The sequence below is a fragment of the Malikia sp. genome (assembly GCF_028687635.1).
In the GTDB taxonomy this organism is placed as follows: Bacteria; Pseudomonadota; Gammaproteobacteria; order Burkholderiales; family Burkholderiaceae_C; genus Malikia.
The window spans coordinates 1-52,995 of sequence record NZ_JAQTZS010000018.1 but is presented as its reverse complement, the minus strand read 5'-3'; the positions used below and the strand labels follow the sequence as shown (position 1 = coordinate 52,995).

Below are 52,995 nucleotides of genomic sequence, written 5' to 3'. Positions count from 1 at the left end.
GCGGTGGTAGGGGCCATGCGGCTCGTCGCCCAGCAGCGTGATGCTGCCTGCATAGCCGCCGGCACGCAGCGATTCGGCCGTCTGCACGCCGGCCTGGCCGGCGCCGATGATCACGATGCCAGCCTGGGTGCTGTCGCTCATGGCTTATTCCTGGATGGCGGGCAGGCTCAGGATCAGGCCGGCGAGCGCGGGCGAGGCCTTGAGCTGGCAGGCCAGGCGGCTGTTGGCGCGGCGCTCGGCGGCGACGTTTTCCAGCATGTCGAGCTCGGTCTCGCTGGGCGGCGGCAGGTCGCCCAGGCGGGCTTCGTCGACATAGCAGTGGCAGGTGGCGCAGGCGCAGGAACCGCCACATTCGCCGAGGATGCCCTCGACGCCGTTGACGATGGCGCCTTGCATCAGGTTCCAGCCGTCCGGCAGGTCGACGGTGGTGGACTGGCCGTTGGCTTCGACGTAGGTGATCTGGGTCATGGGGTGTCTCCAAAAATGCAAAAAGGCTGCCGCCCGGTGTACCGGCGGCAGCTTCGAGATTACAGGATGATCAGGCGGTGGTCAGTTGCAGCACCAACGGGCTGCGGAAGGTCGAGGACGGCATCCAGGGCAGCTGGTCGGCCACGCGGCGGTATTGCGGCACCACCAGGTGGAATTCCTCGAAGGCGATCTTGACCGCCAGGCGGGCGATCGCGGTGCCCAGGCAGGCGTGCACGCCGCCACCGAAGCCCAGGTGGCCGCGCGGCTTGCGCGTGATGTCGTAGCGCTCGGGGTTCGGGTACTGGCGCTCGTCGCGGTTGCCGGAACCGTAGGCCAGGCAGACGAAGTCGCCTTCCTTCATGGTCTGGCCGTGCAGTTCGACATCCTTCATCAGGCGGCGGCGGAAGCGCTGGGCCGAGGTGTTGAAGCGCAGCGACTCCTCGATCGCGTCGGGCAGCAGCGCCGGGTCGGCGACCACGGCCTGGCGCGCCTCGTCATAGGTCGCCAGGTTGTAGGCGAACATCATCATGAAGCCGCCGAGCGACTCGACGCCGGCCATGATCAGCGTGGTGGTGGTCAGCAGCACCTCGTTGTCGTCGAGGCGGTCGCCGTCGATCTCGGCCAGCGCGAAGTTGCTGATCAGGTCGTTGCGCGGCTCGGCGCGGCGCATCGCGATCACCTTGGCCGCGTAGTCCTTCACCCAGTTGAAGGCGGCGATATGCTCGGGGCCCTTGGCACGGGTGCGGGCGTCGGACTGCACCATCAGCACCGCGTTCTCGCGCACGATCTTCTCGTCCACGATGGCCTCGTCGCCCATCGGCAGGCCGAGTGCCGCCATCAGCACCTTGACGGTGAACTGGGCCGAGACATCCTTGAAGTCGAATTCCTTCTCGCCCTTGAGCTGACCGAACACTTCCTTGGCCACGGCGCGGATCGGCTCCTCGAGCGCCAGCAGGTTGCGCTTCATGAAGGCGTGCTGGATCAGGCCGCGCAGGCGGTCATGCTTTGGTGGGTCCGAGCTGCCCAGGGTCGAGCCGGCGCGGCCCGGCAGCTCGGTCATCAGGTTGCCGCTGGCCGACGAGTAGGTCTGCCAGTCCATGCCGGCGCTGACGATGTCCTGGTAGCGCGACAGGATCCACATCTGCGCTTCCTCGCTCCAGAAGCAGGGGAATTCGTCGCGCAGGCGCTGGTAGTACGGGAACGGGTCGGCGTCGACCGCGGGTGAATAGGGATCGAAATGGAAATCGGTCATCTTGTCTCCTCAAACTGGGATGGATGTGACTTTAAGGCCAGCCCGCTCGAATCGCGATGCAAAATCACGCGCTGAAAATTGCACTTTTCGTTCATATGTGACCACCATGAAAAATCACGACCAGACTGCCAGCGGCGCAGCGAAGACCCGTGTCGTCTCGTCCCGCCGACCCGTGGGCGATGCGGGCATTCCGCGCTTCGCGCTCTACGGCGAGGTGGCCAGTCCGGGCCAGGAGATGCTGCACATCGAGGAGGTCTGGTCGCGCAGCAGCCTCTACCACTGGGAGATCGACGCCCACCTGCACCAGGGCCTGTACCAGGTCCTGTGGGTGCGCAAGGGCCAGGTTTCGGTGCTGCTCGACGAGGCGCGCGAGTCGGTGGCCGGGCCGGCGGCGATCGTGGTGCCGCCCGGCGTGGTGCATGGTTTCCGCTTCGAGCCCGGCACCGACGGCCTGGTGCTGACGCTGAGCGCGCGCTTCCTGGTCGAGGGCGAGTTCCAGGCGGTGGGCGAGGCCTTCCGGCTGCTGTTTGCCGGGCCGGCCGTCATCCGCTTCGATGCTGGCGAGGCGCCGCAGCAGCGGCTCGATGCCTTGCTGCGCGAGCTGGCCGCCGAGTTCATGCTGCCGGGCAATGCCGACTCGCCGGTGCCGGTCTGGTTGGCGCGCTCGCTGGTCTGGCGGCTGGCGCAGGCCTGCAAGCGCCAGCGCCAGGCCGGCGGCGCGGCGGCGCACCGGCACCAGGCGCTGTTCACCCGCTTCCTGCTGCTGGTCGAGGAGCGTTTCCTGGAGCACTGGTCGCTTGAGCAGTACGCCTCGCGCCTGGGGCTGAGCACGCCGCGCCTGAACCGGCTGGCGCGCGCCGAAAGCGGGCGTTCGGCGCTCGAACTGGTGCATGAGCGCCTGACGCGCGAGGCCTGCCGCCGGCTGGTCTATATCGCGGCGCCGGTGGCGGGCGTGGCCGAGGAGCTGGGCTTTGCCGATCCGGCGTATTTCTCGCGCTTCTTCAAGCGCCGCATGGGCATGAACCCGCACCGTTGGCGCCAGGCCCAGCTGGGCGGGTTGGGCGCAGTCGTTTCTGGTGCATCGGCAGCATGATGGGCACCACAAGAGTGCAAGGTCATGCGGCTGCGTATGCACCAATTTAGTGCGTTTGCCGGCCTCATGAAGGGGGCCAGCGATGGCACGTCACTTGCTTGGGTCAAGGTCTTTGCCGCGAGATGCCATGACCCGAGACGCCACGACCCTCCCGATCGACACCTTCCTGCCGTACATGCGGGACGTGGTTCGCTGCGAGCAGTCGCTGCACGAGCTCCACCTGATGTGGCGCATGATCGAGTCGTCGGCCAAGATGAACTGCCCGGTCGAGGCCAGGAGCATCCTGCCGACCATGGCCGCCACGCGCGCCGGCTTCAAGCGGCTGGAGCGGGAGCTGGTCGCCAGCCTGGTGGGCGAGAAGGTGGCCAACGTGCTCGACGCGATCGGCACCCAGGCCCAGTACGTGATCGACATCGTGGTGCGCAACCTGTACGAGCGCACGGCCGACGTCGGCTTCCTGGCCCGCGACCGCGAGCTGTGCGCCTTCGTCGCCGGCCAGCGCGGCGAGCTGGAGCGGGTGCGCGCGCGCCTGCGCGCCTACCGCAGCCTGTACTCGGTCTATGACGACATCCTGCTGCTCGACACCCAGGGCCAGGTGCTGGCGCATCTCGATGACAACCGGCCGCTCCAGCGCAGCCAGGATGCCCTGCTGGCGCAGACGCTGGCCAGCGACGGCTTCGTCGAGACCTTCCGCGCCACCGACCTGCGGCCCGGCCAGGCCCAGGCGCTGATCTATTCGCGCCGCATCCTGCATCCGGACAGCGGCGCCGTCATCGGCCTGCTGTGCCTGAGCTTCGATTTCGCGGCCGAGATGGCGGGCATCTTCCGTGCGCACCGCGACCCGGAAGGGCGGGCCAACATGCTGCTGCTGGACGCCGAGGACCGGGTCATCGCCAGCGCCGATCCGGGCTGGATCGCGCTCGGTGTCCGGGTACCGGTCAACCGCTGCGGCCAGCCGCGGCTGCGGGTCCATGCGGGCCGTGAATACCTGGTGCGCACCTTTGCCGCCGAGGGCTACCAGGGCTACCAAGGCCCGGCGGGCTGGCAGGGTCAGGTCATGATTCCGGTCGATCTGGCCTTTTCGTCCAATACCCGCCAGCCGCTCGACAGCCTGGAGCCGGCGCTGGCCAGCGGCCTGCTGTCCCACGCCAGTTCGTTCAGTCCGCCGCTGTACGAGATCATGACCGCCACCGATACCATCCGGCGCGTGGTCTGGAACGGTCAGCTGGTCTCGGCCGGCCAGGACGGCGGGCACCGCAAGCTCAAGAGCATCCTGGAGCAGATCAGCGAAACCGGCGCGCGCAGCAACGAGCTGTTCTCGCAGTCGATCCGCGACCTGTACGAAACCGTGCTGGAGTCCAATCTGAACAATGCCGAATCGGTCGCGCACCTGCTGGTCGATCTGCTGGACCGCAACCTCTACGAGCGCGCCAACGACTGCCGCTGGTGGGCGTTGACGCCGGAGCTGTGCGCGGCGCTGGCGACTGCGCCAGGCGAGCCGGCCCCGGACATGAAGCCGATCCTGGACTACATCAACCAGCTCTACACGGTCTACAACCGGCTGTTCGTCTATGACCGCGACGGGCGCATCCTGGCCAGCAGCCATCCCGAGCAGGAAGGCCTGGCGGGCGACAGCATCGTCGGTCACCGCATCGACGCCGAGACCCTGGGCGCCGTGCTGCAGCTGCGCAGCGAGCAGTCCTACCATGTGACGCCCTTCGAGGGCTCCTTGCTGTCGGGTGGCGTGCCGAGCTATACCTACCACGCCGCCATCCGCGATCCGGGCCAGCCCGACCGCGTGCTGGGTGGCATCGGCATCGTGTTCGATGCCCGGCGCGAGCTCGCCGCGATGCTGCACGGCAGCCTGGGCCAGCACAGCGACAGCACGGCCTTCTACATCGACCGCCAGGCCCGTATCCTGGCGAGCACCGACGCGTCGCGGCCGGTCGGCAGCCGGCTCGACATCGATGCCGACCTGCTGGCGCTCAAAACCGGCCGCAGCGTCGCGCGCATCGTGGTCCATGATGGCCATTACGCCATCCTGGGTTGCTCGGCCGGCCAGGGCTACCGCGAGTTCAAGGTCAGCGACGGCTATGGCGAGGAGGTGCTGGCGCTGGTGTTCAAGCGGCTGGGCGCGGTGCGTGAACGCGGCGGCGCGCTGCATCCGGCTCTGGCCGCCGCGCTCACCGAGGCCGCTAGCGAAGGCGGGCGGGAATACGCCACTTTCTCGGCTGGCAGCAGCCTGCTGGCCATCGATGCCCGCCAGGTCCAGCAGGCGTTGCCGGCCTCCGAGCTGACGCCGATGTCGGTTGGCGGCCACCCCTGTCGCATCGGCATGTTGTTGCCGCATGGGGACGCCGTCGCGAGCCAGTTCGTCTGGGTCTTCGACCTGGGCCGGCTGCTGCACGGCCAGGCCACGGTCGTCGACGGCGGCAGCCAGGTCATCATCGTGCGCCATGCCGGTCAGACCCTGGGCCTGCTGATCGAGGAGCTCCATGGCGTGCCCGAATTCTCCGAGCGCCAGATCCAGCCGCTGCCGCTGGGTCGCGCAGCCGAAGCCGGTCGCCTGGTCGAGCGCCTGATCCAGGCGGATGAAGGGCGCGTGCTGATCCAGCTGCTGGAGGTCGAGCCGCTGTTCCAGTTGTTGCAGCACGGCGCGCCCGCGCCGAGCGAGGCGGTGCCGATCGATTGACGCCGCGGCCTCAGCCGCGCCGGTCCGCCAGCGCCGGCGCCACGCCCGCCTCGATCTGCTCGCGCAGCCAGCGGTGGGCCGGGTCCTGCTGGTAGCGCGCGTGCCAGATCAGGTACATCGGCAGCGTCGGACAGGGCAGCGGCGGCTCGGCATGGGCCAGCCCGGCCAGCGTCTGCCGGGCCAGCAGGCCGGGCAGGGTGGCCAGCAGCGGCGTGCCCCGGATGAAGGCGGGCAGGGCGCTGAAGCCGGGCAGCAGCACGCCGAAGCGCCGTGGCAGCCCCTGGCGCAGCAGCAGCTCGTCGAGGTCGAGCGAGCGGTTTGGCTCGTAGAGCACCGACGCATGCTCGCTCGCGAGGTAGTCGGCCAGGTCGAGCGGCGCCTGGCGTGCCCGGGGGTCGTAGAACACCCGGTAGCGGTCCTCGAACAGGCGTTTTTGCAGGATGTCGCCCCCCTCGGGCGGTCGCGGGCTGATGATGAGCTGGCAGTCGTCGCTGCGCAGCAGCTCCAGCCGGGGCACGCCGGACGGGATCACGCGCAGCGTCACGCCCGGCGCCTGGGCGCGCAGCCTGTGCATCAGTCCCGGCAGCAGCAAGTCGCGCTGGAAGTCGTTGGCCGCGATCGTGATGCGGGTCTGCCAGCGCGCCGGGTCGAACTCGTGGCCACGGGCGAAGCGCTCGATCTGGCGCAGCAGCTCGCGCGCCCGCGCGGCCAGCGCCTCGGCCTGGGCGGTCGCGACGATGCCACGGCCCGACTTGACGAACAGCGGGTCCTGGGTGATGGCGCGCAGCTTGTCGAGCTGGTGGCTGACCGCCGACTGCGTCACCTCCAGCTGCTGTGCCGCGCCGGTGATGCTGCCGCGATCCACCACCGCGACCAGCAGCTGCAGCAGCCGGACATCGAGATCGGACCAATCGAATTTTTTCATGGGAAGTATTAGAATCAATCTGTTTATTTTATGTGACAGCCTGTGCACACTCGCGCCATTCCCGTGATGGATCCACCCCCAGAGGAGACGGCTGTGAACAACAAGATCACCATTCCCGGCACCACGCCTTTCGACGGCGTCGAGGCCATGAAGGGCTATGCCCTCAACAAGATGTGCTTCTCGTTCAACGAGAAGGCCAACCGCGACGCCTTCGTCGCCGACCCCGAGGCCTACATGAGCCAGTTCGGCCTCAACGAGCAGCAGAAGGCGGCGATCCGCTCCAAGCAGGTGCTCGAGCTGATCGCCGCCGGCGGCAATGCCTATTACCTGGCCAAGTTCGCCGGCATCTTCGGCCTGGACATGCAGGACATCGGCGCCCAGCAGACCGGCATGAGCAAGGAAGCCTTCATGGCCAAGCTGGCCGCCTACGCCCAGCAGTAACACCGGAGCACGGACAAATGGCACAACTCATCGGCGGTCTCGCCACCTCGCATATCCCCGCCATCGGCAAGGCGCTCGCCAAGGGCCTGCAGCAGGAGCCCTACTGGAAGCCCTTCTTCGACGGTTTCCCGCCCATCCAGCAGTGGCTGGGCCAGGTCAAGCCCGACGTGCTGGTGGTGTTCTACAACGACCACGGCCTGAACTTCTTCCTCGACAAGATGCCGACCTTCGCGGTGGGCGCCGCCGCCGAGTACAGCAACGCCGACGAGGGCTGGGGCATTCCGACCCTGCCGTCGACCCCGGGCTGCCAGGAGCTGTCCTGGCACATCATCAACCGCCTGATCGCCGACGAGTTCGACCTCGTGACCTGCCAGGAAATGCTGGTCGACCACGCCTGCTCGCTGCCGTTCAAGCTGTTCTGGCCCGATCATGCCGTCGCGCCGGTGCAGATCGTGCCGATCAACATCAACACCGTGCAGTTCCCGCTGCCGACGACCCGGCGCGTCTACAAGCTGGGCCAGGCGGTGGGTCGCGCGATCCAGTCCTGGGACAGCGACAAGAAGGTGATGGTGCTGGCCAGCGGCGGCCTGAGCCACCAGCTCGAAGGCGAGCGCGCCGGCCACATCAACACCCATTTCGACAAGCAGTTCATGCGGAGCATGGTCTCCAACCCCGAGTGGGTGACCCAGTTCAGCGACCTGGAGATCGTCGAGAAGGCTGGCACCCAGGGCGTCGAGCTGCTGATGTGGCTGGCGATGCGCGCCGCGCTCACCACCGCCGGCTCGGGCGTGCGCCAGGTGCACAGCAACTACTACCTGCCGATCTCCAACACCGCCACCGGCGTGCTGGCGCTGGAAACCATCGAGTAAGGCGCTGCTGGGCTGCTGGGGGCTGCTTCAGCGGTAGACCAGCACCGGGATCTTCGAGTGCGTCAGCACCTTCTGGGTCTCGCTGCCCAGCAGCAGCGCCGTGACGCCGCGCCTGCCGTGCGAGGCCATGAAGATCAGGTCGCAGCCGCTGGACTCCGCCGCCCGGATGATCAGCTCATAGGGGCGGTCGCCCACCCGCGCCAGTTGCTGGCAATCCACCCCGGCCGCCTGCGCCAGCTGCCGGGCGGCGCTCAGGATCTCTTGCGCCGCGCCGTCGAGGCGCTCGCGCAATTCCTGGCTCAGGTGCGGGTTGCCGATGGCGCCCAGGCCCAGGTAGGCCGTTGGTGCCTCGGGCTCCGCATAGAAAAAGGTGATGCGCGCGCCCGCCTCCCTGGCAAAGGACACCGCCCGCGCGATGGCGTCTTGCGAGAGGGGGGAACCATCGGTCGGGACGAGAAGATGCTTGAACATGGCAATTCCTTGCTTGTAGGGTGGAGCTTCAATGGCCGCCCGCGCCGGGCTCGATGGTCCGCGTGGGCTTGGGGGCCATCCAGATGATGGCGGCGGCGATGAAGAACATCACGGCCACCCCGGTCATCACCTGGTTGGTCGACAGCATGCCGCTTTGCGAGGTCAGCAGGTAGTCCAGCACCTGGGTGGCGACCTCGGGCGGCGTGCCCGACTGGGTCAGCAGGTCGCGCACGCTGCCGTCGCGGTCGGTCAGGCCCACCAGCTCGGCGTGGTTGCGCGTGGTCTGGTTGCTCCAGACCGTCGTCACCACCGAGGTGGCGAAGGCGCCCGAGAGCGTGCGCAGGAAGTTCATCAGGCCGGCGGCCGAATCCATCTCGCGCTCCTCCACGCTGCCCAGCGCGATGCCCGAGGTCGGGATGAAGAAGAACGGCAGCGCAAAGCCCATCACCGCCAGCGGAATCGCGATGTCCCAGAACGCCATGTCGCTGTTGGCGATGCTGCGCCACAGCGTCACCAGCCCCATCCAGACCAGGCCGAAGCAGACCAGCGCGCGCGGATCGCGCTTGCTGTTGGCCACGATCGGGGCCACGAACAGCGCGGTGACGCCGGTCCAGGCCGTGGCCAGGCCCGCGTCGGTCGCGGTGTAGCCCATGAAGCTCTGCAGCCAGAGCGGCGTGAGCACGCTGACACCGAAGAAGGCGGCGTAGGCGACGCTGACCGTGATCACCGAGGCGTTGAAGCCACGGTGGCGGAACACCCGCAGGTCGACCACCGGGTGCTTCTCGTGCAGCTCCCAGATCAGGAAGGCGGCAAAGCCCACCACCGCCACGATCGACAGCCCGATGATCTGGCTGGAGGCAAACCAGTCGAGGTTCTTGCCTTCGTCGAGCACCAGCTGCAGCGCGGCGACCCAGACGATCAGCAGGATCAGGCCCACCCTGTCGAAGGGGTTGCGCACCGGCTCGTCCCGCAGGTGCTTGAGCAGCTTCCAGGCGCCCAGGCCGAAACCGATGGCGATCGGCGCGTTGATCAGGAACACCCAGTTCCAGCTGTAGTCGTCGACCAGCCAGCCACCCAGGATCGGACCGACCACCGGCGCCACCAGCGTCGTCATCGACCAGATGCCGATCGCCGCGCCCGCCTTGTCCTTGGGGAAGATGCGCAGCATCAGCGTCTGCGACAGCGGCATCAGCGGACCCCCGCTCAGGCCCTGGAACACCCGCATCACCACCAGCATGCCGATCGAGTTGGAGAGCCCGCACAGGATGGAGAACACCCCGAACAGGATCATCGACGCCACGAACACCCGCACCGCGCCGAAGCGCGCGGCGAACCAGCCGGTCAGCGGCACGGTGATGGCCTCGCCCACGGCGTAGGAGGTGATGACCCAGGTGCCCTGGCTCGCGGCCGCACCCAGGGCGCCGGCGATGTTGGGGACCGCCACGTTGGCGATCGTCATGTTGAGGACGGCGATGAAGTTCGCCGCCGCCAGCATCAGGGCGGCGACCAGCAGCATCGGGCCCGTCAGGGGCGCGATGGGGCCGTCGCGCCCCAGGCCGCCCGGTGGCGCAGTGTTGACAGCTTGGCTCATGGGGTGCCTCGCTTACTGCTGGCCGCCGCGGGTGTCGATCTCGGCGTTCATCGACAGGCCGACCTTGAGCGGGTGGGCTTCGAGCTCCTTGGGGTCGAGCTTGATGCGCACCGGCAGGCGCTGTACCACCTTGATCCAGTTGCCGGTGGCGTTCTGTGCCGGAATGGTGGCGAAGGCCGAGCCGGAACCGCCCGAGAAGCCTTCCACCACGCCGTGGTAGGTCACGTTCTTGCCGTAGAGGTCGGCGTGCAGCTTGACCGGCTGGCCGACCTTGACCTTGGCCAGCTGGACTTCCTTGAAGTTGGCGTCGACGTACATCTCGCTCACCGGCACCACGGCCATCAGCGGCATGCCGACCTGCACCCGCTGGCCGACCTGCACCTGGCGGCGCGCGATCACGCCATCGACCGGCGCGACGATGGTGGTGCGGCCCAGGTCCACCCTGGCTTGTTCCAGGCGCGCGCGCGCCGCCGCGACATCCGGGTGGTTGTCCACCGTGGTGTCCGCGATCAGGGCCGCATTGGCTTCCTTGGCGGCCGTGGCGGCCTTCAGGTTGGCGCTGACCTGCGCGGCGCCTGCCTTGGCGGCGGCCAGCTGGGCGGTGGCGGCGTCAAAGGCGTTCTGGGCCCGGGTCAGTTCATCGCCCGACACCGAGCCGGACTCGACCAGGGCCTTGCGTCGCTGCAAGTCCACCTGGGCGCGCTCGAAATCGGCCTGGGCGGCGGCCAGCCGGGCGCTGGCGCTCTGGCCGTCGGCTTCGCGGGCGGCGATCTGCGCGCTCAGGTTGCCGTCGGTGGCGATGAGGCTTTTCACGCGGCGAATGGCGCGGCTGTGCTCGGCCTCGGCCTGGGCCAGCGCCAGCTGGGCATCGGTCGGATCGATCTGGAACAGCAGCTCGCCCTTCTTGACGGCCTGGGTGTCCTTGACCTTCACCTCGGCCACGGTGCCGCCGATGGCCGGGGTGATGGCCGCGACTTCCACGGCGGCGTAGGCGTTGTCGGTCGAGACGAAGTGGGAGGCGTACATGGTCCAGTAGGCCGTGACGGCCACGGCGCTCAGCACGACGACGCCGCCCAGCGCGGCCAGGCGCTGGTTGCGCCGCCGCTTGAGCTGCTGGTCTGCGATCTGAGTGGCGGTGTGGGTGTGGTTGTCAGACATGGCAAATTCCTCGGTTCGGTATGGGGGCTTAGCGCTGGGCGTGCAGGCTGGGCGGGGTGGTCTGGCTGTTTTGGTAGCCACCGCCCAGGGCGCGGTTGAGCGCGATGTCGAGCGTGAAGGACTGGGCGCGCAGATTGGTCTGCTGGCCCAGGCTGGCGAGCAGGCCGTCCTCGGCCGCCAGGACTTCGAGGTAGGTCGCCAGGCCGCCTTCGTAGCGGTTGCGCGCCACGCGGTGCGCCTCGGTGGCGGCTTCCACCGCTTCCGCGGCCTTGTTCAGGCGCTGGCCCAGGGCCTGCTGGCTGACGGCGGCATCGGCCACCTCCTGCAGCGCGCGGGCCACGGTCGCGTTGTAGCGCGCCACGCTTTCGGCGTAGGCCGCGTTGGCTCCGCGCAGTTCACCTTGCAGGCGCCCGCCGTTGAAGATCGGCAGCGAGATCGCCGGGCCCACGCTGCCGGTGCTGGAGTCGCTCTTGCCCAGCAGGTCCAGCCCCAGCGACTGCACGCCGATGAAGGCCGACAGGTTGACGTTGGGGTAGAACTCGGCGCGCTTTTGATCGATGCGGCTGGCTTGCGCTTGCGCCACCAGACGCGCGGCGACCACGTCGGGACGGCGGCCCAGCAGATCGGCCGACAGTTGACCGGGCAGGCCGAAGGCCTGGTCCAGCTTGAGTCGCGGCGGCTGGATGGCCAGGCCCCGGTCCGGTCCCGCGCCCAGCAGGGCCGCCAGCCGGTTGCGTTGCAGCGCGATCTGCTCGTCCACCGCCAGCAAGGCGCCTTCGGCGGCGGCGCGCGTGGCATCGGCGGCGCGCAGGCTGCCCCGGGTTTCCAGGCCGTTGGCCTGGCGCTGGGCAAACAGCTGGGCGGTCTTGCTGCGAATCGCCACCGATTGCAGGGCGAGCTCGCGGTTGGCGAACAGGCGGCTCAGCTCGGCGTAGTTTGCAGCGATGCCGCTGGCCAGCAGCAGGCGGGCCTGGGCCAGCTCGGCGTGGCTGGCTTGCAGCTCCGAGGTGGCGGCCGACAGGCCGGCGCGGTTCTTGCCCCAGAAGTCCAGTTCCCAGCGCAGGTCGAGGGTGGCGCGGCCGTAGTCGTTCCAGCCCTCGGTGGCGGGACTGCGCGGCACCAGGTGGTTGTAGCTCAGCTTGTCGGCGCTGAGGCTGGCGTTGGCGCTGACCTGCGGCTTCAAGGCCGAGCCGGCCAGTTGCGTGAAGGCATCGGCACGTTGCAGCCGGGCTGCCGCCGCCGCCAGGTCGGGCGAGCCGCGCCAGGCCTCCTCGATCAGGGCGTCGAGCTGAGCGTCGCCATAGCCCGCCCACCAGCGCTCGGTCGGCCAGTCGGCCTGGGGCGCGCTCAATGCCTGGGCGCTCTGGAAGTCGGCCGAGCTTCGCAGGGCCGGGCGCTCGGCCAGGTCGGGCAGCTGGGCGCAGGCCGCCAAGGCCATGACGGAACCCAGGACCAGCGCCAGGCGGCAGCGCCGATGCGGTGCAGTGGGGAAGGCTGCAGGTGAGAAGGGCATCTCGACTCCATTTATTAACTGTACCGTACAGTTTATCATTGACTTTGGCGGAATGCAAAATAAAATGTACCCATCAGTACAGAAAAGGATGAGGCATGAGAAAGAAGACCGAGAGCAAGCGACAGGCCATCCTGGACATGGCGGCCGAGCTGTTCCGGGAGTCGGGTTTCGAGCGCGCGTCCATGTCCGAGCTCTGCAGTCGCGTCGGTGGCTCCAAGGCCACGATCTACAACTACTTCGCGTCCAAGGAGGAACTGTTGTTCGAGGTGGTGGTGCAGGCGACCGAGGCGGAATTCCAGGCCACCCACGAGGCGCTTGATCCGAGCCAGCAGGACATCACGAAGGCGCTGCAGAACTTCGGCGAGCGCTTCGTGACGCTGATCTATTCGCCGGCGGTGCAGGCGGTGCGCCGGCTGGTGGTGTCCGAGGCCGGGCGCTCGGACCTGGGGCGGCGCTGCTACGAGATCGGCCCGGCCCGCAGCATGGCGGAGGTGGCCGAATTCCTGCAGCAGGCGATGCGCCAGGGCCAGCTGAAGCAGGCCGATCCCAACATCGCCTGCCTGCACCTGAAGGGCCTGCTGGAGGCCGAGTGGCTGGACCACTTCATGTTCCACACCTTCGAGGCGCCCAAGCCGCAGCAGATCGCCGCCACGGTCCAGCGTGCCGTCGCCGTCTTCATGGCGGCCTATGGCGCGCAGCCCGCGCGCTAGCGTTCACGCCGCCATCAAGCCAACTGAGCGATGGTGGCGCGAAAACGCCGCAGTGACAGCGCGAACAGCACCGCCCCGATCAGGGCCAACGCGACGAAGGAGCTCCACACCACGTCGAGTCCCGCGCCACGGTAGAGGATGGCCTGGCTCAGCTCGGTGAAATGGGTGGTGGGCGCCAGCGACATCGCCCATTGCACCCAGGTCGGCATGCTCTCGCGCGGGGTCACGCCGCCCGAGAGCATCTGCAGCGGCATCATCACCAGCACCATCAGCAGGCCGAACTGCGGCATGCTGCGCGCCAGCGTCGCCATGAAGATGCCCATCGAGGTGGTCGCGAACAGGTGCAGGCTCACCCCGCTGAAGAACAGCCACAGCGAGCCCTCGATCGGCACCCGCAGCAGGCCGCGGATCACGCCGTTGAGCGACAGCGCCGAGGCCAGCAGCACCACCAGCGCCATCGACCAGATCTTGGCCAGCATGATCTCGGTCGGCGTCACCGGCATCACCAGCAGGTGCTCGACCGTGCCATGCTCGCGCTCGCGGATCAGCGCCGCGCCGGTCAGGATGATCGACAGCATCGTGATCAGGTTGACCAGCTCCATCGGCGAGCCGAACCAGGTGTTGGACAGGGTCGGGTTGAAGCGGATCCGGGTCACCAGCTCGACCGGGGCCACGGCCGCGACGCGCTGGCGCTGCAGGAACTCGGCCACCTCGCCCTGGATGATCTGCTGCGCGAAGCCGCTGCCGGCGAAGGCCTGGCTCATGCGGGTCGCGTCGACGTTGAGCTGCAGCGCCGGTGTCCGGCCCGCCAGCAGGTCGCGCTGGAAATCGGGCGGAATCGCCAGCACCAGGGTGTAGCGGCCGGCGTCCAGGCCCGGGTCGACCTCGGCCTGGCTGATGCGCACCGGCAGCGTGAAGGAGGGCGGGTAGAAGGCGCCGATGAGGCGGGCCGACAGCGCCGAGTCGTCCTCGTCGACCACCGCGATCGGGGTGCGGTGCAGCGTCTCGGGCATCGCGGTGCCGGCGGTGTAGACCGCGACCGTGAAGGTGTAGCCGATCAGGAACAGCATCATCGGGTCGCGCCACAGGCTCCAGAGCTCCTTGACGCCGAGGCGGTAGATGTTGGCGAGCTGGCGCAGCATCATTTTTCCTGCTTCCTGAGCAGCAGCACGGCCAGGCCCAGGATCAGCGGCGCGGCGACCGCCAACGGCCAGAAGGATGCCGCCAGGTCATTGAAGCCGAGCGCCTTGCTGAAGACGCCCCGGCTGATCACGAACAGGTGGCTGGCCGGATAGAGCTCGCCGATCCAGCGCCCCAGGCCTTCGAGCGAGGAGACCGGGTGGATCAGGCCGGCGAACTGCACCGCCGGGATCAGCGTGCCGACCATGGCGAAGAAGATGGCGGCGATCTGGCTGCGCACCAGCGTCGAGACCAGCAGGCCCATGCCGGTCGAGCTCAGGCTGTAGAGCAGGGCGGCCAGCGCCAGGGTAGCGAAGCTGCCGGTCATCGGCACGCCGAAGACCGTGACGGCGGCCAGGCTCATCAGGCTGAAGTTGACCATCGCCAGCGCGACATAGGGCAGCTGCTTGCCGAGCAGGAACTCGGTGCGCGTGGTCGGCGTGACATAGAGGTTGATGATGGAGCCCAGCTCCTTCTCGCGCACCACCGCCAGCGCCGTCAGCATGGCCGGCAGCATCAGCAGCAGCAGCGGGATCACCGCCGGCACCATCGCGGGCAGGCTCTTGACGTCGGGGTTGTAGCGAAAGCGGGTCTCGACGCTGACCGCCGCGGCCGGCGTCATCCCCGTGTGCTGGCGCAGTTGCTGCAGCAGCCAATGCTGGTGCATGCCCTGCACGAAGCCGCTCACCGTCTCGGCGCGCTGCGGCATGGCGCCATCGATCCAGGCGCCGATCTGCGCCGGGTCGCCGCGCGCCACCTGGCGCGCGAAGCCCGGCGGGATTTCGAGCGCCAGCGACAGCTCGCCGCTGCGCAGCCGCCGGTCCAGCTCGGCGTAGTCCTGCAGCGGCGGCCGTTCGACGAAGTAGTTGGAACCCGACAGATTCAGCGCGTAGTCGCGGCTCAGCGGGGTCTGGTCGCGGTCGAGCACGGCGTAGCGCAGGTGCTCCACATCCATGCTGATGCCATAGCCCATCACGAACATCAGCAGCAGCGAGCCCAGCAGCGCCAGCGCGCCGCGCACCGGGTCGCGCTGCAATTCGAGCGCCTCGCGCCAGCTGTAGCTGCAGACCCGGCGCAGGCTTTGGCGCAGCCGGCTTGCGGGTTCCGGACGGATAGCCCCGCGCGCGTTTTTCGCGCCGGTGGGCGGCGCAGGGGAGGTGCCCAGCACCGCAGCCAGCGGCGGCGTCAAAGACTGCCCGGTCACCTGCCCGGGCTCAGCCGCGCTGGTTTGGGGCGCCGCGCCACCCCCCACCGCCAGCAGGTGGGCGATGAAGGCTTCCTCCAGCGTCGCCACGCCGCGTTCGGCCATGATGGCCGTTGGTGCGGCGCTGGCCAGCACCCGGCCGGCGTGCATCAGCGAGATCCGGTCGCAGCGCTCGGCCTCGTTCATGAAATGGGTCGAGATGAAGATCGTGACCCGGTCGCGCCGGGCCAGCTCCACCATCAGGCGCCAGAAGTTGTCGCGCGCGATCGGGTCCACGCCCGAGGTCGGCTCATCCAGGATCAGCAGCTCGGGCTGGTGCACCATGGCCACGGCCAGCGACAGGCGCTGGCGCAGGCCCAGCGGCAGCTTCTCGGGCAGCAAGGCCAGGGCCTCCAGCAGTCCGAAGCGGCCGGCCATCTCGGCCACCCGGGCCGCCACCTCGGCCTCGGGGACATGGAACAGGCGCGCGTGCAGCTCCAGGTTCTGCGCCACCGTCAGCTCGCCATAGAGCGAGAAGGACTGCGACATGTAGCCGACCCGCCGGCGCGTGGCCATGTCCTTCGGGTCGACCGGATGGCCGAACAGCCTGGCCTGGCCGGCGCTGGCCGGCAGCAGGCCGGTCAGCAGCTTCATCGTGGTCGACTTGCCGCAGCCGTTGGAACCCAGGAAGCCGAAGATCTCGCCGCGCCGGATCCGGAAGCTGACCCGGTCGACCGCGACGAAGTCGCCAAAGCGCATCGTCAGGCCCTCGGCCTCGATCGCGATTTCCGGCCTGTCGTCGTCGCTCAGCGGCGGGATGACGATCGCCTGGTGCTGCTGGCGCTTGGCTTCGGGCAGCAGGGCGATGAAGGCGGCCTCCAGGTTGGCGCTACCGGTGCGCCGCAGCAGGTCGGCGGGCCGGCCTTCGGCCAGGATGCGGCCCTCGTCCATGGCCAGCAGCCAGTCGAAGCGCTGCGCCTCGTCCATGTAGGCGGTCGCCACCAGCACGCTCATGCCGGGGCGCTGTGCGCGCATGTCCGCGATCAGCGCCCAGAACTGGGCCCGGGCCAGCGGGTCCACCCCGGTGGTCGGCTCGTCGAGGATCAGCAGGTCGGGGTCGTGGATCAGCGCGCAGCACAGGCCGAGCTTCTGCTTCATGCCGCCCGAGAGCTGGCCCACCGGGCGCGCCAGGAAGGGTTGCAGGCCGGTGGCCTGGGTCAGGCGGTCGATGCGCTGGCGCCGCTCGGCTGCGTCATGCCCGAACAGGCGGGCGAAGAACTGCAGGTTCTCCTCCACCGACAGGGTGGGATAGAGGTTCTTGCCCAGGCCCTGCGGCATGTAGGCGATGCGCGGGCAGACCTGCTGGCGGTGTGGCCGACTCGCCATGTCGCCACCCAGCACCTCGACCCGGCCGGCCTGCACCGCACGCGCGCCGGACAGCAGCGACAGCAGGCTGGACTTGCCGACCCCGTCGGGGCCGATCAGGCCGACCATGCAGCCCGCGGGCAGCTCCAGGCTGATGCCGTCGAGCGCGGTCTGCCGCCGGTAGCGCAGCGTCACCTGCTCCAGCCTGGCGACCTGGGCAGGGGCCGGCGTCGGCGTCGGGCTGGAGGGCGCTGGCTGCGTCAAGGCCGCTCCTTGAGCGCCAGCGCCTTGGGCCAGGCCGCCTGGGCATCGAGCCTGATCCAGGCCAGGCCCGGCAGCCCGGTCTTGACCTGCTCGGCATGGCGCAGCAGCAGCGCGCGGTCGACCTGGGCCCGCACGCGGAACATCAGCTTCTGGCGCTCGCTCGCGGTCTCCACCGTCTTGGGCGTGAATTGCGCCTGGCTCGCCACGAACGAGACCCTGGCCGGGATCACGAACTCCGGCGCGGCGTCGAGCCGGATGCGCACCTCGCTGCCGAGCGCGACCCGGCCCGCCACCTGCTCGGGCAGGAAGAAGGTCATGTAGACATCGGACAGGTCGACCAGTTCCAGCACCCTGCCGCCGCCGGCGACGATCTCGCCCGGATGCACCACCAGGAACTGCACCCGGCCGGCGCGCGGCGCCTTGAGCTCGCTGTCGGCCAGCTCGACCTCGATGCGCGCCAGCGTCGCCTCCAAGGCCCGCGCATTGGCCCGCGCGGCGCCGACCTGGGTCCGCGTCGCCGTGATGGCCGACTCGGCCGCCCGGGCCTGTGCCTTGGCGGCGGCCAGCACGGCCTGCTGGTTGCGCACCTTGGCGCGGTCATCCTCCAGCAGCTGTTCCGAGAAAAACCCTTCCCGAGCCAGCTGTTCCGAGCGCCGGGCCCGCCGGCGGGCGCTGTCGAGTTCGCTTTCGCGCTGCACCACCACCGCCAGCTCGGACTGGTATCTGCTCTCGGCCTGGGCCACCTGGGCCTGGGCCGCGCTGATGGCCTGCTGCGCCTGCTGCAGGCGCGCCACCGCCTCGTCCTGCTGGGCCCGCAGGCTGTCGACCTGCATGCGCGCCAAGGGCTGGCCAGCCTGGACGAAATCGCCCTCGCTGACCAGGATCTCCTGTACCCGCCCGGTCAGCTTGCTGGCGACCGCGATCTCGGTCGCCTCGATGCGGCCGTTACCGCTGACCAGGCCTTCCATCCCGGTCTTGCCGCGCCAGCCGCCCCACCAGATCACTGCAGCAATAGTTGCCGCCAGCAAGGCCGCAGCAGCGGCAGCCGTTTTCCACTTGACTGTCATCTGTGCATCCCCCTTACCCCTTGCAACGATTATCGGACGCGGCGCAGGGTTGCCGCCACCCTGGACCGCTGCGTCGGCGCCAGAAAGGCAAAAAGGCCGCGGATCGCTCCACGGCCTTTTCAGTCATCCGGCTGGCTCAGCCCGGCATCAGTTCATCGAGTCGATGAAGCTGCGCAGCTTGTCCGAGCGGCTCGGGTGCTTGAGCTTGCGCACCGCCTTCGATTCGATCTGGCGGATGCGCTCGCGCGTGACGTCGAACTGCTTGCCGACTTCCTCCAGCGTGTGGTCGGTCGACATCTCGATGCCGAAGCGCATGCGCAGCACCTTGGCTTCGCGCGGCGTCAGCGTGTCGAGGATTTCCTTGACCACGTCGCGCAGACCGGCCTGCATCGCGGCATCCATCGGCGCGGTGTTGGCGTTGTCCTCGATGAAGTCGCCCAGGTGGCTGTCGTCGTCGTCGCCGATCGGGGTCTCCATCGAGATCGGCTCCTTGGCGATCTTCATGATCTTGCGGATCTTGTCCTCGGGCATCTCCATCTTCTCGGCCAGGATCGAGGCATCGGGCTCGAAGCCATGCTCCTGCAGGTGCTGGCGGCTGATGCGGTTCATCTTGTTGATGGTCTCGATCATGTGGACCGGAATCCGGATCGTGCGTGCCTGGTCAGCGATCGAGCGCGTGATGGCCTGGCGGATCCACCAGGTCGCATAGGTCGAGAACTTGTAGCCGCGACGGTATTCGAACTTGTCGACCGCCTTCATCAGGCCGATGTTGCCTTCCTGGATCAGGTCGAGGAACTGCAGGCCGCGGTTGGTGTACTTCTTGGCGATCGAGATCACCAGGCGCAGGTTGGCCTCGATCATCTCCTTCTTGGCGTTGCGCGACATCGCCTCGCCTTCGTTCATGCGCTTGTGGATCGCCTTGAGCTGGTCCAGCGGCACCACCACCTCGGTCTGCAGGTCGATCAGCTGCTGCTGCAGCAGCTGGATCGGCGGGATGTGGCGCGCCATGGTCACGCTCCAAGGCTTGTTGGCCGCGGCCTGCTTGACGACCCATTCGCGGTTGATCAGGTTGGGCGGGAACTCCTTGACGAAGGTCTCCTGCGGCATGCGGCATTTGTCGACGATGATCTTGCGCAGCTCGCGTTCCTTCTTGCGCACGCCCTCGACCTGCTGGCGCACGGTTTCGCACAGCTTCTCGATCGCCTTGGCGGTGAAGCGGATGCTCATCAGGCGCTCGGTCAGCGCGGCCTGCGCCTTCTTGTAGGCCGGGGTGCCGTAGCCTTCGCTGCCGCAGATCTGCTGCAGCTGCTCGGACAGCGCGCGCATGTCGTCGAAGCGGCTCAGCGCCTCGCGCTTGAGCTCCTCGAGCTTGCGCGTCAGCGCCTTGGAGCCGCCCTTGCCGTCGTCGTCATCGGCCTCGTCGTAGCTGTCGAAGTCTTCCTCGGCCACGTAGTCGTCGGCCTCGTTGGCGTTGGTGAAGCCGTCGACCACGGTCGAGATCACCACCGCGCCCGAGCGGATGTCCTCGCCCATGGCCAGGATTTCCTTGATCGTGGCCGGCGACTGCGAGATCGCGGCGACCATGTCGTGCAGGCCGCCCTCGATGCGCTTGGCGATCTCGATCTCGCCCTCGCGCGTCAGCAGCTCGACCGTGCCCATCTCGCGCATGTACATGCGCACCGGGTCGGTGGTGCGGCCGAATTCGCTGTCGACGGTCGACAGCGCGGCTTCGGCTTCCTCCTCGGCTTCCTCCTCGGTCGCGGCGGTCGGGCCGGTGTTGGACAGCAGCAGGGTCTCGGCGTCCGGGGTCTGCTCGTAGACCGAGACGCCCATGTCGTTGAGCAGCGCGACCACGACTTCCAGCGTCTCGGCCTCGACCAGCTTGTCGGGCAGGTGGTCGTTGATCTCGCCGTGCGTCAGGTAGCCGCGCGTCTTGCCGATCTTGATCAGCTTCTTCAGGCTCTCGCGGCGCAGCTTGGCCTCTTCCTCGCTCAGGACGGTCTCGTCGAGGCCGAACTCCTTCATCAGCGCGCGCTCCTTGGCCTTGCTGACCTTCATGCGCAGCGGCTTGACCTTCTCGGCCGGCGCGTCGGCGACCGCTTCCTCGGTCACCGGTTCCTCGGCCTGCAATTCGTCGATGTCGCTCAGGTCGGCGTCATCGAAGCCCGGGCCCGCTGCCTTGGCTTCGGTCTTGGGCTTGCGGCCGCGCTTGACGGCGGGCTTCTTGGCGGCAACGGGCTGGGCGATGGCCGGCTGGTCGGCGGCGGCTTCGGCTGGCGCCGCTTTCTTGCGGGCGGCGCGCTTCTTGGGCGCTGCGGCGCCGTCGGCCTGGGCGGCGGCGAGCAGCGCGTCGGCGGCTTTGGTCAGTTCGGCTTTGCTGAGTTTGATGCTCACGTCAGACGCTTTCTGCCGGGGCGAAGGCGCCGCGGCGGTTGAAACTTGGGACTCAGTAAGGTTGCACGAGACGGTCCGGTCAGGCCGGACGGTCTGGCCCCGTACAAGGGGCCGGCAAGCAAGCTGGGTGGGCGAACATTTGGTGTGCAGTCCTTGCGGGGCTAGCGGCTGTGGCTATTGGCCGGGGAGGGTTTCCCTGTTGCCCGTTCTGGGGCTTTGGCCGGTCCGGAGGTGCTGCTGTCGCGCTTGCGTGATAAGTCATTAGATTATACCCGCGGGCTGGAGTTCCCGGCTTCCAGCGCTTTTCTCAGATTTTCCAATTCGGGCTCCAGTTCGCGGTAGCGTTCGAGCGCCTCGGGGTCATGTCCGGCGGCGGCGATCAGCTCGGTTTGGCGTTGCTTGAGATGCTCGAAGTGCAGGCGCAACATCAGCTCGCGCAGCTCGCGCCCGAGGTCGTCGGTCGAGGGCAGGGCCGCGCCGGATTCGGTCGCCGGCTCCTCGTCCTCGGGCCGTTGCAGCGCGAGTCCGCCGGCGTTGAGATCGAGCGCCAGTGCCTCGAAGGGCTGGCCGCGCAGCGCCTCGCGCAAGGCGGCCCAGGGCTGGGGGCCGTGCTCGTGCCACTGGGTCTCCAGCCAGGCGAACAGCGCGCCATGCGGCTCGGGCTCGTGCGCGAGCAGCTGGTGGTCGTCGGCGCTGAGCCAGTTCCAGGCCTCTGGCGTGCCCAGCACGATGCGCGCCACGCGGTCGGCCCGGCCCAGCAGGCCGCGCGATCCGCCGCGCCGGGACGGGCGCCAGCCGCCGTCACGTCCCCCCTCGCGTCCGCTACCACGCCCGCCGCCGTCGAGCCCGCCGTCGAGCCCGCCGCCGTGGCGCTCCTGCCGGCCTCGCATGGCTGTGTCATGCGACAGCCCAGGCCCGCCGGAATGCTCCGCCGCGCCGCTCCAGTGATCGGCCTCGGCCTCGGCTTGCGGCCTGGGGGCGCTGGCGCGCGGCTGGCGCGCGGGCAGTCCCCTGGCGCGGTCGCGCTGGCTCGCGGCCGACCAGAGCCGGTCGAGCTCGCGCGCGTCCAGCCCCACGGCGTCGGCAAATTCGCCCAGCAGCTGGCGCTTGAGCGCGCCGTCGGGCATCGCGCTCCAGAGCGGCTGGGCCTGCGCGGCCATGCGGGCGCGGCCCTCCGCCGTTTCGAGGTCGCAGTCGCTGGCCGCGGCTTCGAGCAGGAAGCGGCTCAGCGGCATCGCCTGCTTGACGCTCTGCGCGAAGGCGTCCGGGCCGTGCGCGCGGATGAAGCTGTCGGGGTCGTGCTCGGGCGGCAGGAACAGGAACTTGATCGAGCGCGTGTCGCTGGCCCAGGGCAGGGCGGCTTCGAGCGCCTTGCGCGCGGCGCGCCGCCCGGCGTTATCGCCGTCGAAGCTGAACACCACCGCGTCGGTGAAGCGCAGCAGCAGCCGCAGGTGGTCCGGCGTGCAGGCCGTGCCCAGCGTGGCCACGGCCTGGGCGAAGCCGAGCTGGGCCAGCGCGACCACGTCCATGTAGCCCTCGGTCACCAGGCAATAGCCGGCCTGGCGGATCGCGCTGCGGGCCTCGAACAGGCCGTAGAGCTCGTGGCCCTTGCTGAATACCGGCGTCTCGGGCGAGTTGAGGTACTTGGGCTCGCCCTGGCCGAGCACCCGGCCGCCAAAGCCGATGCATTCGCCCTTGACGTTGCGGATCGGGAACATGATCCGGTCGCGGAAGCGGTCGTAGCGCTTGCCTGAGCGGGCCTCGCCAGCCTCGCCCGGCTGCGCCTCGTCGGAGGCAATCACCAGCCCGGACTCGACCAGCAGCGGGCTCTGGTAGTCGGGCAGCACGGTCGACAGGAAGCGCCAGCCCTCGGGCGCGTAGCCCAGGCCGAAGGCCTTGGCGATCTGGCCCGACAGGCCGCGGCCCTTGAGGTAGTCCTGCGCGTGCCTGTGCCGGCAGAGTTGCTGGTAATAGGCCTCGGCCGCCTTGTCGAGCACGTCGTTGATGGTGGCCTGCTTCTGGCGCTGCTCGGCGGCGCGGGCGCGCTCCTGCGGGCTCAGGTCCTCCTGTGGCACCTGCAGCCCGACCTGCTGCGCGAGGTCCTTGACCGCCTCGACGAAGCCGATGCCGGTGTGCTCCATCAGGAAGCCGACCGCGTTGCCATGCTTGCCGCAACCGAAGCAGTGGAAGAACTGCTTGGTCGGGCTGACGCTGAAGGAGGGCGATTTCTCGCCATGGAAGGGGCACAGCCCCATGAAGTTGGCGCCGCCCTTCTTGAGCTGCACATAACGGCCGACGACCTCGACGATGTCGACGCGCGCGAGGAGTTCCTGGATGAAAGACTGGGGTATGGCCACGGCGCTATTTTCGCCGATGCCGGCCTGGCCTCACTTGTAGCCGACGCGGTCCAGCATCTGCTGCACCTTGGTCAGGTTCTTGGCTACCACGCCGAGCGGGATGTTCTCGGCCTTGAACTTGTCGCCGCCCATGGCCTTGAGTGCCGGGTTATCGAGCTTCACGCCCTTGGCGGCCGGGAACTCGTGGTTGCCGTTGGCAAAGTATTCCTGCGCGAACGGGCTGGCCAGGTATTCCATGAACAGGACCGCGTTCTCGGGATGCTTGGCATGCTTGGCGACCGCCGCGCCGCCGATGTTGACATGGGTGCCGCTGGTGCCCTGGTTGGGGAAGACCACGCGCACCTTTTCCATGGTCCTGCGGTCCTCGGGCTTGTCGGACTTGATCAGGCGCGCGACGTAGTAGCTGTTGCTCAGTGCCACGCCGCATTCGCCCGAGGCGACCGCCTTGACCTGGTCGGTGTCGCCGCCCTTGGGCGCGCGCGCCATGTTGTCGACCAGGCCCTTTAGCCAGGCCTCGCCCTTGGCGTCGCCCAGGCGCTCGACCACGGTGGCGAACAGTGACAGGTTGTAAGGGTGGGAACCCGAACGGGTGCAGACGAGTCCCTTCAACTTGGGGTCGGACAGCTGCTCGTAGTTCGCCACGTCGGCGGCCTTGACGCGCAGCGGGTCATAGACGATCACGCGGGCGCGGGTCGAGAAACCGGTCCAGCTCACGCCTTCGGCCGTCGGCGTGGCGCGCAGATTGGCCGGAATCGCCGCGTCAAGCTTGGCCGACTTGATCGGCTTGAACAGGCCCAGGGCGTCGGCGCTCGCCATGCGGGCCGCATCGACCAGCAGGATCACGTCGGCCGGCGACGAGCCGCCCTCGGCGCGCAGGCGCGCGACAATGCCAGCATCGTCGGAGTCCACCCGGTTGATCTTGATGCCGGTGGTCTTGGTGAAGGTGTCATACATCGCCTCGTCGCCCTGGTAGTGGCGCGCCGAGTAGATGTTGAGCACCTTGTCCTGCGTCTGTGCCCGCGCCGGAGCGGCTGCCGTCAGGGTGGCCAAGCCGACGAGGGTGAGGAATCTTGCGTATGCCATGGGAATGCCTGCTGGTGGTGGAAACTGGCCGCCATCGTAACACTAACGCGAATCGTTCGCAATAACATTGGATCACGGATGTCGTTTGAGAATAAGCAAGTGGTCGACCAACAGGCTGGCCTGTCCCGGCGTGCCTGTCTGTGGGCCGGACTGACCGGCTTGGGACTGCTGGCGGGCTGCTCGTCCCTGTCCGTTCCGGGCGGCACTGCTGTGACTGGCCCGGCAGCGGTGGTCACGCCCGACCAGGGTCAGCGCAGTCGCCCGCCTCGCATCGGCCTGGCGCTGGGCGGGGGCGCGGCGCGCGGCTTCGCCCATGTGGGCGTGATCCAGGTGCTGGAGCAGAACGGCATCCTGCCCGATCTGGTCGTGGGCACCTCGGCTGGCAGCCTGGTGGCCGCGCTCTATGCCAGCGGGCGCAATGGCGCCGAGCTGGAGCAGGCCGCGCTCAAGATGGAGGAGGCCGCCATCACCGACTGGACGCTGCCGCTGTTCAATCGCGGCCTGCTGCGCGGCGACGCGCTGGCGCGCTACGTCAACCAGCAGGTACGGGGCAAGACGATCCAGGATATGAAGCGCCCGCTGGGCATCGTCGCGACCGACCTGGCCAACGGCCAGGGCATGCTGTTCCAGCGTGGCGACACCGGCACCGCGGTGCGCGCTTCGAGCGCGGTGCCGGGCGTGTTCTCGCCGGTCGCCATCGGCGGGCGCGAGTATGTCGACGGTGGCCTGGTGGCGCCGGTGCCGGTGCAGCAGGCGCGCCAGATGGGGGCCGAGTTCGTGATCGCGGTCAACATCTCCAGCCCGCCCGATGGCAACGGCACCGGCGACACCTTCAAGGTGCTGATGCAGACCTTCGACATCATGGGCCAGACCATCAACCGCTACGCGCTGGCCGAGGCCGACCTGGTGATCAAGCCCGAGTTGCGCGGCGTGGGCAGCGCGGATTTCTCGGCGCGCCAGCGCTCCATCGTCGCCGGCCGCGAGGCCATGCAGGCGGCGCTGCCGCGCCTGCGCGAGCGGCTGCAATCGCGGCGGGTGGCGTTGGCGGGCCAATGAGCCAGGGCTTGAGCAAGCAAAAAAAAGGCCTCGCGACGCCGCGAGGCCTGCAAGGGTCCCTGAACCCCTGTTCCCGGGGACCCGAGGAGACAACCTCAAATCGGTAGTTTCGGTAGTTCTGGTATCGGCCTTGAATGGATCAGCGCTTCTTGGCGCTTTGCTTGACGCCGGTGTCCATTTGATGGGCCAGGGTGTGGACGTTGGCTTGCGCCATCTCGGTGGCTTGCTTGACGGCCTTCTGCACCTGGTCCATGGCGCCGGAGGCGGCGTTGACCGCGCTGCGCACGGCGGTGATCAGCGACTCGGAGCCGGCCGGTGCGTTCCTGGCGGCGTTGTCGAACAGGGCCATGAACTTCTGCTGGGCCTCGGCGGACTGGTCCTCGGCCGCCTTGGCGAATTCCGCGCTGGTGTCGGAGGCGATCTCGAACAGCTGGCGGCTGTAGGCGCTGACCTTCTCGGCCAGCGGCTGCATCAGGCGGGCCTGCAGGTCCAGCAGTTCCTGGGCGTCCTTGGTGCTGAGCAGGGCCTGCGCGTTGCTGGCCGCCTCGTTGACGGTGGCGCGGGTGGCCTGCAGGTTGAGGTCGACCAGGCGCTCGACACCCTCGAAGGCCTTCTGTGTCAGGCCGTACAGCGTTTCGAGGTTGGCTTTCTGGGCGGCGAGGATCTGTTCGGCGGTCAGCATGTCATGTCTCCTGTAGAAATAGGGCCCGATCCGGCAGCCCCTCAGTCAGGCCAATCGATCGGACAAGATTTGCTGCAGTGCAGCATGGACTGGATTATAGGGAGCTGCGCGCGCTTTGCAAGCCTTCCTGTTCGATCCCTGCGACCCATGCTGGCGCGGGGTCTGGGCGCCTGCGCCAAAATGCGGCCGTGCAAGCCTTCTATTCCGACCAGTTCGTCCTGCCCCTGCCCGAGGGCCATCGTTTTCCCATGGCCAAGTACGCCATGCTGCGCGAGCGGCTGCAGCGGGAGCTGCCCGATGTGCGGCTGGCCCCGGCCCAGGCCGCCAGCGCCGGCGAGCTCGCGCTGGCGCACCATCCGGCCTATGTCGCGGCCGTGGCGCGGGGCGGGCTCACGCCGGCGCAGCAGCGCGAGATCGGCTTTCCCTGGTCGCCGGCCATGGCCGAGCGCTCGCTGCGCTCGGTCGGCGCGACGCTGCAGGCCTGTCGCGCCGCCTTGGCGGGCGAGGGCCTGGCGGCCAACCTCGCCGGCGGCACCCACCACGCCTACGCCGACCAGGGCGCGGGCTTCTGTGTCTTCAACGATGCGGCGGTGGCCGCGCGCGCGATGCAGGCCGAGTGGGGTCGCGGCGGCGCGGCCGGGCGCCGGCGTGAGCTGCGGGTCGCCGTGGTCGACCTCGACGTGCACCAGGGCAACGGGACCGCGAGCATCTTCCAGGGCGACGACAGCGTGTTCACGCTCTCGCTGCATGGCGAGAAGAACTTCCCCTTCCGCAAGGAGGACAGCGACTGCGACATCGCGCTGCCCGACGGCTGCAATGACGCCGACTATCTGGCCGCCTTGGAGCAGGGGCTGGCCGAGCTGGAGCGCCGCTTCGAGCCCGGGTTGATCATCTACCTGGCCGGCATGGACCCGCACGAGAACGATCGCCTGGGCCGCCTCAAGCTCACGGCCGACGGGCTGGAGGCGCGCGACCGGCGCGTGTTCGACTGGGCCTGGCAGCGCCGCATCCCGCTGGCCATGGCCATGGCCGGTGGCTACGGCCGCGACATCGCGACCACGGTCGGGCTGCAGGTCAACAGTTACCGGGTCGCGCTGGACTACTGGCGGCGCTGGCACAATGCTTGATACCCAAAAAGAGGAGACCCGACTTGAACCTTCACGAAGCCCCCATCACCACGCCCACCGTCATCGACCCCGCCAGCGTGGACGCCGCCATCCGTGGCCGCTATTCCGCGCGCGCCTTCCTGCCCCAGCCGGTGCCGCGCGAGCTGCTGACCCAGCTGCTGCGGCTGGCCAGCTGCGCGCCCTCGGGCGTCAACACCCAGCCCTGGAAGGTCTATGTGTTGCAGGGCGCCAGCCGTGACGCGCTGGTCCAGCAGGTCTGTGCCGCCCAGGATGCCGCGCGCGATGACCCGGCGCTGGCGGCCCAGCATGTGGCGGCCTACGATTACTACCCCGCGCAGTGGTTCGATCCCTACCTGGCGCGCCGGCGCGAGAACGGCTGGGGCCTGTACGGCCTGCTCGGCATCACCAAGGGCGACAAGGAGGCGATGTACCAGCAGCACCAGCGCAACTACCGGCTGTTCGATGCACCGGTTGGCATCATGCTGACGATCGACCGCCGACTGGGGCGCGGCTCGCTGCTCGACGCCGGCATGTTCCTGCAGAACCTGATGATCGCGGCGCGCGCGCACGGCCTCGACACCTGCCCGCAGGCGGCCTGGCTGGACTACCACCGCATCGTCATGTCGCAGCTGGGCGCCGGCGAGGACGAGCTGCTGGTCTGCGGCGTCGCGCTGGGCTATGCCGACCCGCAGGCCCGGGTCAACGAGTTCCGCGCCCCGCGCCTGCCAGTCGACTCCTTCACGACCTGGCTCGACTGATCCGACCGCTGGCGGCCCGTCCCCGCGTACGGCCAGCCTTGCCTTAACATTCGTTCTCTTTTTTCAGCTAGGAACTTCCCATGATCACCACTTCCTCCGGCCTGCAATATGAAGACACCGTCGTCGGCTCGGGCGCCGTGGCCCAGGCCGGCCAGCGCGTTTCCGTGCACTACACCGGCTGGCTCTACAACGAAGGCCAGCAAGGTGCCAAGTTCGACAGCAGCAAGGACCGCGGCCAGCCCTTCGTCTTCCCGCTCGCCGCCGGCCATGTCATCAAGGGCTGGGACGAGGGCGTGCAGGGCATGGCCGTCGGCGGCACCCGTCGCCTGGTGATCCCGGCCGAGCTGGGCTACGGCGCGCGCGGCGCCGGCGGCGTGATCCCGCCCAACGCCACGTTGCTGTTCGAGGTCGAGCTGCTGGCGGTCTGATCCGCCTGATCCCGGGTTAAAATCGACTCTGGGTGTTGTAGGCGATCGGCCTCGGCAGGTTCTTGCGCAGGTCGGGCCGCCGCGCGGCTTTGCTGCGACCTCCTATGTCACCAACCCTGCTGCAACTCGTTGCCGCCGCCATCTTTGGCTTGGCGCTGTTGCATACCTTCTCGACCAAGTACTTCGAGCATCTGGCGCATGCCCGCCCGACCCATGCCGGGGTCTGGCACCTGCTGGCCGAGGTCGAGATCGTCTTCGGCTTCTGGGCCATGATCCTGATGGTCGTGATGTCCTTCATGGTGGGCAAAAGCGAGGCGCTGGCCTATCTCGACGGTCGCAATTTCACCGAGCCGCTGTTCGTGTTCGCGATCATGGTCGTGGCTGGCAGCCGTCCCGTGCTGCAGGCCGCCTCGGCCGCCGTGCAAGCCATCGTGCGGGCCATTCCACTGCCGCGCACCATAGCCTTCTTCCTCACCGTGCTGGCCGTCGTGCCGCTGCTGGGCTCCTTCATCACCGAGCCCGCCGCGATGACGCTGGCCGCCTTGCTGATGCGAGACACGATCTTTGCCAAGGCCTCGACCCGACTCAAGTACGCCGCGCTCGGCACCCTGTTCGTCAACATCTCGATCGGCGGCACGCTCACGCCCTACGCGGCGCCGCCGGTGCTGATGGTCGCCAAGGCCTGGGGTTTCGACCTCGGCTACATGCTGACCCACATCGGCTGGAAGGCCGCCGTGGCGGTGCTGATCAACGCGGCGGGCGTGACCTTCCTGTTCGCGCGTGAACTGCGCGGCCTGGAGCACTCGTCCAGATCGCCCTACAGCGGTGTGCCGCTCTCGATGGTGCTGGGCCATTTGCTGTTCCTGCTGGCCATCGTCCTCTTTGCCCATCACCCGGCGGCCTTCATCGCGGTGTTCCTGCTCTTCATGGGCGTTTCAACCGCCTATCCCGCCTATCAGGACCGTCTGATGCTGCGCGAGGGCCTGCTGGTCGCCTTCTTCCTGGGTGGCCTGGTCGTGCTGGGCGGCATGCAGCAATGGTGGTTGCAGCCGCTGCTGCTGCTGATGGGCGAGACCCAGGTCTTCTTCGGCGCGGTCGCCCTGACCGCCATCACCGACAACGCGGCGCTGACCTACCTGGGCTCCCTGGTCGAGGGCCTGACGCCCGAGTTCAAGTACGCCCTGCTGACGGGCGCCGTGACCGGCGGCGGCCTGACCCTGATCGCCAATGCGCCGAACCCGGCCGGGGCCTCGATCCTCAAGGGCACCTTTGACCAGGGCGCGATCGCCGCGCATGGCCTGTTTGCCGGGGCGCTGGGTCCGACCCTGGTCGCGATCCTCTGCTTCCGGCTGTTTCCGCTTTGACATCCTCCCCTCTTTTGAGACCATGGCTTGCTGCCGTGGCGCATTGCCCATGTCTTTTCAATCCCTGCGCCAGGACTGGTGCTCCAATGTCCGCAACGATGTGCTGGCGGGCCTGGTGGTCGCGCTGGACCCAGATCGCGAGCGGATGGGCCAGGGCGGGGAGGGTGCTATTCATGGCCTGAACCCGCAGCCGCTGGCGCTCAGAGTTCGGCCAGCGGAATGCCGCCGGCCTGCTCATCGGCCTGCAGCGCCTGGATCACCTGGGCCAGGTTCTGCTGCAGCTGGTCCAAGGTGGCGGGCGAGAGTTGCTGCAGCGCCTCGGGCAAGACGCCTTCATAGGGGCCGGGCGCGCCTTGCAGCAGTTGCTCGCCCGCCGCTTCGATGAAGAGCTGGACGCCGCGCCGGTCCACGCTGGATTTCTCGGTGCGCACCAGCTCGCGCTTGACCAGCTGGCGGATCAGGTTGCTGGCGGTCGACTGGTGGATGTCCATTGCGCGCGCCAGCTCGTTGACGCCCACCCCCGGCTGCTGCCTGATCACGTTGAGCGCCCAGACCTGGGCGCCGCCGATGCCGACCCGCTTTTCCACCTGCTGGAAATGGGTACGCACCGCGTTGAACACCACGCGGAACTGGCGCAGCACCTGCGCCGCCTGCTCCGGGCTGGCGGACTGGGTGGCGGGGCAGGGCGAATCGAGCGTGGGTGGGACGGACAAGGTGTTGGGCCGGCAAGTTGCAATCGAGGCAATGATGCTCCAATGTCACGCCGTGGTCAGCAGCTGCGTGCGGATTTTTTCCTGCAACAGATCATCGAAGCTGTAGAAGCCCTGGTCGCGTTGCGCCAGCTCCTGCAGCGCGAAGGCGGCACCGGTGCCGAAGGCCTCGCGCCGGATCGAGTCGTGGATCAGCCGCACCGTCTGGTGTGGGAAGCCGAAGATCACCTCGTGGTGGCCGACGATGCCGCCCACCCGCAGCGAGGTGACGCGGTCGCCGTCGAGCTCCAGCGTCTGGGCGATCTTGCGCGCGGTGCCCGAGACCTCCGGTTTCTCGCGGAAATGCTGCTCCACCACCTCGACATCGGCGAACGGCGCGATGCCGCGCAGCAGCTTGGCCGCCAGCAGCAGGAAGTTGATGCCCAGCGTGATGTTGGGCGAGCTCATGACCCGGGTGTCCTGGCCCATCTCGCGCAGGTAGTCCAGGTGCTGGGGCGTGTAGGCCGAGATCGCGCTGACCAGCATGATGCCGCGCCGGCGCAGTTCCTGGCCATAGAGATAGACCGAGTCGGCCTGCGAGAAGTCCACGATCGCATCGACCGGGTGCTGTTCCAGCCAGCTGCCAAGGTCCAGCCCTTCCAGGCCGACCACTGGTATCTGCGGATGGCCTTCCAGGTGCGCGCTGTCGCTGGAGCGGCGGCGCATGACCCAGCACAGCTGGTAGCGCGGGTCGTTCGCCAGCACATTGGCCACTGCCTTGCCGGCCTTGCCATAGCCCATCAGTCCTACCTTCATCATCATGCTCTCCGGATTCGCGTCAATCACACCCGTCGGAAGACGGGAACTTGCCAGCAAGTATATTTGCACAAATGTATATTGCAAAATGAACCGCTATCTGGCCTTGCCAAGCCAAAGGCCAGCGATGATTGCCAGTGCTTGAAAGAACACAAAATAGCTGGTCACAAATGACGGCCACATCGGAGGTCCAGCCATGTCGAAATCCACAGCACCGATCGGCAAGATACCCGCGGGGGTCTGGGTACTGGGCTTCGTCAGCCTGTTGATGGACATTTCCTCCGAGATGATCCACAGCTTGCTGCCCTTGTTCATGGTCGGCACCCTGGGTGCAACGGCCTTGATGGTGGGCCTGATCGAAGGGCTGGCCGAAGCCACCGCCCTGATCGTCAAGGTGTTTTCCGGTGCGCTCAGTGACTATCTGGGCCGGCGCAAGGGCCTGGCCCTGTTCGGCTACGCCCTGGGCGCGCTGACCAAACCGCTGTTTGCCATCGCGCCGGTCATTGGCGTCGTGCTCACCGCCCGCCTGCTGGACCGCGTCGGCAAGGGCATCCGGGGGGCGCCGCGTGACGCGCTGGTGGCCGACATCGCCCCCGCCGAGCTGCGCGGCGCAGCGTTCGGCCTGCGTCAGTCGCTCGACACGGTGGGCGCCTTCCTCGGTCCGCTGCTGGCGGTCGGCCTGATGCTGCTATGGGCCAACGATTTCCGGGCGGTGTTCTGGGTCGCCGTCATTCCCGGTCTGCTGGCGGTCGCCTTGCTGCTGTTCGGTGTGCGCGAACCGCAGCGACAGGTCGACGAGAAGCGCACCAACCCGATCCGCCGGGAAAACCTCAAGCGCCTGAGCGCCTCCTACTGGTGGGTGGTCGGCCTGGGCGCGGTGTTCACGCTGGCCCGCTTCAGCGAGGCCTTCCTGGTGTTGCGTGCGCAGCAGGGCGGCATCCCGGTCGCACTGGTGCCGCTGGTGATGGTCGCCATGAACCTGGTCTATGCCGCATCGGCCTACCCGTTTGGCAAGTTGTCCGACCAGATGAGCCACAACAAGCTGCTGGCGCTGGGTCTGGCGGTACTGATTGCCGCTGACCTGGTGCTGGCCATGAACGACCATTGGATCACCGTGCTGGCGGGCGTGGCGCTGTGGGGCGTCCACATGGGCATGACCCAGGGCCTGCTGGCCACCATGGTGGCCGATACCGCACCGGCTGATCTGCGCGGCACGGCTTATGGTTGCTTCAACCTGATGAGCGGGCTGGCGATGCTGGTCGCCAGCGTGGTCGCCGGGCTGCTGTGGGATCGGCTGGGCGCGTCCTTCACCTTTTATGCCGGGGCGGGCTTCTGTGTCATCGCCCTGGCAGGTCTTGCCTTCAAGGCACACCAGTCAGCCTGAATTCAAAGGAGGGCGCAAGATCTTCATGGCCCGGTTCCGCTGCAGGGGCAGTTGTCGCGCAGCTGGTAGAACTTCCTGATGCCTTCCCAGGCCTGCTCGGGCTCGTCGACATACTGGAGCAGTTCGAGGTCTTGCTGCGAGATCGCCCCTTCCTCGACCAGCACCTCGAGATTGAGCAGGCGCTTCCAGTAGTCGCTGCCGAACAGGAAGATCGGCACCGGCTTGGACTTCTTGCACTGCACCAGCGTCAGCACCTCGAACAGCTCGTCGAGCGTGCCGAAGCCGCCCGGAAACGCCACCAGCGCCTTGGCACGCATCAGGAAATGCATCTTGCGCAGCGCGAAGTAGTGGAACTTGAAGCTGAGCTCGGGGCTGATGTAGGGGTTGGGCTCCTGCTCGTGCGGCAGCAGGATGTTCAGGCCCACGTTGAGCACGCCTCGGTCGTGCGCGCCCCGGTTGGCCGCCTCCATGATGCCGGGGCCGCCGCCGGTCGCGATGTAGAGCCGGTCCTGCTCCGGGCAGCTCAGGCTGTAGTCGGCCACCAGCTGGGCAAAGCGGCGCGACTTCTCGTAGTAGTGCGCGTTGCGCAGCAGCGCCTGGGCGCGCCGGATCTCCGCCGTGTCGCCACTGGCCTGCGCCTTGTGCAGCTGGCGCTCGGCCTCGGCCGGTTCGCGGAAACGCGCGCTGCCGAAGACGACGATGGTGCTGTCTATGCCCAGCTCCTGCTGCGCCAGGTCGGGCTTGAGCAGTTCGAGCTGGAAGCGGATGCCGCGCGTCTCGCGCCGCAGCAGGAACTCGTTGTCGGCGAAGGCCAGCCGGTAGGCGTTGGGCTGCAGCCTGGGCCGGTCTTCCGACATCAGGTGCATCTCCAGCGCGGCATCGGCCAGGCGCTGCGCCTGCAGGTCGTGGATCTGGTCTTCGCTGCTGTCGGGGGTGTCGCTGTCTGGCATGAGGCTTACTGTAGCAATTGCCTGGCCCCCATCGGCGCGTCCAGCTGAAAAACTTTCCGCTCAAGCGCGCAGTGCGTCCGCGTGGTGGCTGAAGTGGTCAGCCAAGAAGCTGGCGATGAAGTAGTAGCTGTGGTCGTAGCCCGGGTGGCGCCGCAGCGTCAGCGGATGGCCGGCGTGCTGGCAGGCGGCTTCGAGCAGTTCGGGGCGCAACTGGGTGGCCAGGAACTCGTCGGCCTCGCCCTGGTCCACCAGCAAGGGTAGCCGTTCCGGCGCGTTGGCGATCAGCGCCACCGTGTCCCAGTCCCGCCTGCGGCTGCGGTCTTCGCCCAGATAGGCCGCCAGCGCCTTCTGGCCCCAGGGCACCTGGCTGGGTGCCACGATGGGCGAGAAGGCCGAGACGCTGCGGTAGCGACCCGGATGCCGCAGCGCCGTCACCATGGCGCCATGACCTCCCATGGAATGGCCGGAGATGCCGCGCGCATCGCTCGCGGGGAAATGCTGCTCGATCAGTGCCGGCAGTTCTTCGGCCACATAGTCCTGCATCCTGAAATGCGATGCCCAGGGCGCTTGCGTGGCGTTGACGTAGAAGCCCGCCCCCTGGCCCAGGTCGTAGGCCAGGTCGTTGGCGACCGCTTCGCCGCGCGGGCTGGTGTCGGGAGCGACGACGATCAGCTGGTGGCGCGCGGCATGTTGCTGCGCGCCGGCCTTGGTGATGAAGTTCTGCTCGTTGCAGGTCAGGCCCGAGAGCCAGTACAGCACCGGGCAGGGCTGGCCCGCGAGCGCGGCCGGTGGCAGGTAGACCGCCAGCCGCATCTCGCAGCCCAGCGTGGCTGAGGCATGCTGCCACACCTCCTGACGCCCGCCGAAGCTGGCGTGCTGTTCGATGCGTTCCATGACCACGTTCATCCGTAGTGGACCACGGAGCGGATCGACTTGCCCGCGTGCATCAGCTCGAACGCCTCGTTGATGTCGGTCAGCGGCATGGTATGGGTGACGAAGGGCGCGAGCTGGATGCGGCCGGCCATCGCGTCCTCGACCATGCCGGGCAGCTCGGTGCGGCCCTTGACGCCGCCAAAGGCCGAGCCCAGCCACTTGCGCCCGGTCACGAGCTGGAACGGGCGGGTGGAGATTTCCTGCCCCGCGCCGGCCACGCCGATGATGACCGACTGGCCCCAGCCGCGGTGCGCGCATTCCAGCGCCGCGCGCATCACGTTGACGTTGCCGATGCACTCGAAGCTATGGTCCACGCCCCAGCCCGTCATCTCGACGATCACCTGCTGGATCGGCTTGTCATGGTCCTTGGGGTTGACGCAGTCGGTGGCGCCGAAGACGCGCGCCAGATCGAACTTGCCCGGGTTGGTGTCGATGGCGATGATGCGCCCGGCCTTGGCCAGCTGGGCGCCCTGGATCACGGCCAGGCCGATGCCGCCCAGGCCGAACACGGCGACCGTGTCACCTTCTTGCACCTTGGCGGTGTTCTTGACCGCGCCCAGGCCGGTGGTCACGCCGCAGCCCAGCAGGCAGACCTGCTCCGGGTTGGCGTCGGGGTTGACCTTGGCCAGCGACACCTCGGCCACCACGGTGTACTCGCTGAAGGTCGAGCAGCCCATGTAGTGGTGGATCGGCTCGCCGTTGTAGGAAAAGCGCGTGGTGCCGTCGGGCATCACGCCCTTGCCCTGGGTGGCGCGCACGGCCACGCACAGGTTGGTCTTGCCGCTCTTGCAGAACAGGCACTCGCCGCACTCGGCGGTGTAGAGCGGGATCACATGGTCACCCGGCTTGACGCTGGTGACGCCTTCGCCCACTTCGACCACGATGCCCGCGCCTTCATGCCCCAGCACGGCCGGGAAGACGCCTTCGGGGTCGTCGCCTGAGAGCGTGAAGGCGTCGGTGTGACAGACACCGGTGTGCGTGATCCTGACCAGCACCTCGCCCTTCTGGGGCGGTGCCACGTCGATCTCGACGATTTGCAGGGGTTCTCCAGCCTTGAAGGCCACGGCGGCACGGGATTTCATGAACGGTCTCCGGAAAGGGCGGGGTTGAAGGAAATGAAACAGAGATGGGTATGAAGATCAGGCCAGTCGGCACTTCTCACTTCAGGTAGGAGCGCACCAGGCGCATGAGCTGCGCGATCTCGGCCTCCAGCCCGGGCTTGGCGTCCTGGGCCTGGCCAAAGGTCTCGCGCAGGTGGCTGTCGAGCACCTCGGCCATCAGCCCGTTGGTCGCGCCCCGCAGTGCGGCGAGCTGCTGCAGCAGCGATCCGCAGTCGGTGCCGGCCTCCACGGCGCGTTCCAGCGCCTCGGCCTGGCCACGGATGCGGCGCAGCCGGGTGATGACGCGCTTCTTTTCCTGGGGGGAATGGGGCATGGAAACGGTCGATGTTTTTTACTGGGGGGTAGTATATCAGCGGCTTGTCGGGAGGAACAGCTATCCTGGTGCGGCCAGCTGGCACATGAGGGCGCGCTGACTCCAAACAGGTCGCTGGATGTTGGCTTCAGGGTTGCAGGCTGGCGTTGACCGCCTGCAGGCTGGCCGCATCGAGTTGGCCGAGCAGGGCGTCGAGCCGCAGGCGGCTCTGCAGCAGATCGCTGCGCGCTTGCAGCAGGGCGAGCTCGGCGGCTGCCGCATCGTTCTCGGCGTTGAGCAGGTCCAGCGTGGTGCGGTCACCGACCTGGCGGCCCAGGCGGGTGGCGTCGAGCCGCGCCTTGCTGGCTTGCAGCGCCTGCGCCAGCGCATCGAGCCTGGCCGCACCGCTGTGCAGCGCGAGCCAGGCCGAGCGCGTCTGCTGGCCGACCTGGAGCCGGGCGCGGTCGAGCTCGGCCCTGGCCCGGTCCGCCAGCCGCAGGGATTCCGCCAGCTTGGCGCTGCGCCAGCCGCCGGTGTAGAGCGGGACGTTGAGCGCCAGCCCGATCATCTGCTGGGACTGGGTGTTGCTGGCGCCGCCGAAGTCGCCCGCGCCGCTCAGGCGCTCGCGCGAGGCCTGGGCGACCAGCTCCACCGTGGGGGAGGCCGCCAGCTGGTGCTTGTCGGCCTCGGCCTGCGCGGCGTCGAGCTGGGCCCGCAGCAGCCGCAGCATCGGGTTGTGCTGCCTGGCCAGCTCCAGCGCCTGGACCAGCTGATCGACGCCGGTTGATGACGCCGCGCGCACCGGAGCCAGCGGCTGCAGTCGTTCTGGCGCCAGCCCGGTGCCGTCGGCCAGCGCCTGGCGCGCCATTTCCAGCTCGTCGGCGGCGGCGACGGCCTGCGCCTGCAGCCCGAGCGCGCGCGCCGCCGCCTCGTGGGTATCGGTGACGGGGGCGTCGCCGATGGCAAAGCGGTCCCTGGCCTCGGTCAGCGCCTGCTCGACCGCCGCCTGCTGTCGTTTCAGCAGCGCGAGCCGGCGCTCGGCCAGCACCAGCTCGAAGTAGCGCTGCGCCGTCTGCAGCATCCAGTCCTGCTGCGCGGCCTGCCATTCGACCTCGGCCGCGTCGGCCGCCAGGTTGAGCTGGCGGCCTTGCGCGCGGCGCTGGGCGTCGTGGAGCGGCTGGCGCGCGCCCAGGGTCCAGCGGGTGGCGGTGCCGCCTTCGACCGAGGTGCCGAAGGAGGCTCCGGTGATGGGCGTGGCTCCGAAGTCTGGCGCCGAGAACTGCGCGCCGTTCATCCGGCTCTCGCCGCTGGCGCGTCCCGCGCTGGCGCTCAGACCCACGGTGGGGCGCCAGAGCGCGGCGGCTTGTTCGCGCCGGCTGGCGCCTGCCGCGCGTGCCGCGTCGGCGACGGCGCCTTGCGGGTCATGCTGGCGGACCGCCTGCCAGACTTCCATCAGGTCGGCCGCACTGGCCGTGGCGGCGGTGGCGGCGCACAGCGCGAACACCGCGCCGGCGATCAGGGTGCGAGGGCTCATCGGTGCGCTCCAGTGGGTCTGGTTCAGCAACCCGGCTTGACGCCGAGCTTGCGCAGGAGGGTTTCCATCATGCACCACTTCGTGAGGCCGCTTTGCAGCAGGTTGGCGCCGACGAAGGCGGTGAAGGCCAGCCACCACTGGCTGACAAAGACCGGGCTGCCCGGGATGCCGAGCGCCAGCGACAGCAGGATGAAGAGGCCGGCGACGATGCGAACGATTTGCCAGGTGGTCATGGGTGTTCTCCTTGGGGATGATGAAAAGGGGGTGGCTTGGGGCTCAGGCGGCCGGCTCGTGCTGGCGGCGGTAGGCCGCGTAGTAGAGCGTCGGGATCACGATCAGCGTCAGCAGGGTCGAGACCAGGATGCCGAAGATCAGCGAGATCGCCAGCCCGTTGAAGATCGGGTCGTCGAGGATGAAGAAAGCACCCAGCATCGCGGCCAGGCCGGTCAGCATGATGGGCTGGGCCCGCGTGATGGCCGAATGCACGATCGCCTGCTTGAAGGGCAACCCTTGGGTGACCTGCAGCTCGATGAAGTCCACCAGCAGGATGGAGTTGCGCACGATGATGCCCGCCAGCGCGATCATGCCGATCATCGAGGTGGCGGTGTATTGCGCGCCCAGCAGCGCGTGGCCCGGCATCACGCCGATGAGGGTCAGCGGGATCGGCGCCATGATGATCAGCGGCGTCAGGTAGCTGCCGAACTGCGCCACCACCAGCAGGTAGATCAGGATCAGGCCGACGCCGTAGGCCGCGCCCATGTCGCGGAAGGTCTCATAGGTGATCTGCCACTCGCCATCCCACTTGATCGCGTAGCCGCGCCAGGCATCCGCGGGCTGGCTGATGAAGTATTCCGCCAGTTGGCCGCCTGCGGGGGGCTGGATGGCGGCGATCCGCTCGCGCATCTGGAACATGCCGTAGAGCGGGCTGTCGATCCGGCCGGCCATGTCGGCCGTCACGAAGTTGACCGGCAGCAGGTCCTTGTGGATCACGGGCTGCTCGCGCAGGGTGTCGCTGACCGTGACCAGCTCGCGGATCGGCACCAGCTGGCCGGAGGCGCCGCGCACGGCGAGTTGCAGCAGCGCATCCAGGTCGCCATGGCGCTCGGGCGGCAGCTGGATCAGCGCGGGCAGCGGGTACTTGCTGCCGTCGTGCATCCAGGTCACTTCCTCGCCGGCCAGGCCGGCGCGCAGCGTGCTGACGATCGCCGCCTGCGGCACGCCCAGCAGGGCGGCCTTGCGGCGGTCGACCAGCAGCAGCTGGCGCGGGGCGTCCGCGATGCTGCTGTCGTCGACGTCGACCACGTTGTCGGTGCGCTCGAACACCGCGCGCACCGCCTTGGCGACCGCGCGCCGGCCCTCGGCGTCGGGGCCGTAGATCTCGGCCACGATCGGCGACAGCACCGGCGGGCCTGGCGGCACCTCGACCAGCTTGACGTTGGCGCCCAGGCGTCGGCCGATGGCCTGCAGCTCGGGGCGCAGCCGGGTCGCGATCGCGTGGCTCTGGTCGGCGCGCTGGTGCTTGTCGACCAGATTCACCTGCAGGTCGCCGAACTCGCCGCCGGCGCGCAGGTAATACTGGCGCACCAGGCCGTTGAAGTTGATCGGCGCGGCGGTGCCGGCGTAGGCCTGGTAGTCGGTGACCTCGGGCACGGTCGCCAGGTGGGCGCCGAGCTCGCGCAGCACGGCGGCGGTGTCCTCCAGCGGGGTGCCGGCCGGCATGTCGACCACGACCTGGAACTCGGACTTGTTGTCGAACGGCAGCATCTTGAGCTGCACCAGTCCGACGACGGGCAGCAGCACCGACAGCGCGACCAGGCCGGCGATGCCCAGGCCCAGCAGCCCGCGATTGCGCTGGCCCCGGATCGGGTGCAGCAGCGGCTCGAAGGCCCGCTGAAACAGCGGGTCGAGCTTGGCCGCCAGGCCGGTGGGGGCCTGGTGCGCCTGCGCGTTGCCGTGCGAGGGCTTCATCCACAGCCTGGCCAGCCAGGGCGTGACGACGAAGGCGATCGCCAGCGACAGCAGCATGCCCATGCTGGCGTTGATCGGGATCGGGCTCATGTAGGGGCCCATCAGGCCCGAGACGAAGGCCATCGGCAGCAGCGCGGCGATCACGGTCAAGGTGGCCAGGATGGTCGGGCCACCGACCTCGTCGACCGCGCCCGGGATGAGCTCGGTCAGGGTCTTGCCGGGGTGGAGCTGCTGGTGGCGGTGGATGTTCTCGACCACCACGATCGCGTCATCGACCAGGATGCCGATCGAGAAGATCAGCGCGAACAGCGAGACCCGGTTCAGCGTGAAGCCCCAGGCCCAGGACGCGAACAGCGTCACGGTCAGCGTCAGCATGACGGCGGCGCCGACAATGGCCGCCTCGCGCCGACCCAGCGCGATGAAGACCAGCGCCACCACCGAGGCGGTGGCGAACAGCAGCTTCTGGATCAGCTTCTGCGCCTTGTCGTTGGCGCTGGCGCCGTAGTTGCGGGTCTCGGCGACCTCGACCGCGTCGGGGATCACGCTGCCGCGCAGCGTCCGGACCCGCTGCATGACGGCGTTGGCGACGTCGATCGCGTTCTCGCCAGGCTTCTTGGTGATCGCCAGCGTCACGGCCGGGTACTCGCCGCCACCCTTGGCCTGGCTCAGGCCGTGCCAGACGTAGCGCGACGCGGGCAGCGGGCCTTCGCTGACCTCGGCCAGATCGCGCAGGAAGACCGGCTTGCCGGAGCGCACGCCGACCACCAGTTCGGCCACCTCGTCGGCGTGGGCCAGCCAGGGACCGGCCTCGATCGCGACGCTGCGGTTGCCGCCCAGCAGCTCGCCCACCGGCAGCCCCAGGTTGGCCGATTGCAGGCTCTGGCGCAGGTCCTGCACCGTCACACCCGAGCCCGCCATGCGGCCGGGATCGATCTGCACCCGCACCGCGCGGCCGGGACCGCCCAGCGTCGTCACGTCCTGCGTGCCCGGCACGCGCTTGAGGTCGGCCTCCATGCTGTGCGCGACCCGCTCCAGCTCGTAGGGGCCGGTCCCGGCTTCCTTGCTGAACAGGGTGAGCGTGACGATCGGCACGTCGTCGATGCCCTTGGGCTTGACCAGCGGCTCCAGCACGCCCAGGCCCGGCGGCAGCCAGTCGCTGTGGTCGCGCAGGGTGTCGTGCAGGCGCACCAAGGCCTCCGAGCGCGGCACGCCGACCTTGAACTGCACCGTCAGCACCGCGACGCCGGGGCGGGATACCGACAGCACATGTTCGATGCCCGCGATGCGCGACAGCACCTGCTCGGCCGGGATGGCGACCATCTGCTCGACGTCGCGCACCGAGGCGCCCGGGAAGGGCACCAGCACGTTGGCCATGGTGACGTTGATCTGCGGTTCCTCCTCGCGCGGCGTCACCAGCACGGCAAAGAGGCCCAGCAGCAGCGCGACCAGCGCCAGCAGCGGCGTGATCTGCGCGCGCTGGAACAGGGCCGCGATCCGGCCCGAGAGGCTCAGGGTTCTGTTGTCACTCATTCATGTTCCCCTGTTCCGGCTCGGCGCAGGGCCGCCGCAGCCTGCGGATCGGTCGCGACCTGGTCGCCGGCGCGCAGGCCCGTGAGCACCTCGACCCGGTCGCCGCTCTGGCGGCCGAGGCGGACCTGGCGCAGATGGGGCTTGCCCTGTGCGTCGACCACATAGACGCCGGTCAGCTCGGCGCGCCGCGCGACCGCGCCGGCCGGCACGAACAGGCGCTCGGCGCCGGCCTTGGCAGCGCCTGCGGCCGGCAGCCAGACGCGGGCGAACAGGCCGGGCGCGACCTCGCTGCCGCCAGCCGGCAGGCTCAGCCGCAGCGTCGCGCTGTGGGTCCCGGCATCGACCGTGGGCAGCAGTTCGACCCGGGCCGGCTGTTGCGGCATTGAGAAGCCGGTCACGCCCGGCAGTTCGTAGCGCACCGCCTGCAGGTTGGCCGCCAGGGCGGGCAGCATCGCTTGCGGCACCGCCGCCGTCACGCGCAGCGCGGCGGGGTCGTGCATCGTCAGCAGCGGGCGGCCTGGCATGGCCATGTCGCCCAGCGTGATGGCGACCGCGCTGACCACGCCCGCATAGGGCGCGTTGAGCACGAAGAAGCCCGATTGCGTCTGCGCGGCCCGGGTCTGGGCCTGCAATGCATTGACCTGGGCCTGCGCGGCCTCCCACTGCGCCTGCGCGCGTTCGAGCGCGGCCTGGCTGACATATTGCTTCTGATGCAGCTGCTTCTGGCGCGCCAGTTCCTGGCTCGCGACCTTGAGCTGGGCCCGCGCCGCTTCGACCTGCGCGGCGCTGGCCGCCACGCCCTGCTGGGCGGCGCGCGCGTCGATGCGCAGCAGTTCCTGGCCGGCCTTGACGCGGTCGCCGGCCTTGATGTTCAGGCTGACGATGGCGCCGGCCACCTGGGTCGAGAGCGTGGTCTGGCGCACGGCCTCGACCACGCCGTCCAGGCTGCTGGTCAGTGCCGTATCGCCAGCCTGCTGCACGGCCACGGTGGCCAGTGGTTGGCGCTCTGCCGCGCCGACAGCCGCCGGCAGGGCGAGGGCGACCAGGCTGACCAGGGTCACCAGATGGATGTGCTGCATCTTGGGCTCCTCTTGTTTGATTATTTAACTGATTGATTAATCATGCAATGATACAATGGAATCATGCACAACAGTCCCGTCCCCGTGGAAGATCCGGTGGCCTTGCCCGATCCGGCCGGGTATCCGGCGATGCAGCACATGCCAGCCGAGGCGCTGGTCGAGATCGCGGCCTACTTCCAGGTGCTGGCCGAGCCGACCCGGCTGCAGATCCTGAACCTGCTGCGCGGGGGCGAGCGCAACGTGGGCGAGCTCGCGCAGCTGTGCGGCTTCACGGCCGCCAACATCTCGCGCCATCTGGCGCTGATGAGCAAGCAGGGACTGGTCGCGCGCCAGGGCCGCGGCACCAGCGTCTACTACCGCATCGCCGATCCGTCCATCTACCAGCTGTGCGATCTGGTCTGCGGCAACATCGCGCGCCAGCTGCAGCGCTCGGCGGCCAGCCGGGCGCCCTTCGTCGCCAAGGCGAACTGACGGCTCGTCCAGCGGCCTTCCTCCCTCTCCGGCACGCTGCCTCATTGGCGGCTGCCTTCCCGCTTGCCTCATCCACTGCCACCTTGGCGCCCGCGCCGCCGGCTGGCAAGGCTTGGCCGCGCGCGACCGATTTCTGGCGCCGAAGGATAAAAATACAAACAAGTTGTCATAAATATCCATTTGGCTGCTGCCAAGTGAATATCCGGGTGACTGGTTTTTCAGGGGCATTAGGGGTAAACCATGAGGAAATTTTCCTCGATGACCGTTTTCCTTTGGCGCTCCTTTGTATAAACTGTGTCAACACGTTTACTTAAAGTGGTTTTGAGTAAATCCCGGACTTCAACGCAGATGCACAAGGAGCAATGATGAGCAAGCTACAGGACAAGACAGTGATCGTGACGGGTGGCGCGGGTGGCATCGGTGGGGCGACCTGCCGCCGCCTGGCTGCCGAGGGCGCCAAGGTTGCCGTGTTCGACATGAACCTGGAAGCGGCCGAGAAGGTCGCCGCCGACATCCGCGCCAACGGCGGCCAGGCAGCAGCGTTCAAGTGCGACATCACCGACCGCGTGGCGGTCGACGCCGCCGTGGCGGCCACCGAAGCCCAGCTGGGCCCGGTCGACGTGCTGGTCAACAACGCCGGCTGGGATGTCTTCAAGCCCTTCGTCAAGACCGTGCCGGCCGAGTGGGAGCGCCTGATCGCGATCAACCTGACTGGCGCGCTGCACATGTTGCACGCCGTGCTGCCGGGCATGTCCGAGCGCAAGTCGGGCCGCATCGTCAACATCGCCTCCGACGCCGCGCGCGGCGGCTCCTCCGGCGAAGCCGTCTACTCCGCCTGCAAGGGTGGCCTGGTGGCGCTGTCCAAGACCCTGGCGCGCGAGCACGCCCGCCACAACATCACCGTCAACGTGGTCTGCCCGGGCCCGACCGACACCGCCTTGCTGGCGGGCGTGGCCGAAGGCGCGCGCGATCCGGCCAAGCTGATCGAAGCCTTCCGCAGCGCGATCCCGCTGGGCCGCCTGGGTCAGCCCGACGATCTGGCCAGCGCCATCGCCTTCTTCGCCAGCGACGACGCTTCCTTCATCACCGGCCAGGTCATCAGCGTGTCCGGCGGCCTGACGATGCACGGCTGATCCCCCTTTTCACGAATACCCTCCCGAGGAAGCTCACATGAATTTCGAAGACATCCTGTACGAAGTCCGCAACGGCGTGGCGTGGATCATCATCAACCGCGCTGACAAGATGAATGCCTTCCGTGGCACCACCTGCGACGAGATCATCAAGGCCATGTACAAGGCCGGCTACGACCGCGATGTCGGCGCCATCGTGCTGACCGGCGCCGGCGACCGTGCCTTCTGCACCGGCGGCGACCAGTCGACCCACGACGGCAACTACGACGGCCGCGGCACCATCGGCCTGCCGATGGAAGAGCTGCATGCCGCCATCCGCGACACCCCCAAGCCCGTGATCGCCCGCGTGCAGGGCTTCGCGATCGGTGGCGGCAACGTGCTGGCCACCATCTGCGACATGACCATCTGCTCGGACAAGGCCATCTTCGGCCAGGTCGGCCCCAAGATGGGTTCGGTCGACCCGGGCTACGGCACCGCTTTCCTGGCCCGCGTGGTCGGCGAGAAGAAGGCGCGCGAGATCTGGTACATGTGCAAGCGCTACTCGGGTGCCGAGGCGGTCGCCATGGGCCTGGCCAACATCTGCGTGCCGGCCGACCAGCTCGACGCCGAAGTGCAGAAGTGGGGCGAGGAGCTGTGCGAGCGCAGCCCGACCGCGCTGGCGATCGCCAAGCGCAGCTTCAACATGGACACGGCTCATCAGGCTGGCATCGCGGGCCTGGGCATGTACGCGCTCAAGCTCTACTACGACACCGATGAATCGCGTGAAGGCGTCAATGCGCTGAAGGACAAGCGCAAGCCCGAGTTCCGCAAGTACTTCAAGTGATCAGCTGATCGGAGCGCGATTCATGCCAGTCAATGACCTCAAGCCGTCCGGCGCAGTGTGGTGGCCCGACCACGACATGGTGGAGAACGCCAACCTCACCCGCTTCATGCGCGCGCTGGGGGTTGACAGTTTCGAGGCGCTCAATGAGCGCGCCAGCGCCGACCCCGCATGGTTCAACGACGAGCTGATCCGCTTCCTCGACTATCGCTTCGAGCGACCCTATGACCAGGTGCTTGACCTGAGCGCGGGGCTGCCCTTCGCCAAGTGGTGCGTGGGCGGCACCACCAACGTGGTGCTCAACTGCCTGGACCGCCGCCGTGGCACCGAGCGCTACACCCAGGAGGCGCTGGTCTGGGAAGGCGAGGACGGCACGGTGACCCGCTGGACCTTCGCCGATCTGGACCGCGAGACCTGTCGCCTGGCCTGGGGCCTTCGCAGCCTGGGCCTGGGCCGTGGCGACGTGGTGGGCATGTACCTGCCCAACCTGCCGCAGGCGGCGGCCGCCATGCTGGCCGTGGCCAAGATCGGCGCCATCGTGCTGCCCATGTTCTCGGGCTTCGGCGCCGACGCCATCGCGCAGCGCCTGAACGATGGACGGGCCAAGGCCCTGATCACGGTCGACGGCTCCTTGCGCCGCGGCAAGCCGGTGGGCGCCAAGAGCGTCACCGACGAGGCGCTGCTGCAGTGTCCCAGCGTGGAGCATGTCGTGGTGCTGAACCACCTGGCTACCCTGCACGGCTGGGAAGAGCGGCGCGACCACTGGTGGCCCGAGCTGGTCGCCGGCGCGCCCGAGGATTACACCTTTGTGCCGACGCAAGCCATGCCCGCCGACGCTCCCTTCCTGCTGATGTTCACCTCGGGCACCACCGGCAAGCCCAAGGGCGTGGTGCACTCGCATTGCGGCTTCCCGGTCAAGACGGCGCTCGATCTGTCGATCTGCATGGACCTCAAGCCCGATGACCGCTTCCTGTGGATGTCGGACATGGGCTGGCTGGTCGGACCGATCCTTGTCTTCGGCGGCCTGCTGGTGGGCTCCACCGTGGTGCTGGCCGAAGGCGCGCCCAACTTCCCGCAACCCGACCGCCTGTGGCGCCTGGTCGAGCGTCACCGCGTCAGCTATCTGGGCCTGGCGCCCACGGTGGCGCGCCTTTCGATGTCGATCGACCCGCAACTGCTGGCGCAACGCGACCTGTCCGCCTTGCGTGTCATCGTCTCCACCGGCGAGGCCTGGACGCCCGAGGCGTGGCGGTGGACCTTCGAGACCATCGGGAAAAAGCGCGTCCCGCTGCTCAACTATTCTGGTGGTACCGAGGTCGGCGGCATCCTGACCGGTACCGTGATTCACCCGCTCAAGCCCAGCGCTTTCGCCGGACCGGTGCCAGGCACCGGCGCCGACATCGTCGATGCCGAAGGCGTCACGGTCGGCCCCGGCGTGACCGGCGAGCTGGTCATGCGCAGCCCCAGCATCGGACTCACGCGCGGCCTGTGGCATGACCGGGAGCGCTACCTGGACAGCTACTGGTCGCGCCTGCCCAAGCTGTGGGTGCACGGCGACTTCGCCAGCCGCGATGCCGACGGCATGTGCTATGTGCATGGCCGCTCCGACGACACGCTCAAGATCGCCGGCAAGCGCACCGGACCGTCCGAGATCGAGGCACTGCTGATGGACACCGGGCTGCTGGTCGATGCCGCGGCGATCGGCGTGCCCGATGCCGTCAAGGGCACCGCCATCGTCTGTGTCTGCGTCCCGCGTCCGGGCATCGACCTCGATACCGCGGTCAAGAGCCTGTCGGGTGCCGTGACCGCCGGACTGGGGGGCGCGTTCAAGCCGGCCCAGGTGCTGCTGGTGGACGACCTGCCCCGCACCCGCAACATGAAGATGATGCGCCGCGTGGTCCGATCCGCCTGGCTGGGAGAAGAGCTGGGCGACCTGAGCACGCTGGTCAACCCGGAAGCGGTGGATGCCATCCGCGCGGCGCTGGCAGCGAACGCCCAGGCGTGACCCGCAGGACCCATGAATAAGGAGACAGCCATGATTCCCTCGTCCGGCCCTTGTTCGGTTTCCATCTCCCGCCGTCTGCTGACCCTCGGCACGGCAGCCGCCTTGGCGGCGGTCGCGCTGCCCGCGGCCAGCCAGACGGCCGCCTGGCCGACCAAGCCGGTGCGCCTGGTGGTCGGATTCGCCGCCGGTGGCGGCACCGACGTGATGGCTCGCGTGCTGGCGCAGTCGCTCGGCGAGGCCCTGGGTCAGACGGTCATCGTCGACAACAGGCCCGGCGCCAGCGGCAACCTCAGCGTCAGCGAAGTGGCCCGGGCCGCGCCGGATGGCTACACCTTCCTGGTGGCGCCGACCTCGGTCGAGACGGTCAATCCCTTCCTCTTCAAGTCCAACGTGATGCCCTCGCGCGACCTGACGCCGGTGATGGGCATCGGCCGCATGCAGATGTACGTGGTGGCCCGTCCCACGCTGGAAGTCAAGGATGTCAAGCAGCTCGTGGCCATGGCCAAGGCCAACCCGGGCAAGTTGAACTTTGCCTCCTCCGGCAACGGCACGCCGCCGCATCTGGCCGGCGAGTTGCTCAAGCAAAGCACCCATACCTTCATCACGCACATTCCCTACCGCGGCTCCGCGCCCGCGCTGCAGGACGTGATGGCGGGCCAGGCCGACTTCGTCTTCGATCCGGGCATCGCCTTCCCGCACATCAAGGCCGGCAAGGTCAAGCTGCTGGCCGTGGCCAGCGACAGGAAGTCACCCTTCTTCCCGGATGCGCCCACCTACACCGACCTGGGCATCAAGAACGCGGGTCTGGACATCTGGTTTGGCCTCTGGGCGCCGAACAAGCCGCCGGCCGAAATCATGGATCGCCTGTCCCAGGAAGTGGCCAAGGCCTTGAATTCGCCCGCGCTCAAGAAGCGCTACAACGACCTGGGCGCCGAGCCCGCCCCGCTGGAGACGGCCGCCTTCCGCAAGCTGCTGGCCGACGAAGGCAAGCAGCTTTCGACCCTGATCAAGGAACGCAAGATCTCCGTGGACTGAACGCCCTGGCGCGACTCCGACTTACGTGTAAACCCTTCCATTCATTCTGTACGAGGCCCTGAACCATGAACCAGAACCCTATCCCCTATATCGACGAAGACCTGCAGGCGCTGCAGGAGTCCGCCCGCCGTTTTGCCGAGGAGCGCATCAAGCCCGGCTTCCTGGAGCGTGACCAGACCCGCGTGCTCGACCGCGCCCTGCTGCGCGAGATGGGCGAGCTTGGCTTCATCTGCCCGGAACTGCCGGAAGAGTTCGGCGGTCTGGGCATGGGCACGGTGGCCGCTGGCGTGATCCACGAGGAGATCGCCCGCGCCGACCTGAGCTTCTCCTACCTGAACCTGCTGGCCTCGCTCAACGGCCAGATCCTGTCCAAGTACGGCAACCCGGAAGTCGTCGGCCCCTGGCTCAAGAAGCTGATCGCGGGCGAGGCGATCTGCGCCATCGCGCTGACCGAACCGCGCGGCGGCTCGGACGCGGCCAACCTGCGCCTGAAGATCGACCGCGACGGCGACTTCTACGTCATCAACGGCGAGAAGACCTCGATCTCGGCGGCCGACCAGGCTGACATCGCGGTCGTGTTCGGCCGCACCGGCACGCCGGAAGACAAGGCGCATGGCGTCACCGCGCTGATGGTGCCGATGAACACCCCGGGCATCACGACCAACCGTTTCGACTGCCATGGCCAGCGCGCCATCGGCCGTGGCTCGATCTTCTTCGAGAACGTGCGCGTGCCGGTCAGCCACCGTCTGGGCGACGAGAACAAGGGCTTCGTGCAGGTCATGCACGGCTTTGACTTCTCGCGCGCGCTGATCGGCCTGCAGGTGCTGGCCGTGGCCCGCGTGGCGCTGGAAGAGACCTGGGAATACATCACCCAGCGCGAGGCCTTCGGCCAGCCGCTGTCGGCCTTCCAGGGCGTGACCCATCCGCTGGCCCAGTTCGACACCGAAGTCGAAGGCGCCCGCCTGCTGTGCTACCAGGGCCTGTGGCTCAAGGACCGTGGCCTGCCGCACACGGCCGAGGCCGGCATGGCCAAGTGGTGGGGCCCCAAGCTGGCCTACGACGTGATCCACCAGTGCCTGCTGTGCTACGGCCACGGTGGCTACGACCGCGGTGTCATGGAGCAGCGCATGCGCGACGTGCTGGGCTTCCAGATCGGCGACGGCACGGCCCAGATCATGAAGACCATCATCGCGCGCGTGCGCGCCGGCCGCAAGTTCGTGCCGGCCTGAGCACCCTAGCCCCACAGCCACAAACCAAAGAACAGACAGAGGAGACAACCATGGAATTCGACGCCGTACTGCTACCCGCGCGCCGCGCCCGCATGATCGAGCAGGGCTTCTGGCACGACCGCACCATCAACGACGACCTCGACGCCTGCGTCGCGGCCTGTCCGACCAAGCTCGCGCTGACCGCCCACCGGGTCGACGCCGGCGATGTCAAGCGCTTCAGCTACCGCGAGCTGGCGCGGATGGCGGACCGGGTCGCCGTCGGCCTGCACCGCCTGGGCGTGCGCAAGAACGACATCGTGGCCTGCCAGCTGCCCAACTGGTGGCAGTTCACGCTGACCTACCTGGCTTGCTCGCGCCTCGGCGCGGTGGTCAATCCGCTGATGCACATCTTTCGCGAGCGCGAGCTCGGCTTCATGCTCAAGCACGGCCAGGCCAAGGTGCTGATCACGCCCAAGGTGTTCCGTGGCTTCGACTTCGAGCAGATGGCCAACAGCCTCAAGCGCAGCATCCCCGAGATCGCGCAGCTGGTGATCGTCGACGGCAGCGGTCCCGACAGCTTCGAGGCGCTGCTCAGCGGCCCCGAGTGGGAAAAGGAAGCCGATGCGGCCGAGATCCTGAGCGCCAGCCGCCCGGGTCCGGACGACGTCACCCAGCTGATCTACACCTCGGGCACCACCGGCGAGCCCAAGGGCGTGATGCACACGGCCAACACCACCATGGCCAACATCATTCCCTACGCCCGCCGCCTGCATCTGGACGCCGAGACCGTGGTGCTGATGGCGTCGCCGATGGCGCACCAGACCGGCTTCATGTACGGCCTGATGATGCCGATCATGCTGAAGGCCAGCGCCGTGCTGCAGGACATCTGGGAGCCGAGGAAGGCGATCCAGGTGATCCGCGACGAGCAGGTCACCTTCACCATGGCCTCGACCCCCTTCCTGACCGACCTCACGCGCATCGTGGCCGAGGACACCACCCCGGTGCCCACGCTCAAGACCTTCCTGTGCGCCGGCGCGCCGATCCCGAGCGCGCTGGTCGAGCAGGCGCGCGCCGTGCTCGGCACCAAGATCGTGTCGGCCTGGGGCATGACCGAGAACGGCGCCGTCACGACCACGCTGCTCGAGGATGACGACTTGCGCGCCTTCACCACCGACGGCGTGCCGCTGCCCGGCGTCGAAGTCAAGGTGGTCGACATCGACGGCCACTCGCTGCCGCCCGGAGAGCCCGGCAGCCTGATGCTGCGCGCCTGCTCCAACTTCGGTGGCTACCTCAAGCGCCCGCACCTGAACGGCACCGATGCCGAGGACTGGTTCGACACCGGCGACCTGGCCCGCATCGACGAGCAGGGCTATATCCGCATCACCGGCCGCAGCAAGGACGTGATCATCCGCGGTGGCGAGAACATCCCGGTGGTCGAGATCGAGAACCTGCTGTATCGCCATCCGGCCGTGCTGCAGGCCGCGATCATCTCCTACCCCGACGAGCGCATGGGCGAGCGCGCCTGCGCCGTCGTCGTGCTCAAGCCCGGCCAGAGCCTGGACCTGCCCGGCCTGGTCGATTACTTCAAGAGCAACAAGATGACGATGCAGTACATCCCCGAGCGGCTCGAAATCCTGGATACCATGCCGTCGACGCCGTCGGGCAAGATCCAGAAGTTCAAGCTGCGCGAGCAGCTCAAGAGCCAGTTCGCCCTGGCCTGAGGCGTTTCATCTACATACCAATATAAATCACAGGAGACAACGATGAAAAACCAGCGACCTTCCCACGCCCGCCGCCGCCTGATCCAGACCGCCGTGGCCTCGCTTTGCACGCTGGGCGCGCTCGGCGGCGCGCAGGCCCAGCAGGCCTGGCCCGCGGCCAAGCCGATCCGCATCGTGGTGGGCTTTGCCCCGGGCGGCACCACCGACGTGATGGCGCGCGCGATGGGGGCCTCGCTGAGCGAGGCGCTCGGCCAGACCGTGCTGATCGACAACAAGCCGGGTGCCAGCGGCAACGTCGCGGCCAGCGAGGTGATCCGCGCCCAGCCCGATGGCTATACCTTCCTGGTCGCGCCGACCTCGTTCGAGACCGCCAACCCCTTCCTGTTCAAGCAGACCATCAATCCGGCCAAGGACCTGACGCCGATCGCTGGTGTCGGCAAGAGCCAGATGTACGTGGTCGTCAACCAGCAGTCGCCGTTCAAGGACGCGCGCGAGCTGGTGTCCTTTGCCCAGAAGAATCCGACCAAGCTGTCCTACACCTCGGCTGGCGCGGGCACGCCGCCCCACCTGGCCGGCGAGCTGTTCAAGCAGTCGGCCAAGTTCTTCGCGGTGCACATTCCCTACCGTGGCGCGGCCCCCGCGCTGCAGGACGTGCTGGCCGGCCAGGCCGATTTCGTGATGGACCCGGGCATCTCGTTCCCGCATGCGCGCGCCGGCAAGGCGCGCATGCTCGCGGTCGCGGGCGCCAAGCGCAGCTCCTTCTTCCCGGAGGTGCCGACCCTGACCGAACTGGGCATGAAGGGCGCCGAGCTCGACATCTGGTTTGGCATGTGGGCGCCCAACGGCACGCCGCCCGAGGTCGCCACGCGCATGGCCAACGAGATCGGCAAGGCGCTGGCGCTGCCCGGCATCAAGACCCGTTACGAGGCGCTGGGGGCCGAGCCCGTCGGCCTCAACAACGCCGAGTTCAAGAAACTGCTGGCGACGGAAGCCAAGCAGCTCTCGACCGTGATCCGCGACAGCAAGATCAGCGTCGACTGAAACAATCAGGAGTAGAAATTGACCAGTTCACGAGCGCAAGCCCCGTCGTTTACGGCGAAGTCTAGTGAGACTCCTTCTGCTAAAATTTCCACCGTCGCCACGACGGTTCCGAATTCTTCTTTTGCCATTAGGCAGTCGGAACCCGGCACGGAAATTCCCGGTAATTCGCCGTCCCGCATGGGAGTCCGAGAGGTAGGCGCTTTGCTGAATGAGTCGGTGCAAGCCGATGCGGCCGGGCATGGCCGTCTCGCAGGAGGAATCGCTGCCATTGATGGCGGTGAGGATGTCAAAGACACGCCGATACTGGTTTCAACCGAGGGCCGCGTCGGGCTGATCAAGCTCAACCGGCCAGCCCAGCTCAACGCGCTCAATGACGCGCTGATGGATGCGCTCGGCGCCGCGCTGCTGGCCTTCGATGCCGATCCCGGCGTGGGCGCCATCGTCATCACCGGCGGCGACAAGGTCTTCGCGGCCGGCGCCGACATCGCGGCGATGGCGGACTGGTCCTACATGAATGTCTACCAGGACGCCTTCATCACGCGCAACTGGGAGACGATCCGCCAGGTGCGCAAGCCGGTGCTGGCGGCCGTCGCGGGCTTCGCCCTGGGCGGCGGCTGCGAGCTCGCGCTGGCCTGCGACATCATCATCGCGGCCGAATCCGCCAAGTTCGCGCTGCCCGAGATCAAGCTGGCCATGCTGCCGGGCGCCGGCGGCACCCAGCGCCTGCCGCGCGCCGTCGGCAAGGCCAAGGCGATGGACATGTGCCTGTCGGCACGCATGCTCGACGCGCAGGAAGCCGACCGCTACGGCCTGGTCTCGCGCGTGGTGCCCGACGCCGAGCTGCTCGAGCGCACGCTGGCGCTGGCGACGCAGATCGCCGGCTATTCGCTGCCGGGTCTGATGGCCATCAAGGAGACGGTCAACCGCGCCTGGGAGTCCTCGCTGACCGAGGGCATCCTGTTCGAGCGGCGCGAGTTGTACGCGCGCTTTGCCAGCGCCGACGCCAAGGAGGGCATGCGGGCCTTCCTCGAGAAGCGCAAGCCGGCCTTCCAGAACCGTTAATCCTCAACATAAAAGCAATACCATGGCTCTCGACCAAGAATCATTTGACATCCTGTTGCCGACCATCCAGCGCTTCATCCGCGAGCGCCTGATGCCGGCCGAGAACCACCTCGAGGAATTCGACGAGGTGCCCGCCGACATCATCGAGGACATGAAGGAGATGGGCCTGTTCGGCCTGACCGTGCCCGAGGAGTACGGCGGCATCGGCCTGTCCGTGAGCCAGGAAGTGCTGGTCAACTACGAACTCGGCCGCACCGCCACGGCGTTCCGCTCGGTGTTCGGCACCAACATCGGCATCGGCTCGCAAGGCATCCTGATGGATGGCACGCCCGAGCAAAAGGCCGAGTACCTGCCCAAGGTCGCCAGCGGCGAGCTGATCATGTCGTTCGCGCTGACCGAGCCCGACGCCGGCACCGACGCGGCCTCGCTCAAGACCCGCGCCGAGCTCGATGGCGACCATTACGTGCTCAATGGCACCAAGCGCTACATCACCAACGCGCCGCGCGCCGGCGCCTTCACGCTGATGGCGCGCACCGGCGGCCCGGGCGCGGGTGGCGTCTCGTCCTTCATCGTGCCGGCCGACCTGCCCGGCATCAAGCTCGGCAAGACCGACAAGAAGATGGGCCAGCGCGGCACCAAGACCTGCGACGTGATCCTGGAGAACGTGCGCGTGCCGGCGTCCCACATCATCGGCGGCGTGCCGGGCCAGGGCTTCA

At 68.2% G+C, this 52,995-nt stretch carries 45 protein-coding genes and 1 pseudogene; 21 read left to right on the top strand and 25 right to left on the bottom strand.

The genetic code is table 11. From position 1 onward, the window contains the following. From PHR85_RS11095 to PHR85_RS11085, 3 genes and pseudogenes are all read right to left on the bottom strand, one after another. Window positions 1–141: pseudogene (locus tag PHR85_RS11095) on the bottom strand (pyridine nucleotide-disulfide oxidoreductase); the annotation flags it as partial. 3 nt (window positions 142–144) lie between these two features. Beyond that, window positions 145–468, bottom strand: a complete 324-nt coding sequence (locus PHR85_RS11090; RefSeq protein ID WP_300054290.1) for a 2Fe-2S iron-sulfur cluster-binding protein — start codon at window positions 466–468, stop codon at window positions 145–147. 70 nt (window positions 469–538) lie between these two features. Beyond that, complete coding sequence (locus PHR85_RS11085) at window positions 539–1,720, bottom strand: cytochrome P450 (RefSeq protein ID WP_300054288.1); 1,182 nt, start codon at window positions 1,718–1,720, stop codon at window positions 539–541. A gap of 106 nt (window positions 1,721–1,826) precedes the next feature. On the opposite strand from PHR85_RS11085, the gene PHR85_RS11080 reads away from it, so the two are divergent. Beyond that, entirely contained in the window at window positions 1,827–2,813 is a 987-nt protein-coding gene (locus tag PHR85_RS11080; RefSeq protein ID WP_300054287.1) for a helix-turn-helix domain-containing protein, read from the top strand. 127 nt (window positions 2,814–2,940) lie between these two features. Beyond that, window positions 2,941–5,505, top strand: a complete 2,565-nt coding sequence (locus PHR85_RS11075; protein WP_300054286.1) for a chemotaxis protein CheW — start codon at window positions 2,941–2,943, stop codon at window positions 5,503–5,505. 10 nt (window positions 5,506–5,515) lie between these two features. Here the strand turns inward: PHR85_RS11075 and PHR85_RS11070 are convergent, their stop codons facing one another. After that, on the bottom strand, window positions 5,516–6,430 hold the full coding sequence (locus PHR85_RS11070) for a LysR family transcriptional regulator (RefSeq protein ID WP_300054285.1): 915 nt from the start codon (window positions 6,428–6,430) through the stop codon (window positions 5,516–5,518). Window positions 6,431–6,523: 93 nt separating this feature from the next. Between PHR85_RS11070 and PHR85_RS11065 the strand changes: the two genes are divergently transcribed. Together PHR85_RS11065 and PHR85_RS11060 are read left to right on the top strand one after the other, a co-directional pair. After that, window positions 6,524–6,871, top strand: a complete 348-nt coding sequence (locus PHR85_RS11065) for a protocatechuate 4,5-dioxygenase subunit alpha (RefSeq protein WP_300054283.1) — start codon at window positions 6,524–6,526, stop codon at window positions 6,869–6,871. Between the two features lie 17 nt (window positions 6,872–6,888). After that, on the top strand, window positions 6,889–7,740 hold the full coding sequence (locus tag PHR85_RS11060) for a class III extradiol dioxygenase family protein (protein ID WP_300054281.1): 852 nt from the start codon (window positions 6,889–6,891) through the stop codon (window positions 7,738–7,740). A gap of 27 nt (window positions 7,741–7,767) precedes the next feature. On the opposite strand, the gene PHR85_RS11055 is transcribed toward PHR85_RS11060, so the two are convergent. From PHR85_RS11055 to PHR85_RS11040, 4 genes are read right to left on the bottom strand one after another with little or no spacing between them, the layout of a single operon-like run. Then, the gene (locus PHR85_RS11055) at window positions 7,768–8,211 is read right to left on the bottom strand and encodes a universal stress protein (protein WP_300054280.1); all 444 of its coding nucleotides are present in this window, start codon (window positions 8,209–8,211) and stop codon (window positions 7,768–7,770) included. Between the two features lie 28 nt (window positions 8,212–8,239). After that, the gene (locus PHR85_RS11050; protein ID WP_367278735.1) at window positions 8,240–9,802 is read right to left on the bottom strand and encodes a DHA2 family efflux MFS transporter permease subunit; all 1,563 of its coding nucleotides are present in this window, start codon (window positions 9,800–9,802) and stop codon (window positions 8,240–8,242) included. Between the two features lie 12 nt (window positions 9,803–9,814). Next, a complete protein-coding gene (locus PHR85_RS11045; RefSeq protein ID WP_300054278.1) occupies window positions 9,815–10,960 on the bottom strand; it encodes an HlyD family secretion protein in 1,146 nt (381 codons plus the stop codon). A 28-nt stretch (window positions 10,961–10,988) separates the two neighbouring features. Next, window positions 10,989–12,473 carry an efflux transporter outer membrane subunit gene (locus tag PHR85_RS11040; RefSeq protein WP_300054276.1) on the bottom strand — a complete coding sequence of 495 codons (1,485 nt, stop codon included), beginning with the start codon at window positions 12,471–12,473 and terminating at the stop codon, window positions 10,989–10,991. A 95-nt stretch (window positions 12,474–12,568) separates the two neighbouring features. Here PHR85_RS11040 and PHR85_RS11035 point away from each other — a divergent pair, with 95 nt between their 5' ends. After that, window positions 12,569–13,183: a TetR/AcrR family transcriptional regulator gene (locus PHR85_RS11035; RefSeq protein WP_300054274.1), complete on the top strand. Its 615-nt coding sequence runs from the start codon at window positions 12,569–12,571 to the stop codon at window positions 13,181–13,183. A 14-nt stretch (window positions 13,184–13,197) separates the two neighbouring features. Here the strand turns inward: PHR85_RS11035 and PHR85_RS11030 are convergent, their stop codons facing one another. From PHR85_RS11030 to PHR85_RS11005, 6 genes are all read right to left on the bottom strand, one after another. Then, window positions 13,198–14,328 carry an ABC transporter permease gene (locus PHR85_RS11030; protein ID WP_300054259.1) on the bottom strand — a complete coding sequence of 377 codons (1,131 nt, stop codon included), beginning with the start codon at window positions 14,326–14,328 and terminating at the stop codon, window positions 13,198–13,200. Beyond that, a complete protein-coding gene (rbbA, locus tag PHR85_RS11025) occupies window positions 14,325–17,174 on the bottom strand; it encodes a ribosome-associated ATPase/putative transporter RbbA (RefSeq protein WP_300054256.1) in 2,850 nt (949 codons plus the stop codon). Before rbbA ends, PHR85_RS11030 begins: the two co-directional genes overlap by 4 nt. Next, window positions 17,171–18,241: an efflux RND transporter periplasmic adaptor subunit gene (locus tag PHR85_RS11020; protein ID WP_300054254.1), complete on the bottom strand. Its 1,071-nt coding sequence runs from the start codon at window positions 18,239–18,241 to the stop codon at window positions 17,171–17,173. The genes rbbA and PHR85_RS11020 overlap by 4 nt, the downstream gene beginning before the upstream one ends. Window positions 18,242–18,388: 147 nt before the next feature. Beyond that, window positions 18,389–20,635, bottom strand: a complete 2,247-nt coding sequence (gene rpoD / locus PHR85_RS11015) for an RNA polymerase sigma factor RpoD (protein ID WP_300054253.1) — start codon at window positions 20,633–20,635, stop codon at window positions 18,389–18,391. 266 nt (window positions 20,636–20,901) lie between these two features. Continuing rightward, window positions 20,902–22,992: a DNA primase gene (gene dnaG / locus PHR85_RS11010; RefSeq protein ID WP_300054251.1), complete on the bottom strand. Its 2,091-nt coding sequence runs from the start codon at window positions 22,990–22,992 to the stop codon at window positions 20,902–20,904. 30 nt (window positions 22,993–23,022) lie between these two features. Continuing rightward, the gene (locus PHR85_RS11005; RefSeq protein WP_300054249.1) at window positions 23,023–24,075 is read right to left on the bottom strand and encodes an extracellular solute-binding protein; all 1,053 of its coding nucleotides are present in this window, start codon (window positions 24,073–24,075) and stop codon (window positions 23,023–23,025) included. A 78-nt stretch (window positions 24,076–24,153) separates the two neighbouring features. Here PHR85_RS11005 and PHR85_RS11000 point away from each other — a divergent pair, with 78 nt between their 5' ends. Continuing rightward, window positions 24,154–25,131, top strand: a complete 978-nt coding sequence (locus PHR85_RS11000) for a patatin-like phospholipase family protein (RefSeq protein ID WP_300054248.1) — start codon at window positions 24,154–24,156, stop codon at window positions 25,129–25,131. A gap of 139 nt (window positions 25,132–25,270) precedes the next feature. Here PHR85_RS11000 and PHR85_RS10995 read toward each other — a convergent pair whose 3' ends face one another. After that, window positions 25,271–25,813, bottom strand: coding sequence for a phasin family protein (locus PHR85_RS10995; RefSeq protein ID WP_300054246.1), 543 nt, complete (start codon window positions 25,811–25,813; stop codon window positions 25,271–25,273). A 188-nt stretch (window positions 25,814–26,001) separates the two neighbouring features. Here PHR85_RS10995 and PHR85_RS10990 point away from each other — a divergent pair, with 188 nt between their 5' ends. The 4 genes from PHR85_RS10990 (at window position 26,002) to PHR85_RS10975 (ending at window position 29,490) form a co-directional block, all read left to right on the top strand. Then, window positions 26,002–26,940 carry a histone deacetylase gene (locus tag PHR85_RS10990; protein ID WP_300054244.1) on the top strand — a complete coding sequence of 313 codons (939 nt, stop codon included), beginning with the start codon at window positions 26,002–26,004 and terminating at the stop codon, window positions 26,938–26,940. Between the two features lie 23 nt (window positions 26,941–26,963). Further along, window positions 26,964–27,698 carry a nitroreductase gene (locus tag PHR85_RS10985; protein WP_300054242.1) on the top strand — a complete coding sequence of 245 codons (735 nt, stop codon included), beginning with the start codon at window positions 26,964–26,966 and terminating at the stop codon, window positions 27,696–27,698. A gap of 80 nt (window positions 27,699–27,778) precedes the next feature. After that, the gene (locus tag PHR85_RS10980; protein ID WP_300054240.1) at window positions 27,779–28,126 is read left to right on the top strand and encodes an FKBP-type peptidyl-prolyl cis-trans isomerase; all 348 of its coding nucleotides are present in this window, start codon (window positions 27,779–27,781) and stop codon (window positions 28,124–28,126) included. 104 nt (window positions 28,127–28,230) lie between these two features. Next, window positions 28,231–29,490, top strand: a complete 1,260-nt coding sequence (locus tag PHR85_RS10975; RefSeq protein WP_300054239.1) for a putative Na+/H+ antiporter — start codon at window positions 28,231–28,233, stop codon at window positions 29,488–29,490. A gap of 200 nt (window positions 29,491–29,690) precedes the next feature. Here the strand turns inward: PHR85_RS10975 and PHR85_RS10970 are convergent, their stop codons facing one another. Next, window positions 29,691–30,203, bottom strand: coding sequence for a MarR family winged helix-turn-helix transcriptional regulator (locus tag PHR85_RS10970; protein ID WP_300054238.1), 513 nt, complete (start codon window positions 30,201–30,203; stop codon window positions 29,691–29,693). 45 nt (window positions 30,204–30,248) lie between these two features. Next, entirely contained in the window at window positions 30,249–30,995 is a 747-nt protein-coding gene (locus PHR85_RS10965) for a dihydrodipicolinate reductase C-terminal domain-containing protein (protein ID WP_300054236.1), read from the bottom strand. A 196-nt stretch (window positions 30,996–31,191) separates the two neighbouring features. Here PHR85_RS10965 and PHR85_RS10960 point away from each other — a divergent pair, with 196 nt between their 5' ends. Beyond that, on the top strand, window positions 31,192–32,379 hold the full coding sequence (locus PHR85_RS10960; protein ID WP_300054235.1) for an MFS transporter: 1,188 nt from the start codon (window positions 31,192–31,194) through the stop codon (window positions 32,377–32,379). A 23-nt stretch (window positions 32,380–32,402) separates the two neighbouring features. Here PHR85_RS10960 and PHR85_RS10955 read toward each other — a convergent pair whose 3' ends face one another. The 8 genes from PHR85_RS10955 to PHR85_RS10920 form a co-directional block, all read right to left on the bottom strand. Further along, window positions 32,403–33,329, bottom strand: coding sequence for a TIGR00730 family Rossman fold protein (locus tag PHR85_RS10955; RefSeq protein WP_300054234.1), 927 nt, complete (start codon window positions 33,327–33,329; stop codon window positions 32,403–32,405). Between the two features lie 60 nt (window positions 33,330–33,389). Continuing rightward, window positions 33,390–34,223 carry an S-formylglutathione hydrolase gene (gene fghA, locus PHR85_RS10950; RefSeq protein WP_300054233.1) on the bottom strand — a complete coding sequence of 278 codons (834 nt, stop codon included), beginning with the start codon at window positions 34,221–34,223 and terminating at the stop codon, window positions 33,390–33,392. A gap of 8 nt (window positions 34,224–34,231) precedes the next feature. Further along, window positions 34,232–35,344, bottom strand: coding sequence for an S-(hydroxymethyl)glutathione dehydrogenase/class III alcohol dehydrogenase (locus PHR85_RS10945; RefSeq protein ID WP_300054230.1), 1,113 nt, complete (start codon window positions 35,342–35,344; stop codon window positions 34,232–34,234). A gap of 76 nt (window positions 35,345–35,420) precedes the next feature. Next, complete coding sequence (locus PHR85_RS10940) at window positions 35,421–35,696, bottom strand: metal/formaldehyde-sensitive transcriptional repressor (RefSeq protein ID WP_300054228.1); 276 nt, start codon at window positions 35,694–35,696, stop codon at window positions 35,421–35,423. Between the two features lie 127 nt (window positions 35,697–35,823). After that, window positions 35,824–37,209: a TolC family outer membrane protein gene (locus PHR85_RS10935; RefSeq protein ID WP_300054226.1), complete on the bottom strand. Its 1,386-nt coding sequence runs from the start codon at window positions 37,207–37,209 to the stop codon at window positions 35,824–35,826. A gap of 23 nt (window positions 37,210–37,232) precedes the next feature. Further along, window positions 37,233–37,442 (bottom strand): DUF2892 domain-containing protein, encoded by a 210-nt coding sequence (locus tag PHR85_RS10930; protein ID WP_300054224.1) that lies wholly within the window; start codon window positions 37,440–37,442, stop codon window positions 37,233–37,235. 43 nt (window positions 37,443–37,485) lie between these two features. After that, window positions 37,486–40,707 carry an efflux RND transporter permease subunit gene (locus PHR85_RS10925; protein WP_300054221.1) on the bottom strand — a complete coding sequence of 1,074 codons (3,222 nt, stop codon included), beginning with the start codon at window positions 40,705–40,707 and terminating at the stop codon, window positions 37,486–37,488. Beyond that, window positions 40,704–41,786 (bottom strand): efflux RND transporter periplasmic adaptor subunit, encoded by a 1,083-nt coding sequence (locus PHR85_RS10920; RefSeq protein ID WP_300054219.1) that lies wholly within the window; start codon window positions 41,784–41,786, stop codon window positions 40,704–40,706. The genes PHR85_RS10925 and PHR85_RS10920 overlap by 4 nt, the downstream gene beginning before the upstream one ends. 129 nt (window positions 41,787–41,915) lie before the next feature. On the opposite strand from PHR85_RS10920, the gene PHR85_RS10915 reads away from it, so the two are divergent. The 10 genes from PHR85_RS10915 to PHR85_RS10870 form a co-directional block, all read left to right on the top strand. Beyond that, complete coding sequence (locus PHR85_RS10915; RefSeq protein WP_300054292.1) at window positions 41,916–42,257, top strand: metalloregulator ArsR/SmtB family transcription factor; 342 nt, start codon at window positions 41,916–41,918, stop codon at window positions 42,255–42,257. Between the two features lie 365 nt (window positions 42,258–42,622). Continuing rightward, window positions 42,623–43,390, top strand: a complete 768-nt coding sequence (badH, locus tag PHR85_RS10910; protein WP_300054217.1) for a 2-hydroxycyclohexanecarboxyl-CoA dehydrogenase — start codon at window positions 42,623–42,625, stop codon at window positions 43,388–43,390. 37 nt (window positions 43,391–43,427) lie between these two features. Further along, entirely contained in the window at window positions 43,428–44,210 is a 783-nt protein-coding gene (badI, locus tag PHR85_RS10905; RefSeq protein WP_300054214.1) for a 2-ketocyclohexanecarboxyl-CoA hydrolase, read from the top strand. A 22-nt stretch (window positions 44,211–44,232) separates the two neighbouring features. Continuing rightward, a complete protein-coding gene (locus PHR85_RS10900; protein WP_300054211.1) occupies window positions 44,233–46,212 on the top strand; it encodes an AMP-binding protein in 1,980 nt (659 codons plus the stop codon). A 30-nt stretch (window positions 46,213–46,242) separates the two neighbouring features. Beyond that, window positions 46,243–47,247, top strand: a complete 1,005-nt coding sequence (locus tag PHR85_RS10895) for a tripartite tricarboxylate transporter substrate binding protein (protein WP_300054209.1) — start codon at window positions 46,243–46,245, stop codon at window positions 47,245–47,247. Window positions 47,248–47,312: 65 nt separating this feature from the next. Further along, complete coding sequence (gene aliB / locus PHR85_RS10890; RefSeq protein ID WP_300054207.1) at window positions 47,313–48,476, top strand: cyclohexanecarboxyl-CoA dehydrogenase; 1,164 nt, start codon at window positions 47,313–47,315, stop codon at window positions 48,474–48,476. A 50-nt stretch (window positions 48,477–48,526) separates the two neighbouring features. Then, window positions 48,527–50,176, top strand: coding sequence for a cyclohexanecarboxylate-CoA ligase (gene aliA, locus PHR85_RS10885; RefSeq protein ID WP_300054204.1), 1,650 nt, complete (start codon window positions 48,527–48,529; stop codon window positions 50,174–50,176). Between the two features lie 42 nt (window positions 50,177–50,218). Next, entirely contained in the window at window positions 50,219–51,217 is a 999-nt protein-coding gene (locus PHR85_RS10880; RefSeq protein ID WP_300054201.1) for a tripartite tricarboxylate transporter substrate binding protein, read from the top strand. A 267-nt stretch (window positions 51,218–51,484) separates the two neighbouring features. Beyond that, window positions 51,485–52,279, top strand: a complete 795-nt coding sequence (locus PHR85_RS10875) for an enoyl-CoA hydratase (RefSeq protein ID WP_300054291.1) — start codon at window positions 51,485–51,487, stop codon at window positions 52,277–52,279. Window positions 52,280–52,301: 22 nt separating this feature from the next. After that, the coding region (locus tag PHR85_RS10870) for an acyl-CoA dehydrogenase family protein (protein ID WP_300054198.1) at window positions 52,302–52,995 on the top strand (694 nt) is incomplete at its 3' end.

Coding starts and splice junctions, on each gene's coding strand:
- PHR85_RS11090 (WP_300054290.1), bottom strand. CDS start 468: ATGACCCAGATCACCTACGTCGAAGCCAACGGCCAGTCCACCACCGTC.
- PHR85_RS11085 (WP_300054288.1), bottom strand. CDS start 1,720: ATGACCGATTTCCATTTCGATCCCTATTCACCCGCGGTCGACGCCGAC.
- PHR85_RS11080 (WP_300054287.1), top strand. CDS start 1,827: ATGAAAAATCACGACCAGACTGCCAGCGGCGCAGCGAAGACCCGTGTC.
- PHR85_RS11075 (WP_300054286.1), top strand. CDS start 2,941: ATGACCCGAGACGCCACGACCCTCCCGATCGACACCTTCCTGCCGTAC.
- PHR85_RS11070 (WP_300054285.1), bottom strand. CDS start 6,430: ATGAAAAAATTCGATTGGTCCGATCTCGATGTCCGGCTGCTGCAGCTG.
- PHR85_RS11060 (WP_300054281.1), top strand. CDS start 6,889: ATGGCACAACTCATCGGCGGTCTCGCCACCTCGCATATCCCCGCCATC.
- PHR85_RS11055 (WP_300054280.1), bottom strand. CDS start 8,211: ATGTTCAAGCATCTTCTCGTCCCGACCGATGGTTCCCCCCTCTCGCAA.
- PHR85_RS11050 (WP_367278735.1), bottom strand. CDS start 9,802: ATGAGCCAAGCTGTCAACACTGCGCCACCGGGCGGCCTGGGGCGCGAC.
- PHR85_RS11045 (WP_300054278.1), bottom strand. CDS start 10,960: ATGTCTGACAACCACACCCACACCGCCACTCAGATCGCAGACCAGCAG.
- PHR85_RS11040 (WP_300054276.1), bottom strand. CDS start 12,473: ATGCCCTTCTCACCTGCAGCCTTCCCCACTGCACCGCATCGGCGCTGC.
- PHR85_RS11035 (WP_300054274.1), top strand. CDS start 12,569: ATGAGAAAGAAGACCGAGAGCAAGCGACAGGCCATCCTGGACATGGCG.
- PHR85_RS11030 (WP_300054259.1), bottom strand. CDS start 14,328: ATGATGCTGCGCCAGCTCGCCAACATCTACCGCCTCGGCGTCAAGGAG.
- PHR85_RS11020 (WP_300054254.1), bottom strand. CDS start 18,241: ATGACAGTCAAGTGGAAAACGGCTGCCGCTGCTGCGGCCTTGCTGGCG.
- PHR85_RS11005 (WP_300054249.1), bottom strand. CDS start 24,075: ATGGCATACGCAAGATTCCTCACCCTCGTCGGCTTGGCCACCCTGACG.
- PHR85_RS11000 (WP_300054248.1), top strand. CDS start 24,154: ATGTCGTTTGAGAATAAGCAAGTGGTCGACCAACAGGCTGGCCTGTCC.
- PHR85_RS10995 (WP_300054246.1), bottom strand. CDS start 25,813: ATGCTGACCGCCGAACAGATCCTCGCCGCCCAGAAAGCCAACCTCGAA.
- PHR85_RS10980 (WP_300054240.1), top strand. CDS start 27,779: ATGATCACCACTTCCTCCGGCCTGCAATATGAAGACACCGTCGTCGGC.
- PHR85_RS10975 (WP_300054239.1), top strand. CDS start 28,231: ATGTCACCAACCCTGCTGCAACTCGTTGCCGCCGCCATCTTTGGCTTG.
- PHR85_RS10965 (WP_300054236.1), bottom strand. CDS start 30,995: ATGAAGGTAGGACTGATGGGCTATGGCAAGGCCGGCAAGGCAGTGGCC.
- PHR85_RS10960 (WP_300054235.1), top strand. CDS start 31,192: ATGTCGAAATCCACAGCACCGATCGGCAAGATACCCGCGGGGGTCTGG.
- PHR85_RS10955 (WP_300054234.1), bottom strand. CDS start 33,329: ATGCCAGACAGCGACACCCCCGACAGCAGCGAAGACCAGATCCACGAC.
- fghA (WP_300054233.1), bottom strand. CDS start 34,223: ATGGAACGCATCGAACAGCACGCCAGCTTCGGCGGGCGTCAGGAGGTG.
- PHR85_RS10945 (WP_300054230.1), bottom strand. CDS start 35,344: ATGAAATCCCGTGCCGCCGTGGCCTTCAAGGCTGGAGAACCCCTGCAA.
- PHR85_RS10940 (WP_300054228.1), bottom strand. CDS start 35,696: ATGCCCCATTCCCCCCAGGAAAAGAAGCGCGTCATCACCCGGCTGCGC.
- PHR85_RS10935 (WP_300054226.1), bottom strand. CDS start 37,209: ATGAGCCCTCGCACCCTGATCGCCGGCGCGGTGTTCGCGCTGTGCGCC.
- PHR85_RS10930 (WP_300054224.1), bottom strand. CDS start 37,442: ATGACCACCTGGCAAATCGTTCGCATCGTCGCCGGCCTCTTCATCCTG.
- PHR85_RS10925 (WP_300054221.1), bottom strand. CDS start 40,707: ATGAGTGACAACAGAACCCTGAGCCTCTCGGGCCGGATCGCGGCCCTG.
- PHR85_RS10920 (WP_300054219.1), bottom strand. CDS start 41,786: ATGCAGCACATCCATCTGGTGACCCTGGTCAGCCTGGTCGCCCTCGCC.
- PHR85_RS10915 (WP_300054292.1), top strand. CDS start 41,916: ATGCAGCACATGCCAGCCGAGGCGCTGGTCGAGATCGCGGCCTACTTC.
- badH (WP_300054217.1), top strand. CDS start 42,623: ATGAGCAAGCTACAGGACAAGACAGTGATCGTGACGGGTGGCGCGGGT.
- badI (WP_300054214.1), top strand. CDS start 43,428: ATGAATTTCGAAGACATCCTGTACGAAGTCCGCAACGGCGTGGCGTGG.
- PHR85_RS10900 (WP_300054211.1), top strand. CDS start 44,233: ATGCCAGTCAATGACCTCAAGCCGTCCGGCGCAGTGTGGTGGCCCGAC.
- PHR85_RS10895 (WP_300054209.1), top strand. CDS start 46,243: ATGATTCCCTCGTCCGGCCCTTGTTCGGTTTCCATCTCCCGCCGTCTG.
- aliB (WP_300054207.1), top strand. CDS start 47,313: ATGAACCAGAACCCTATCCCCTATATCGACGAAGACCTGCAGGCGCTG.
- aliA (WP_300054204.1), top strand. CDS start 48,527: ATGGAATTCGACGCCGTACTGCTACCCGCGCGCCGCGCCCGCATGATC.
- PHR85_RS10880 (WP_300054201.1), top strand. CDS start 50,219: ATGAAAAACCAGCGACCTTCCCACGCCCGCCGCCGCCTGATCCAGACC.